The sequence below is a fragment of the Candidatus Pelagibacter sp. genome, from assembly GCF_052046145.1.
Classification (GTDB): domain Bacteria; phylum Pseudomonadota; class Alphaproteobacteria; order Pelagibacterales; family Pelagibacteraceae; genus Pelagibacter.
Genome location: NZ_JBNGZR010000001.1, coordinates 1 through 57,671, shown reverse-complemented (window position 1 = coordinate 57,671; position 57,671 = coordinate 1). Strand labels below are relative to the sequence as shown.

Genomic DNA, 57,671 nt, shown 5'->3' with positions numbered 1-57,671 from the left:
ATGGGTACGCAGAAACATTAAAAATTGATAAATTTGATCTTACGATTGATTGGGGATTCTTATACTTTTTAACACGTCCTTTGTTTACTGCTTTAGAATATTTCTTTAAAATATTTGGTAATTATGGATTAGCAATTATTGCTGTTACCGTTTGTATTCGTGTAGCATTTTTTCCACTTGCTAATTTTTCATTCAGAAGCATGGCTAAAATGAAAGCTCTTCAGCCTGAGATGGTAAGACTTAAGGAAATACACAAAGATGACAAGATGAAATTGCAACAAGCCATGATGGCTCTTTACAAGAAGGAAAAAGTAAATCCCATGTCTGGATGTTTGCCAATTCTAATTCAAATACCTGTATTTTTTGCTTTGTATAAAGTTTTATTTGTAACGATTGAAATGCGTCATATGCCTTTTTATGGTTGGATCCAAGATTTAAGTGCTAAGGATCCTACTTCTATATTTAATTTATTTGGATTGTTTCCTTATGACGTACCTTCTTTTCTTGTAATTGGAGCATGGCCAGTTGCAATGGGAGTATCAATGTGGGTGCAACAAAAATTAAATCCCGCTCCAACAGATCCAATGCAGGCAAAAATATTTATGTTCTTCCCTTTGTTTTTAACAGTAATTCTTGCACCCTTCCCAAGCGGACTAGTAATTTATTGGACAGTTAATAACATTTTAACAATGGCTCAGCAGGTTGTAATAATGAAACGTACAACGATTAAAACTGCAACCTAGTAATTAAAAATAATAAATGGACCTTGAAAAGATACTACCTAAAAATGGGCCGCCATTAAATGAAGTAACTAAATACATTGAAAAATACAAAAATGATTTGATAGTAATTAAATATGGTGGAAACGTTTTAATTGATAGAAACGTATTTAATAACTTTATAACTGATCTTAGTGTTTTAAATAAATTGGGTCTTGCAACTGTTGTTATTCATGGTGGCGGACCTAGAATTAAAAGAGAGCTAGAAAAATCAAATATTGAATCAAAATTTATAAGAGGACTAAGAGTAACTGACAAAAATATAATTGATATTGTTGAATCTGTTTTGATTGATTTTAATAATGACATTGTTAATTCTTTAAAAGACAAAAGCACAGAGGCAATCTCTATTCACACAAAAAATAATAATATTATAAAAACTATACCAGAAGCAAAAGAGCTAGGATTTGTAGGAATACCGAATGAGATTAATAATGAACAAATATTAAATATAATTAATCAAAATAAAATTCCTATAATTTCTCCATTAGGATTAGGTAAAGAAAACCAAACATATAATATTAATGGAGATACAGCTGCGATGGCTATAGCAAAATCTTTAAAATCTAGAAGACTATTGTTAATGACGAATGTTGATGGTGTTTTAGATAAAAATAAGAAATTAATAGAGGAAATTTCTTCATCTGAGGTTCTTGAAATGATTAAAGACGAAACTATTACAGAAGGTATGATACCTAAAATAAACGCATGCTTAGACGCCGTAAATAATGGTGTGACAGCAGTTGGTATAATTAATGGCACAAAGCCACATTCGTGTTTGTGGGAAATATTCTCTGACAAGGGCTCTGGGACCCTAATAAGACAATGAAAGAATTAAAGAATATCAAAAACATATTATTTGATTGTGATGGGGTACTCTATAGTGATCTTGAAGGAGTATTTGGTCAGGTAAGTAAAAAAATGACTCAATATATTTCGAATAAATTAAATGTAGATTTAAAAGAGGCAAAAGAATTACAAACAAATTATTTTCATAAATATAACACTAGTCTTAATGGTTTAATGATACATCACGATATACCTCCAAGAGAATTTTTAGACTATGTGCATGATATTAATTTAGATTTTTTAGAAAAAGATACTGCTTTAAGGAATGAGCTTGAAAATATTAATCTAAACAAATTTGTCTTTACAAATGGCAGTAAAGAACATGTTAAAAATATTACTACTCACTTAGGAATTGATGATCAATTTGACGGTGTATTCGATATTGTTGATGCTGAGTACAGTCCAAAACCTGAGGCAAAAGCATTCGATCTGATGGTCAAAAAATTTCAAATTGATCCAACTGAGACACTTTATATTGAAGATATCGCAAAAAACTTATCTATTGGAAAAGAAAGAGGAGCAAAAACAGTTTGGTTAATCAATGATGAATACTGGGGGAAAAAAGAGTCTGATGAAGAGTATATTGATTACAAAATTGAAAATCTTTCTTTATTTTTAAAAGAAATAAGGTTATTAAAAAACTCATAAAATTATGAGTATTGAGAAAATTATAAATGAAGCTTGGGAAAATAAAGACCAAGTAAGTCAAAATTCAGATAAACCTTTAAAGGATGCTGTTAATCAAATTATTGATGATTTAGACAGTGGAAAAGCAAGAGTAGCTGAAAAGATCAATGGTGAATGGGTTACACATCAACATCTAAAAAAAGCTATCATGTTAAGCTTTAGAATGTACCCAATGGAAAATTTAAATGGTCCATACAGTAGCTGGTATGACAAAGCTCATTTACTTAAAGGAAAAACAGCTGGATGGACAAAAGAAGATCATGAAAAAGCTGGTTTTAGAATGGTGCCTAATTCACCTGTAAGAAAAGGATCATTTGTAGGAAAAAATGCGGTTTTAATGCCATGTTATGTAAATATTGGTGCTTATATTGATGAAGGAACAATGATGGATACATTTAGTCGTGCAGGAAGTTGTTGTCAGATTGGAAAAAATTGTCATATCTCAGCTGGTACTGGAGTTGGAGGAGTATTAGAACCTGCTCAAGCATTACCTACAATTATTGAAGACAATGTTTTCTTAGGAGCAATGTCAGAAGTAGTAGAAGGTGTAATAGTTGGAGAAGGCTCTGTCCTGAGTATGGGAATGTATATTGGACAATCAACAAAAATTGTTAATAGAAAAACTGGTGAAATAACTTATGGAAAAATCCCACCCTATTCAGTGGTAGTTCCAGGATCCTTGCCGGATAAAAACAATCCACAAGCGCCATCTTTGTATTGTGCGGTAATAATTAAACAAGTTGATGAAAAAACAAGATCAAAAACATCAGTTAACGATCTTTTAAGAGATTAAACATGCCAACAATAAATGAATTACAATTAGCTAAAGAGCTAATTAAGTTTCCATCTGTTACAAGAACTGATGCTGGTGTAATTAAATTTTTAGAAAAAAAATTAAAAAAACTTGGCTTTAAAACTAAAATACTCGAGTTCAAAGATAAAAATAGTTATCCTGTAAAAAATCTTTATGCAAGACTTGGTACCACAAGTCCAAATTTTTGTTATGCAGGCCATTTAGATGTAGTACCACCTGGTAATTTAAATGATTGGACTGTTAATCCCTTTAAACCTGCAGTTAAGAAAGGATACTTAATTGGCAGAGGTGCAAATGACATGAAAAGTTCAATAGCTGCATTTGTTACTGCGGTAAGTAACTTTTCTGAGGTAAACAAAAAATTTGGTGGCTCCATCAGTCTTCTAATTACTGGAGACGAAGAAGGAATTGCAATTAATGGGACGAAAAAAGTTGTTGAGTATTTGAGGAAAAGAAAAGAAAAAATAGATTTTTGCTTAGTTGGAGAACCCACTAATCCAAATAAATTAGGAGAAATGATTAAAATCGGTCGTAGGGGTAGTATGAATGGAAAATTGTCTATCATTGGTATTCAAGGTCATGTAGCTTACCCTAACAGAGCAAACAATCCATCTACATCTTTAGTCCAAATACTAAAAGAGTTGAAAGAAATTAAATTTGATAAAGGAACAAAAGATTTTCAACCTACAAATTTAGAAATAACAAAAATTAATATTGATAATTCAGCTGATAATGTAATTCCAGGATTAGCTAGTGCATCCTTCAATATTAGATTTAATAACAAACACACATCTTACAAATTAAAAAACAAAATTAATAAAATAATAAAACAAATTTGTAATAAAAATAAATCAAAATATAAAATTGAATATACTGTTTCTGGTGAGGCCTTTTTAACTAAGCCTAACAAAACCACATTTATGATACAAAATATAATTAAGAAAATTACTAAAATTAAACCACAACTATCTACAACTGGTGGTACATCAGATGCAAGATTTATAAGAAAAATAGCTCCATGTTTAGAATTTGGATTAGTGGGAAAAACTATGCATAAGGTAGGCGAATGTGTGTCCTTGTCTGATTTAAAAAGATTAACTTTAATTTATACTAAAATCTTAGATAACTACTTTAAGTGAAAACTGGTTTAATTACATCAGATACATCTCAAAATCATAATACAGGTCCTGGGCATCCAGAACAAATAGCAAGGGTATCAGTAATAGTAGAAAATTTTAAAAAACTTAATAATAAAAATCTTATATGGAAGAAACCATCTAAAGTTTCAGATGATATTCTATTAACCACACATGAAAGTAATTATTTAAATTTAGTAAAAAGTTCTTTTCCAAAAAAAGGATTTTCTTCACTTGATGGTGACACAATCATTTCACCTGGAAGCAAAGATGCAACTTTCGATGCAGTTGGATCAATAATTACTGCAATTGATGGAGTAGAAAAAAAAGAATTTAGAAATGCATTTTGTGGTGTTCGACCTCCTGGACATCATAGCTCACAAAATAAGGCTGCTGGTTTTTGCATTTTAAATTCAGTAAGTATTGGTGCAAATTATTTGTTAAAAAAATATAAATATAAGAAAGTTGCAATAATAGATTTTGATGTACATCATGGAAATGGAACACAGGATATTTTTTATGAAAATGAAAATGTTCTTTTTATATCAACACACCAATATCCTTACTACCCAGGAACTGGTTCAGAACAAGAAAGAGGTAAATTTAACAATATCTTTAATATACCTTTGCCAGCTGGCATAAGTTCAGAAGAATATTTAAACGTATTTGACCGTGTGGTGAAAAAATTAGAAGAGTTTAAACCAGAATTTATATTAATTAGCGCTGGTTTTGATGCCCATGAGGATGACCCTCTTGCTCAATTTAATTTAAAAACAGATGATTATTTCACTATTACCAAAAGAATATTAGAGGCTTCTAAAAAATTTTGTAACGGAAAAGTTGTTTCAATTTTAGAGGGCGGTTATGACCTAAATGCACTTCGAGACAGCACTAAAAGACATGTTGATGCTCTTTTAGAATTTAATTGATAATTCTTAAGAAAACTCTAAATAAAAAATTTCATGAAGCTATATAAAATAAAAAAATCTGGCATTGATAATAAAGGAAGAGGACTTTATGCAACTCGTGACATTAAAGAGGGAACCAAAATAATTGATTATGTCGGAAAACTTATAACAAAAAAACAAACACAAGATTCTGATAAATACGATAATAATAAACCAATATATTTATTCACAATAAATAAAAGATACGATCTAGATGGAGATTTTCCATGGAATACCGCAGGTTTAATTAATCATTCTTGTGATAATAATTGTGATTATGATGGAAAGGGATTGAAAATTTGGGTCAAAGCAATCAAAGATATTAAAAAAGGTGAGGAGTTTACCTGTGATTATGGATTTGGTTATGATGAAAATTACAAACAATTTCCTTGTAAATGTAAATCAAAAAACTGTTGTGGGTATATTGTAAGAGCTGAGTCTAGATGGCGAATAAATAAAAAGTTTGCTATGAGCAATAAAAATAAATTAATAAAGAACTCTAAATAAAAATAAACCACTTGGTGGTGCTGGAGGAGCACACAGTGTTCTTTTTTTTGACTTAAATCTCTTTTCAAAAGTTTTCAAATCCCATTTAGTTTCTCCCAAGTATTTTAAACAACCAACCATAGATCTAACCTGGTGTTGTAAAAATGATTGAGAACTAAATTGAAATTCAATTTTATTTTTTGATGATTTAATTTTGATCGATTTAATAGTTTTAATTGGACTTTTAGCGTGACAGCTTGAAGATCTAAAAGTTGAATAATCATTAGTTCCTAATAACTTTTTTGCACCCTTTTTCATTAATTCTAAATTTAAAGGCCTACGAACATGCCATGCTCTATTTTTTTCAATTATTGGTTGGCTTATTTGATTAAAAATAAAGTATTTATAAATTCTTTGTTTTGCTGAAAATCTAGCGTGAAATTTATTATTTCTTTTTTTTATATTTTTAATTGCAATGTCTTTTAAATTTAAAAAATGATTAATGGATTTTAAAAATTTAATTTTATCAGTTATTTTATTTTTGCAATCAAAATGCGCAGATTGCTCAAATGCATGAACCCCTGCATCAGTTCTTCCTTGACCATGTAAAATAATTTTTTCTTTTAATAATTTAGATAATTTTTCTTGAATTAATCCTTGAATTGTTGGGCCTTTTTTTTGGACTTGCCATCCTCTAAAATTTGTCCCTACATACTCAATAAGTATTTGGTATCTATTCATTATAAAAATGAACCCTTTTTAATTTGTGTTCCTAAAACAAATTCTCCAATACTTTGAGGCTTTTTTCCTTGTCTTTGTATTTCTTTAATTTTTATTGATTTTTTATCTCCACATGAAATTTCTAAATGGTCAGATAAAACCTCGCCTGGTTTTCCTTGTGCTTGTCCAATTTCTGCTTTTAATATTTTATATCTTTCACCGTTAAACATGAAATAAGCACCTGGAACCGGATAAAGTCCATTTATTTTACCTACTATATTTTTAGCATCCTCTTTCCAATTAATCTGCCCCTCTAATTTTTGAATTTTTGATGCGTATGTCGCTGATGAGTGATCTTGTTCTATAAAGTTTGCTTTATCGTCATATATATCATCTATATTATCTAAAATTTTCTCCGCAGCCAAACTTGATAGCTTTTCACTAATATCTTCAGTATTAAAATTATTTTCTATATTAATTTTATAAATGTTACATACCGGTCCTGTATCTAATTCTTCTCTTATTTTCATAATACTAATCCCTGTCTCTTTATCTAAATTCATAATAGATCTTTGAATAGGAGCAGCACCTCTCCATTTTGGAAGAATAGATGCGTGTATATTGATAAATCCCTTTTTAGTTAAATTTAAATATGACTTTGGTATAATTTGACCATAAGCAACAACTACTGCCAAATCTGCCTCTAAAGATTTAAAATATTCTAATTCATCTAAATTTTCTTTTAATGAGTTTGGAGTTCTAAATTCTATATTTAAAGTCTCTGAAATTAATTGAATTGGTGACTTGTTAATTTTTTGACCTCTTTTAGATTTTTGAGGTGGTTGAGTATAAACACAAGAAACAGGATATCCATTTTGATAAAGTGATTTTAAAATTGGAACAGCAAACATGGGAGTACCCATAAAAACTATTTTCTTTGGCATGTTTAAAGAATTGCTGGCGTAGATTTTTTCTTAGATAATTTTTTAATTATCATTGTTTTTTTTAATTTTGAAAGATAATCAATAAATAGTATTCCCTCTAAATGGTCCATTTCATGCTGAATACATGTTGCAAGAAGACCATCTGCTTTTAGCAATTTCTTTTCCCCGTCATAATCAAGATATTCTACTTCACACTTACTAGGTCTATCAATTTCTGCAAACTGATTTGGCACGGAAAGACAGCCTTCTTCATAAGTTGCTTTTTCAGGATCTTTATTTTTAATAACTGGATTAACGAAATATCTTGGCTCTTTTTTATTTTCATCCTTACTAATATCCATTACAATAATTCTCTTTGGTACGCCAACTTGTATCGCCGCGAGACCAATTCCATTTGCGTCGTACATTGTCTCAAGCATATCATCCATTAATTTTTGCTCTTCTTTACCGATAACATTGACTGGTTTAGAAATTTGTCTAAGTAATTTATTAGGTTCTGTTATTATAGTCCTGATAGCCATATCTTGATTTTATTATAATTTTTATACTTTTAAAGGAAGAACTTTTAGTAATAATTTATTTCTAATTAAATCAACATTTAATTGATTTAAAGTGTTGATAATAAAATAAACTGTATCTTCATCAATATTTTCAATTTTGTCAGGTCCAATTACCTCGATTATTCTCAACAATGCAGCACCCATTTCATTATTATCTATCATTGTTTGAATATCGGCAGGCATTTCTGATTGCTTCACCTCATATAGACTGTCATATTTTTTTGAAATTTTAATTCCATCAGATTTAAGCGCTTCTAGAAAAATTATATCTTTTTTTGATAAAAAATATTTTTTATCTTTTTTAATTTTTTTTAAATATTTATCTAAATCTTCTTCAATTTTAGATTTTGCATAGTCTCCATTGAAATAATTTATAAGTTTTGATTGATGTAAAATTTTACTATTATATTTAATCTTTTTATCTGCTGTCTCTTTCTCGTTTAAATTACTATTATAAAATGTAGTAAAATTTGATGGGACATCCTCAACATTAATTTCACCTAAGAATTTTTTTAATTCTAAATCAAAGGCATCACTTATATCATCAGATATAAATAGATCCTTTAAAATCTTTATAAATTCTAATTTGATTTTTGGTTCCTCTGTTAAAAGAGTTCTTTGATATAAAAGAGCACGTGCCTCAATTGAAGATAGAGATTTATATGCCTCTTTTGCATTTAGCAATTGATTAATATTAAATTGAAATTTTTTATAAAATTCAAATAACTCCTCCTCAGAATAATTTTTATCATTAACAGCTTTTTCTATTGTAGAAATTTTTTCCACATCAGTAATTTCTATATCTTGAATTTTAAAAAGTAAATTAGCGGCTGAAAGATATTTCCAAATTATTTTGGGTGTATCTTTACTTGGTTCATAAGAAAACTCAGGGTTAGTTCTATGAGCTAAATGAAAATCTAAAATTGAATTTATTGATATTTCCTTATCTGCCTCATCTAGATATCCAAATAAATAATTTATTTTGTTTTCGTAATAACTATCTTCGAAACCTAACTCTTTTTTTAAATCTAAGATTAGTTGAGCCTCTTCATTTTTTCCGTAATTGATTAAACAATATAAATTAAATTTTGATAGATATTCATCTTGAATGGGTTCAGAATTTTTAGAAAAAATCTCACATGATTTTTTTATGTTTGATTCTGATAAATAAGTATCTACCAAATATCTTGCTAAATTTGGATGTAAATTTATTATTTGATTTTTAATTAAATATTCTTCTATTAATTCTAAATTAGCATCCTTTATTAACCAATCGGATTTAAAGCTCATAAATTCTTGCTCAGTAATATTTTGGGTTGGAGAATAAGCATTGGTTAATAAAGATATGTGCATTATGTCAGATGCATCTTCTGAAAGATTAAATTTATTAATATTCTTAAATAAATTTTTTAATTTGGTTCCATCCGAATTTGACCACATATCCATACTCAGACCGTATTCACTTGGATCGTATAACCCAACAATTTTAATTTCTTTTGAGGAAAATTCTTTATCAAGTTTAATTGTATCCGTTTGTTTATTTGTTTGTAGTTCATAAACACTATTCTGAGCAGTGTTTACAGTGTTTTCACTTGAAATATTTGTTTCTGAAATAATTTGATTATCCTTTTTTTCTATATTCCAAATATCAATTGGTTTCTCTTCTGCAAACAAAGGTGTCAAAAAAATAAGACAAACCAATTTAATTAAAAGAATTTTCTTATTTAACAATTTTAAAATTTTCATTTGGAATAATTTTTTCAATTTCTTTTTTAGGTGCAGGAAAATCAATTGTACTTAGAAAAAAAATAATACCTAAAATAACCCCTAATCCGATTATAGATTTAATCACAAGTCCTATGATACTTGCTTTGCCTGAACTTGTGTTTTTAGTGAATTGCATATACTTTTAGATAATTTCAAATTAAGACATATTTATGTTTTTTCAATAAAGAAACTTATGAAATCAAAAGAAAATCTTGTTTTTTTGGGGATGATGGGTTCTGGTAAGAGCTCTATTGGATCTTTAGTAGCTAAGAAATTAAAATTAGATTTTGTAGATATCGATAAAGAAATTGAAAAAAATTTAAACATTACAATAAAAAAAATCTTTGAAGTTAAGGGTGAGAATTATTTTAGAAAAATTGAGGAACAAACAACTTTAAAGAAACTTAAATTAAACTCTACTGTGATTTCACTTGGTGGGGGGGCTTTTACAAATAACAATATTAGGAAAGAAATTTTAAAAAATCATTTATCTTTTTGGCTAAATTGGAATGATAAAACATTGTTAAATAGAATTAAAAACAGTAAAAAAAGACCATTAGCGATTAATGCAACCGATACTGAGTTAATTGATTTAATTAAGAAACGATCTAACATTTATTCTAAAGCTTTATATGAGATAAAGTGTGATAATCTTACTAAAAGTGAAATAGTAAATAAAATAGTAAAAATTTATGAAACAAACTAGATTAAATATAGTAACTAAAACACAAAAATATCCAATAATTATTGGATCAAATTTAACCTCAAGCATATCAAAAATTTTTAAATCAAATTCACTTGATTTTAATAAATGTTTGATTGTTGTTGATAAAAATGTTCCAAAAAAATTTATCTCAAATATCAAAAGGTCTTTTAAAAATAAAAGTATTTTTGTGTTATTTTTTAATGCTAGTGAAAAAAATAAAAATATTAATAGCGTTAATAAAATCCTGGAAGTTTTATTAAATAAAAACTTTTCAAGAAATGATGTTTTAATTTCTTTAGGAGGAGGAATTACAGGCGATGTAAGTGGTTTTGCAGCTAGTCTTTTCAAAAGAGGCCTTAAGTTTGCAAATATTCCAACAACTCTTTTAGCTCAAGTTGATTCATCAATTGGAGGAAAAACTGGAGTTAATTCTAAATATGGTAAAAATTTAATAGGAAGCTTTTATCAACCATCACTGGTACTCTCAGATATTCAATTTCTTAAATCTTTATCAAAAAGAGAAATAATTTGTGGATATGGAGAAATATTGAAGCATTCATTAATTGATAATAAAAAATTTTTTAGTTTCTTAAATAAAAATCTTAAAAAGATTTTAAGTCTTTCTTCTCCTTTTATTGAAAAAGCAATTTATGAAAGTTGTAAAGTTAAAAAAAAAATAGTTGAAAAAGACGAAAAAGAAATAACGTTAAGAAAAATATTAAATTTTGGCCATACATTTGCCCATGCTTATGAGGCAGGCTTAGGGTACAGCCATAAACTAAATCATGGTGAAGCCGTGATACTTGGAATGAAAACGGCACTGATTTTTAGTTTTAAGGAAAACATGCTTAGTAAAAGTGAATATAATTTAATTATAAATCATATTGATAATTCTGGTCTACCTTCTTCTGTAAAAAAATATTTTTCTATAAGAGATTTAAATAAGATTTTATCTTTTATGATCAAAGATAAAAAAAATAATTTTGACAAAATTAACTTAATCTTGTTAAAAAAAATTGGTAAGCCAATTTTTAATAAACAATACTCCAAAAAAAAGTTAAAATTATTTCTGAAAAAATTTTTAACTAATTAAAATTTGGATTGAATGAATAAATTCTTTTAATTCTAGATCTAAAATCTTGTAAATTTTTTTATTACTTTCAATTTTATTCATTTTTTTTAGTTCTTGAGAAACAATAATTAATTTTAAATGATATTTTCCCTCTTGATTTCCTTTATGATTTTTATGAAGAAAAGATTTATCTTCAATATTTATACTTTCAATTTTTATTTGATTTAATAATTTATTTTTTACAATTGTAATTAACTCATTTATATCCATATATGTTATTATATATCATGAAAAATATTTGTGACTGGAATAATTGTAATGAAATAGGTGAATATAAGGCACCAGTTGAAAAAGATAATAGCAGAAAATTTAGAATGCTTTGCCTTGAGCATGTAAAAGAATTTAATAAAAATTGGAACTATTTTTCAGGAATGAATGATGACCAAGTAATGGATTTTTTAAAATCCGACATGACTTGGCACAAACCCACGCAAAGCTTTAGCTCTTCAGATAATTTTTTTAAGGTGTTATGGAATACAACTTTGAGAGATGAGTTAGATAAAGAAAAAATAAATGGAGATTATAATCATATGCGTCAATTTAAATTCGATCATAAAGATATAAAAGCTTTTGGAATACTGGGGGTTTCTGTGGGTTTAAAGTGGAAGAAAATACAAGATAAATTCAAATTACTTGTGAAAAAATTTCACCCTGATATGAATTCTGGAAATAAAAAATACGAAGAAAAACTTAAACTTATAACATTGGCTTACACTCAATTAAAAAACACCTATAGAGAAAAAATTGACACCAAATCTTAACACAGAACCAGATATTAAAGTTTCATTAAAACAGACTTTTGGAATTGATTCAGAAATGGAAGTAGATGCATTTTCAAAAAAGAATGAATATGTTCCTGAAATTGATAAAAACTACAAGTTCGATAGAGATACTACTTTAGCCATTATTTCAGGATTTGCTTATAATAAAAGAGTTTTAGTTCAAGGATATCATGGCACTGGTAAATCAACTCATATTGAGCAAATTGCTGCAAGATTAAATTGGCCCTGCATCCGTGTAAATTTAGATAGTCATGTAAGTAGAATTGATTTGATTGGAAAAGATGCAATTGTTCTTAAAGATGGTAAACAAGTAACTCAATTTAACGAAGGAATTTTACCATGGTCTATACAAAATCCGGTTGCACTTGTTTTTGATGAATATGATGCTGGTAGACCTGATGTAATGTTTGTGATTCAAAGAGTTTTGGAAGCTGAGGGAAATTTTACATTACTAGATAAAAACAAAGTAATTAAACAAAATAAATTTTTTAGATTATTTGCTACTTCAAATACTGTTGGACTTGGTGATACGACAGGTCTTTATCATGGTACGCAGCAAATTAACCAAGGTCAGATGGATAGATGGAATATTGTTACAACTTTAAACTATCTTAGCCTAGATAAAGAAATGGACATTGTTTTGTCAAAAAATAAAAACTTAAATAACGCAAAGGGAAAAGAAAAGGTTGCTAACATGATAAAAGTAGCATCTTTAACGCGCAAAGGATTTATTGCAGGAGATATTTCAACAGTGATGAGCCCAAGAACGGTTTTACATTGGGCAGAAAATGCAGAGATATTTAAAGACACTGGTTACGCTTTTAGAGTAACTTTTCTTAATAAATGTGATGATATTGAAAAGAATACTATCGCAGAATATTATCAAAGATGTTTTGGTGAAGAGTTGCCTGAATCTTTGATTAATATTCAAATCTAATGAGCTCTAAAGAAAATAATTTAAAAGAAAAATTCAAAATTGCTTTAACTTCAACAGCAAAAGCAATTGCTGATGATTTTGATTTAAAAAAAACAAATTCTGAAGAAAAAAAAATAAAAGAATTTAATTTTCTAGAGATTGACAATTTAACTAGTCCAGCTGATTTTATTAGATTACGTGCAGAAACAGACTCCTCTGCTTTGAAAAAAAAATTTTGTAATGAAATAATTTACAAAAAAAACCTTCCCTCAAATACATCTTCTAGATCTCTTTATAATATCGCTGAAAAAATACGTTATGAGGCATTAGGAGGAAAAATGCTGAAAGGAATTGAAAAAAATTATCAAGAAAATTATCATCAAATAATAAATCGTAAAAGAAAAGATCAACTAAAAACTAAAGAGGATGTATCTGTTTCAGAGGCATTCGAGCTATATATGCTTAAGAATTTTCATAAAATTAAGCTAAACCCTCTAACGACAAAAATGCTTAATTTTTGGGAAAAAGACTTTGAAAACGCCATAGAAAAACATAAAGAGTTTTTACTTAAAAATCTTGAAGATCAAAATATTTATAGTTCAAAATTTACAGAAATATTAGAAGAAATGGATATTTTTCAAAGTGAAGATGAGGACGAAAGAAAAGAAGAAAATCAAGATAAAGGACAAGATAATCCATCAAATGAAGACGAAAACAACGACAAAGAAGATAATAAAGATGAAAAAGATGAAAACGTATCGGAGGCTTCACTAGATGCTGATTATAGTATTGATGAATTTAACTTTGATGAACAACTGTCAGACACGGAGTCGGATGAACAAAGCTCAGAGCAAATAGCCCAAAAAAAAATAGATAATATCAATTTAGATTATAAAATATTTACTAATCAATTTGATGAAGTTGTAAAAGCTGAAAATCTAGAAAATGCAGATGAAGCCATAAAACTAAGAAAAAATTTAGATCAACAATTAATTGGATTTCAAGATATCATAACGAAACTTGCAAATAAACTTCAAAGACAACTACTTGCAAAACAAAATAGGGCATGGGAGTTTGATTTAGAGGAAGGGCTATTAGACAGTTCAAAACTTCCAAGAATTATTATGGATCCATATAATTCTTTATCATTTAAAAAAGAAAAAGATTTAGATTTTAAAGATACAGTAGTAACTCTACTCATAGATAATTCTGGATCTATGAGAGGAAGACCAATCACTATAGCAGCTATTTGTGCAGATATCTTATCTAGAACACTAGAAAGGTGCTCTGTTAAAGTCGAAATTTTAGGTTTCACGACTAAAAATTGGAAGGGTGGACAGAGTAGAGAATTATGGACAAAAAATTCCAAACCTAAAACACCAGGAAGATTGAACGACCTAAGACATATAATTTACAAAGGAGCAGACACGCATTGGAGACAGGCGAAAAATAATTTAGGACTAATGCTAAAAGAGGGGTTGCTCAAAGAGAACATTGACGGAGAAGCTATATCTTGGGCCTATAATAGAATTAAAAAGAGAAAAGAAGAAAGAAAAATATTAATGGTTATTTCTGATGGAGCCCCTGTAGATGATTCAACTCTTTCTGTAAATTCAGGTGACTTTTTGGAAAAACATTTAAAAAAAATTGTTAAGTTTATTGAAAATAAATCAGATATTGAAGTTTTGGCCATAGGAATTGGTCATGATGTTTCAAGATATTATAATAAAGCTATCAAAATTACTGACGTAAACGAATTAGGAGATGTTATGATTTCTCAATTAAGCTCATTATTTGAAACAAAGATCAAATACCACTAAATATTAAATAATTCCTTATTCTTCCATCTAATAACAACCTCAGCACCATTACGTGTTTTTGAATTTCTACAATTAACTAATGCAAAATTTTTTTCTAATAAGGTTTTACCAATAAACAAGCCTAGACCTAAGCCCTCTTTAGATTTGTCTTTAGAATAATTTGATTTTAAATAGGGCTCACCAATTTTTGAGATTATATCTCTAGGATAACCATCACCATCATCTTCAACTGTTATTTCAGTTATCTCACTATCACTTTTCAAATTAATAAAAATTGTATTTTTGGCAAATTTATTCGCGTTTCCAATAAAATTTCTTAATCCATAAACTAATTCTATAGATTTGGTTATCTTTTTTGGGTTTGAATCCTGGTCAAAATTGAGGACAAATTCCTTTTTACTTATTTCCTTAAATGAAGAAATAATTTCATGCAAGTAATCTCTAATAGTAATATCTTTATCAATAAATTCATCCTCTTCAACAGGATTTAATGTTAATCGCTTTAAAATTTCATTACATCGCTCGACTTGGCTATTCAATAACTCTATATCTTTTTCTAAATCTTTTTGCCCCTTAAATTGTTTCATTAAATCATGTGCAATTATTGTTATCGTGGAAAGTGGCGTACCTAAAGAATGTGCCGCTGCAGCAGCTTGACCACCTAAAGATAATAGTTCATGTTCTTTAGCCATTACCTCTTCCATTTTTCCTAATGCCTCTTTTCTTAATCTAGATTGTGTGCCAAATGTCATTGCAAAATAATTTAAAAATACCAAGGCAACGATTAAGGATGTTGGTATAGAATAGTAAAAATAATGATTGTTATGAAAATCACTGTTTAAATTAATTGGCAAATCTTCATAATTAAATGTTAGAAAAATAATTATAATTATTGTTAGAGTTACTAATAATGTATTAGTTCTTAAGCTCAAATTTGATGAAGAAAAAACACTTGGTATTAATATAAAAATTATAAATGGATTGGTTATTCCTCCTGATAAATAAAGAAGGACACCTAATTGTAAAATATCTATGAGTAGGAAGATAAAAGCAGACCTATCTGATAATTGTGTTTTTTTATAAATAAAAATTAAATATAAATTACTTAATATTCCAAAAAATATAATTAAATTTGAGGTAATAAAATCAAAACTAGAATTTAGAAATAAATATACAAAATTTACTGCAATTAATTGTCCAATAATTCCGATCCATCTAAGAGTTATATAAGTTGATTTCTTAAAAGAATGATATTTTGAAGTTTCAAAGAACTTCATTTTTAAATATCAAGATTTCTAACATTTATAGCATTAGACACTATAAAATCTTTTCTTAATGCCACATCATTACCCATTAAAGTATGAATTAAAATTTGATCTTTTTTCGAATCTTTTGAGTATTGTACTTGAAGTAAATTTCTTGTTTCTGGATCCAATGTAGTACTCCATAATTCTTCTGGATTCATTTCTCCAAGACCTTTGAATCTTTGGATATTCATTTTTGATTTTTCCTCATCAATTATTTTTGAATAATCTTTAGATCCTTTTTTAATTTTTTTTAACTCCTTATTATTATTTATTATATAATTTTCTAACTCATTCTCATCTTTAATATAAATACCTTTAGAACCTTTGTTAATTTTAAATAAAGGAGGTTGGGCTAAATAAACATGTCCATTTTCAATTAATTTATTAAATGGTTTATTATTAAAAAAAGTTAAAAGAAGAGCTCTTATATGAGAACCATCTACATCAGCATCCGTCATAATAATAATTTTTCCATATCTTAAATCTTTTAAATCAATCTCTTGTGCTTTTGGGTCCAAACCTAGAGCATTAATCAAAGTAACAATTTCATTTGAAGAAATCATTTTGGATAAAGCCTTTGTTCTCTGATCAGAACCATTACCATTACCGTTACCATTTTTTTTCTTGTTAAAATCTTCTACATAAGTGTTAAGTATTTTACCTCTAAGCGGTAAAACTGCTTGATTTGCTCTATTTCTTCCTTGTTTGGCAGATCCACCTGCTGAATCTCCCTCTACAATAAACAATTCAGTTCCATCTTGTTTGCCAATTTGACAATCAGCTAATTTTCCAGGAAGACCACTTAATTCAAGGGCTCCTTTTCTTCTTACATTTTCTCTTGCTTTTCTAGCAACATCTCTAGCCATTGCAGCTTGAATAACTTTAGCTAAAATAATTTTTGCAACAGAGGGATTTTGATCAAACCAAATAGATAATTTTTCATTTACTAATGTCTCTACAATCATTCTTACTTCTGATGAAACTAGCTTATCTTTTGTTTGAGATGAAAATTTTGGATCAGGAATTTTAGTTGAAAGCACACAAGTTAGACCTTCCTTTATATCATCGCCTGAAATTGCCAATTTATTTTTCTTAAGTAAATTGTTTTCATTAGCATATTTGTTAATTACTCTTGTTAATGCACTTCTAAATCCCAGCAAGTGGGTTCCACCATCTTTTTGATAAATATTGTTTGTGTATGGAAATATATCTTCTGAATATCCTGCGTTCCATTTTAAAGAACACTCTAATTCTATATTATTTTTTTTTCCTTCGATATAAATTGGTTTTCTAAATAAATCATTTCCATTTTTATTTTGTAACTTTTCTCTTTTTTCATCTAAAAAATCTACAAATTCTAGAACACCACCATCAAATTTAAACTCAAAGGTTTTCTCTTTCTTTTGACTTGCATCAGTAAATATTATTTTAATTCCTTTATTTAAGAATGCTAATTCTCGCATTCTTTTGATAAGAATATTTGCACTAAATTTCGTCGAAGAAAAAATTTCTTTAGAAGGTAAAAAAGTTATTTGAGTTCCAGCATTTTTTGCTTTTCCTACCACCTTTAAAGGAGCTTTGGCTTTACCATTTTGAAATTCTATATAGTGTTTTTTTCCATCTCTAAATATCTCTAACTGTAATTTTTCTGAAAGCGCATTTACAACTGAAACACCAACACCATGAAGTCCACCAGAAACTTTATATGAGTCATGATCAAACTTGCCGCCAGCATGAAGTTGGGTCATAATTACCTCTGCTGCTGATTTTTTTTCACCCTTATGAATATCAACAGGAATACCTCTTCCATCGTCATTTACTGTAATTGTTCCATCAGCGTTGATTTTTACGTTAATGTTTTTGCAATATCCTGCTAATGCCTCATCAATAGAGTTGTCAACAACTTCATAGACCATATGGTGCAAACCAGTTCCATCATCTGTGTCACCTATGTACATACCCGGTCTTTTTCTGACTGCCTCAAGACCTTTCAGTACTTTTATTGAATCTGCTTGATAACTATTTTTATTCATAAAAAAGGAAAGTTAATTTATACCATTTTTTTACTAAAGAACCTATTTAAAAAAAGGCTTATTTTTTAGCAAATGAAAATTTAATCGTTTTATGATTTGGAAAACAGTCAAAATCTAAATTTTTTATTGGAAAATTATATCTAAATTTAGATTTAAATTTATTATTAATTTTATTTACCAATGTAAGTTCTACAACATCAAAAAAGTCATCTTTCACATCTATTGGTTTATAATTATTTACATGAATATGTACAATATCAAATTTTGTTTGAAGTTTTTTTACTGAATTTTCAAATTTCTTTTTATTTTTTTTAATCCAGTGAAACTCTATTACTATTGTATTTAATTTTTTACTATTTTTTAATATATCATTAATAATTAGGTATTCTCCACCTTCAATATCAATTTTAAGTAAATTATTTTTATTGTTTATTTCTGAAAATATTTTTTCCATATTAATATCAAGCTTGTTTCTTATTTTATTTACAACTTTTTTTTTATGAAAAAAAACATTTTCTTTATTCAAAAAATTTATAAATTTGATGTAATTTTTAATACTAAATATTAAGGGCTGTAGTGAGGACCTCAAAGTTATAAATCTTCTTAAATATTTTAAAATAATTCTGATAAATAAAAAATGATTAACTGTGTAATCAAATAAATAAACTTTATTTAACTTTTTATTTTTTTCTAAATCAATTTCAAATGATATATCATCTCCGACACCCAAAGTTATACAATTATTTATGTTTTTAATTGCATCTTCACAGACAAGATATCCTCCATCAAATTTTCTGCCATACCTCTTTAATTTATTAACTTTATAAGGTTTTAAAAAATTATATTTTGAATTTAAAATCATTATTTATATTACCGTTTATAATATATTAGTTGGTAAATGGAAAAAAAAATTGGTGTAATAATTGGTGCGAGAGGAATTGGGGATCTTATATACCACCTACCTTTATTAAGATCACTTCATAAAAGTTATAAAAATAAATTAATAATTTTTTCAAACATTGTAAATAAATCCCCCGATGTATTTAAAGATGAATTTTTTTTCAAGAAGATAATAAATTTTGATAACTATAGATATGGTCCTCTTAAGACTATTCTAAATAGTATTAAATTTAAAAAATTATTAAATAGATACTGTTTTGATAGAATAATATTGACTTCTAATGCAAGAAGATTGATCCTTCCTGTAATTTTAAGTAATGCAAAAGAAAAAGTTATTTTTGGAAACGGTAAGTTTATATTCAATAAGGACAGATCATTAGAAAAATATACTATTTCGGAAAGATTGTTAAAGTATACTAATCAACTAAATCTACCAAAAAAAGTAAACAATTTTTTTTTAAACTCAAAAAAAAATAATTCAAAAAAAAAAAATAAAATATTTATCAGCGTTGACTCTTTTCATGATCAAAATAATTGGCCAATTGAAAATTATATTGAAATAATAAAAAAACTAAAAAAAAAAAATATTATATATGTAAACTTTTCACCTAAAAAAAAATATTTTTTGAGTTATTTTTCAAAAAATAAAATAGATTCTAAAAATATTATTTTTACTTATGACAAAAAAATTTCAAAAATTATTGAAATAATTAAGGATTGCAAAGTTATTATTGGAAATGAGTCGGGCCCAGTATGTCTTGGCTCATCATTAAAAAAAAATGTACATGCTATTTATATGCCTATTCACACAAAACCTGAAAGTAAAATAATTTATAAAAAAAATAAATATTATAATACTTCAAAACTTAAAGACTCTGAGATTATAAAAAAAATTATAAAATCAATTTAATTTTTTGGCGGAGAGAGCGGGATTCGAACCCGCGAAAGGATTACTCCTTTACACGCTTTCCAAGCGTGCTGATTAAACCGCTCTCACATCTCTCCTTTTTGTGTTATATTTGTCAAATATATTATTAATAAATTTAAAGTATCTCATGAAAATTTACGATTGTTTTTTGTTCAACGATGAAAATCATATTTTAGAGATTAGGCTTAATGAATTAAATAAATTTGTTGATTATTTTGTAATTATTGAATTTGGACAAACACATCAAGGTAGTAAAAAAGGGCAACTAATTGATCAGAAAATCTTAAAAAAATTTGAGAAAAAAATTAGATATTTTTATTTTGAAAGTTTTGAAGAAAATTTAGGCGTTTGGGAGCGAGATAGTCATCAGCGTAATCAGATAAGCAAAGGTATTGAAGATGCATCGCAAAATGATGTAATTATTATCTCTGATATAGATGAAATTCCATCCTTAAATTTAGTTAATTTTTCAAAAATAAATGATTTTGTTTATGCTTTCTCCCAATTGCACTCAATGTATAAATTAAATTTATATAGAGAGAATAGGTGGTGGATTGGATCTAAATTATGCTTAAGAAAAAATTTAATATCACCACAATGGTTAAGGATATTAAAAGTAAATAAAAAATATAATATTTTTAGAATAGATAAACTTTTTTCAAAAACCTATTATAGAAAATTTAAAGTTATTCAAAATGGTGGGTGGCACCTAGCTTGGTTAAAAAATGCAGATCAAATAATTAAAAAAATAAATTCATATACACACACAGAATTTAATATAGAAAAATATAATCAAAAAAATTATATACAACAATGTATTGACAAAAAAACAGTATTTTTTGATGAAAGTGAAAAACTATATTTTAAAAAAGAAAATCTAATTTTACCAAATTATGTAAATAAAAATTTGGATAGATATGCTGAGTGGATATTATCTGAATAGGCAAATTTAAAGAAATTTAAAGTATTATTAATATAATCTACTGTACTTATTTTATTTTAAATATCACTTTCTTGCTGTAAATCTTAGAACTTATTTATTAAAAATTTAATTTAAATGTCTAAAAAACCAAAAAATATAGTTATTACAGGGGCCTTAGGGTATATAGGTTCAGAATTATGCAAACTTTATTCTGGCTTTAGTTGGAAGTATGAAGTGATTGCTATTGATAATAGATTTATTTCTGAAAGGGTAAATGAATTAAAGAGAAGAAAAATTAAATTTATTCAAGCAGATATTCTTGACTTAAAAAAAATAAAACCAATTATTAAAAAAGCAGAATGTATACATCATTTAGCAGGAATTACAGATGTAGCATATGTTAAAAAAGATTCTAATAAGGAGAGAGATGCGTTAACCGAAAAAGTAGCTATTCAAGGAACCTCAAATATTTTGGCATCAATGAATAATCAGGCCACTATAGTTTTTCCATCTACTCATGTAGTTTTTGAAGGATTAAAAAAACAAAAAAAAAATATAAATGAAAAAGAAAAAACAAGCACTTTTTTAAGCTATTCCTCAAGTAAAGTTAAAAATGAAAATCAAATTATAAAATCTGGAAAAAAATACGCAATTTTTAGATTGGGTTCAGTATATGGATTTTCTACTGACACAATGAGAATAAATATAATGCCAAATTTATTCTCAAAAATAGCATCCCAAAATGGAGAAATAAAACTTTTTGGAGGAGGGAAGCAATTAAAAAGTTTGGTTCCACTCATAGATGTCGCAAGATGTTTTAAATTTGTTGAAGAGAGTAATAATTTTAAAAATGGAATTTATAATCTAACGAAAGAAAACACAACTGTTAAAGAAGTTGCAAAAATATGTAAAAAAATAAATCCAAAATTAAAATTAATTGAAACAAATGACGAAATTCCAAACAAAGGATATACACTTTCAAATAAGAAAATTCTTAATACAGGTTTTAAATTTCTTTATGATCTAGAAACATGTATTAAAGAAATGATTGAAAAATGGTCTTTTGAAAAATTCGATAAAAATTTAGAGTACACCTTTTCTGGTGTTAGAGAATTCATAGATGAAAGAGGTAAAATTAGTAATTACGATTTACCCGAGCCCATAAACATGGTTGGTTATATCGAGTCAAAAAAAGGTACAATGAGAGCTAATCACTTTCATCCTGTTCAAGAACAAAAATGTTTAGTAATTAGAGGTCAATTTATAAGTATCTATAAAGACCTATTAGATGACAATTCAAAAAAAATAACCCATATAGTTAATGAAGGAGAAATGATTGTCACACAACCTAATGTAGCTCATACTATGGTATTCACAAAAGATACTATATTTTTAAATTTAGTTAGAGGAGAGAGGGAACATGAAAATTATGGTATTACACATACTATTCCCTACAAATTTGTAAATGATAATGAAAAGGAACTTCTTCAGTCAATTTATAAATTAAATTGTAGATGTTGTGGGTCTTTGAAATTAAAAAGAGTATTATCATTAGGATATCAACCGTTGGCAAATAATCTTTTAAATAATATTAATGAAAAATATGAAGAATACCCTTTGGAATTAAATGTTTGTGAAGATTGTTTTAATTGTCAATTATCTGTGGCAATTGATAGTCATAAAATGTTTGATAATTACTTGTATACCTCTTCTACATCTTCAACTTTTAGAAATCATTTTGCATCAGCTGCAAAAAAATATATAAAAAAATTTAATTTAGAAAAAAATTCATATATTATAGATGTAGGTAGCAATGACGGTGTAGGTTTAAAGCCTTTTTTAGATTTAGGATTTAAAAATATTCAAGGAATAGAGCCTGCCAAAAATTTAGCTGATATAGCTAATAAAAATGGAATAAATACATTTCATGGATATTTAAACGACAAAGCTCTTAACCCAGTCAAAAATGGAGCTGATCTTTTGTTGGCTTCAAACGTATTTGCACATGCTGATGATTTAAAGCTCATGGCAGAGTCTATGAAAGGATTACTGAAACCAGATGGCATTATAGTAATTGAAGTTCAATATTTACTTAAAACAATAAATGATTTAACTTTTGATAATATTTACCATGAACATACAAATTATTGGTCTTTAACTTCTTTAAATACTTTTTTCAATAAATTAGAATTAACAATATTTGATGTTGAGGAAATAAATACTCATGGGGGATCCATAAGAGTTTACGTATCTCAAGAAAAAAATATTAAAATTGAAAGCTCCGTGTTTAAAATGCTTAAAAAAGAGGAAAAGTTTGGATTAAAAAAAATCTCAACATATTTAGAATTTGGAAAAAAAGTTGAAAAACTGAGAAATAAAGTTTTAGAAAATATTACTAATTTGAAAAAAAAATATACTACTTTAATAGGCTATGGAGCACCAGCAAAAGCAACAACGGCATTGAATTATTTTAATATCAAAAAAGAATTAAAATTTATTATTGAAGATAACCAATTAAAACATGGTAAATTTATTCCAGGAGTAAAAATACCAGTTGTTTCAAAAAAAAAAATTAAATCAAATAAAAATCCAATTGTTGTCTTAGCTTGGAATTTTTTTAATGAGATAAAAAAAAATAATATAAAACTTTCAAATAAATTTATAAATATAAAATCTTTAGAAAAATAAGTTATTTCTCTTTGCTAATTTTTAAAACACCAATAAAAGCCTCTTGGGGTATCTCTACTCTTCCAAATTGCTTTGATCGAGCTTTACCCTTCTTTTGTTTCTCTAAAAGCTTTCTTTTTCTATCTGTAGCACCACCACCATGTATTTTAGTTAAAACATCTTTTTTAAAACCTTTAATTGTTTCTCTTGCAATAATTTTACCTCCTATTGCAGCTTGAACTGGTATCATAAAGTTATGTCGAGGTATTAAATCTTTTAATTTTTCACAAACCTCTCTGCCAGTTTTTTGTGCAAAATCTTTATGTATCATCATTGCTAAAGCATCAACTGGTTCTCCATTGACAAGAATACCAAGTTTAACCAAATCACCTTCTCTGTGTTCAATGATTTCATAATCAAAACTAGCATAGCCACTAGTCATAGATTTTAGTCTATCATTGAAATCAAAAACAACTTCATTCAATGGTAACTCATAATTTACTACAGCTCTATTTCCTGAGTAACTTAAATTTGTTTGTATACCTCTTTTATCCTGACACATTTTAATAATTGAACCTAAATATTGATCAGGTGTAATTACTGTTGCTTTAATCCATGGCTCCTCAATATATTTTATTAGAGTTGGATCTGGTAAACTTGATGGATTTTGTAAATCAATTATTTTTCCACTATTGAGATGGACCTTATAAACAACTCCAGGTGTCGTTGTTAGTAAATTAACATCAAATTCTCTTTCTAATCTCTCAGTTACAATTTCTAAATGAAGTAATCCTAAAAATCCACATCTAAAACCCAATCCTAAAGCAGAGGATGATTCTGGTTCAAATGAAAAACTCGCATCATTTAATTGTAATTTGGCTAAACCATCTTTAAGCTTTTGAAACTCAGAACTGTCTACTGGAAAAAGCCCACAAAACACTACCGGTTTACTTGGTTTAAATCCAGGCAAAGCTTCTTTTAAGGGTTTTGAAGCGTCACAAATCGTATCTCCAACTTTTGTTTCTGATAAAACTTTAATTCCAGTTGTAATAAATCCAATTTCACCTGTTGTTAATTCATTAATGTCTACAGGTTTAGGTGTAAAAACCCCAACTTTTTCAACAATATATTCTTGATTAGTAGACATCATTTTTATTTTCATATGTTTTGAAAGTTTACCGTCTATCACTCTCACTAAAATCACTACACCCAGATAAGTGTCATACCAGCTATCAACTAATAAACATTTTAGGGCTGCTGAACTTTCTCCTTTAGGAGCTGGCAATGTTGTAATTATTTGTTCTAAAATATTATCTATTCCTTCTCCAGTTTTACCTGAACATGGAATTGCATTTTCAGTATCAATTCCTATCACATCCTCAATTTGTTTTTTTGTTCTATCTAAATCAGATGCAGGTAAATCAACTTTGTTTAAAACAAGTACTATATCATGATTAGTATCTAAAGCTTGATAAACATTGGCTAAAGTTTGAGCTTCTACCCCTTGTGTACTATCTACGATCAAAATTGAACCTTCACATGCATATAAAGATCTACTTACTTCATAACTAAAATCTACATGGCCTGGTGTATCAATAATATTTAAAATATAATTTTTTCCATTTTTAGCTTTATAATTTAATTTTACAGTTTGAGCTTTGATTGTGATTCCTCTTTCACGTTCAATATCCATAGAATCTAAAACTTGAGCTTTCATCTCTCTTTCAGTTAATCCACCACAACTATGAATAATTCTATCGGCAATAGTTGATTTTCCATGATCAATATGCGCAATAATTGCAAAATTTCTTATATTATCAATTGTGCTCATTATTTTTTTAGGAACGGATTTTAGCACCAGTTTTATTTTCGACTGTTTCTATTATCAAATTATTAATTTTTTCTAAATCATTATCCGTTAAAGTTTTTTCCAATGATTGAATTGTTACACTGATAGCAATTGATTTTTGATTTTCAGGAATATTATCTCCTTCGTATACGTCGAAAACTTTAACATTTGAAATTAAATTTTTATCAATATTTGATATTACACCTACTAAATCTTGCACACTTATTTTTTTATTAACGATAAATGCAAAATCTCTTTCAGATTTTTGAAAGTCAGATACTGAATATTTTGGTTTTTGATCTTTTAAAGGTTTTTTAGGTAATTTTAAATTATCTAAAAATATTTCAAATCCTACTAAAGACTCTGATTTTATATCTAGCATTTTGATAATGTTTGGATGAATTTCACCAAAATAAGCAGCCACCTTATCTTTTCCCTTATTTAAAAATATTCTGCCTGATTTTCCTGGATGATAATAATTGGGGCTTTCGTCATCAATATAAAATTTTTCTGAATCATAACCAGCCTCTACTAAAGTTTGCACAACATCTCTTTTAATATCAAAAACATCTATATTTCTTTCTTTTTCAATCCATGAAAGTCTAGATTTTTTTCCGGCTGACAAGCCGCAAACAACTGTGTTCTGGTCTCCAGGTTGTGGACCATAAAATATTGGCCCTATTTCAAATATTGATAAATCTTTAATTCCTCTATCTAAGTTTTTGCTAATGTACATCACTAAATTTGAAAAAATAGAATTTCTTAATACTCCCAATTCAGAGCTAATTGGATTTACAATTTTTATTTCTTTATTGGCTTCTTTAAAGTGATCGTTATATTTTGAATCTGTAAAAGACCATGTAATAGCCTCCAAATACCCTTTAGATGCTACTGCTCTTTGAAGAAAATGAAATAACTTTTGAGTAGGATTTAAAGTATTTTTTGATCTTTCTTTAATGGGATTTTCTATTTTTATTTTTTCATAACCACTAATTCTTACAAGTTCCTCAACTATATCAATTTCTTGAACAATATCTGGTCTCCAAGATGGAACTGATAATTTAAAGAATTTTTTTTCTTTTTTTAATTTAAAACCAAGTTTTCCTAAAATGGTTATCATTTCTTTGGTTGAAATTTTAAAACCAGTAATTTTTTCAAATGTTTTTGGTTCAAATTTTATTACTTTGTTTTTAAAAGATTCAATTTTTTGAATATCTATTTTGCTAATTTCACCACCACAAATTTCCTTAATTAAAAAAGCTGCTTTATTTAATCCATCTTCAATAGATAACTGGTCAATACCTCTTTCAAATCTAAATTTAGCATCAGTATCAATATTCAATTTTTTGGCAGTTTTTCTGATTGATCTTGGATCAAAATAAGCCGACTCTAATAAAACATTTTTTGTATCTAACTCTGTACCGGATCTTGTGCCTCCAATAATTCCTCCTAGACCTAAGACACCTTTGTTATCGCTTATTACACACATTCCATCATCTAGTATATAATTTTTATTATCTAGAGCAGTAAGTTCTTCTCCTGATTTTGAATTTCTAACGATTATTCCCTTATCAATTTTGTCAGCATCGTATGCGTGCAAAGGACGATTAATATCAATCATGACATAATTAGTTATATCTACAATTGCAGATATTGGTTTTTGGCCTATGGAGATTAATTTATCCTTCAACCATTGAGGACTTTCTGTATTTTTGACGTTAGTTATTAAGCAGCTACCAAAAGATAAACAGCCTTGATTTTTTTCTTTTGTTATTTTTACTTTTAAGGTCTGTTTTTTATTAGATTTAATTTTTTTATCTTTTTCTGGTTTTAAGTTTCCAAAACCTGCTGCTGATAAATCTCTTGCTATCCCCCGAACACCAAGACAATCTGATCTATTTGGTGTAATTGATAAATCGATAAGATTAGAACTTGTTTTAGAAAAATAACTTTTTCCAATATTTTTTGAATATTTGGATAAAGACAGCTCAATAATCCCATCACTTTCATCTGATAAATTCAATTCAGATTCAGAACATAACATTCCATATGATGTAACATCTCTTATTTTAGCAACAACAAGTTTAGTTTTGTTTTTTGGAATTATAGCGCCTGGTGGGGCATATACAGTAAGAAGGCCCTCTCTTGCATTTGCAGCTCCACAAACAACTTTTTTGATCTCTTTATTACCAATATCAACATCACAAACTTTAAGTCTGTCTGCGTTAGGATGTTTTTCTGTTTTTATAATTTTTGCTACCTTAAATAAGTCTAATCCCTTTGATAAATTTTCTATACTCTCAACCTCAAGGCCTATGTCTGTTAGTTTCTCAAGAAGTTTATCTTCTTTAGCACTTACTTTTAAATGATCTTTTAACCAATCATATGTAATCTTCATCTGCTTAAACCTCTGTAATTTGAAGGAACATCAAGTGGATCAAAACCAAAATGATTTAGCCACCTGTAATCACAATCAAAAAACGCTCTTAAATCATTAATGCCATATTTAAGCATTGCTAATCGGTCTATACCTATTCCAAAGGCATATCCTTGATATTTTGAAGGATCTACTTTTACATTTCTTAAGACATTAGGATGCACCATACCGCAACCTAAAATTTCAAGCCACTTATCTCCTTCTCCAATAATTATTTTTCCATCTTTTATTTCATAACCAATGTCTACTTCAGCAGATGGTTCTGTGAATGGAAAATGACTAGGTCTAAATCTCATTTTAATTTTTTCTACTTCAAAAAATTCTTTAATAAAATAATTCAAGCATCCTTTCAAATGCCCCATATTAATATTTGTATCGATATGCAAACCTTCTACTTGATGAAACATTGGTGCGTGTGTTTGATCACTATCAGATCTATAAGTTCTCCCAGGTGCAATGATCTTGAATGGAGGTTTGTCTTTTAGCATAGTTCTGATTTGAACTGGTGAAGTATGAGTTCGTAACAAAACCTCTTTGTTTTCATCTAAGTAAAATGTATCATGCATATCTCTCGCTGGATGATTGTCTGGTGTGTTTAGAGCAGTAAAGTTGTTGTATTCATTTTCAACATCAGGGCCTTCCTCAACGCTAAATCCTATTTCAGAGAAAATAGATGAAATTTCATCAATAGTTTGTGATACTGGATGAACTTTTCCTCTAATGAATGGTCTTTCAGGTAAAGTTATATCAACTTTTTCCTTTTCTAATTTTTCATTTATTTTTTTTCCTTCTATATCGTTTATTTTAGAAGTTATTAAATTCTGAAGTTCGTCTTTTACTTGATTTAAATCTGATGCAAATTTTTTTCTATCGGTCTCTGGTATTGATCCTATTGTTTTAAATTTTGATGAAATTAAACCATTTTTACCAAAGAGCTCAGTTTTGATTTCATTTATTTGATCAATGCTTAAATCATTATCAAGCTTTGATATAAACTGATCTCTAATATTTTTTATCTCTGACATATTAGTAGATTATTTCCTTAAGAAATAAAAACAATAGCGAAGATTAATTTAAAGCTGATTGAGCTTTTTGTACAATTGTTTTAAATGCCTCTGGGCTATCGTAAGCAATTTCAGCAAGAATTTTTCTATCTATTGCAATACCACATTTATTTAATCCATTGATAAATTTCGAGTAAGTTAAGCCCTCGGCTCTAACTCCAGCATTGATTCTCTGTATCCACAATGATTTAAAATCTCTTTTTTTATTTCTTCTATCTCTGTAAGCGTATTGCATGGATTTTTCCATAGCTTGCTTAGCAACTCTAATAGTATTTTTTCTTCTGCCCCATTGACCTTTTACAGCTTTTAAAACTTTTTTATGTTTAGCTTTGCTAGTTACACCTCTTTTAACTCTTGCCATTATTAACCTCTTAAACTGTAAGGCATGTATGACTTAACAATTTTTCCATCTTGTTTAGATAATGTTGTAGTGCCTCTTAGTTTTCTTATTTGTGAATTCGTTCTTTTAATCATGCCATGTCTTTTACCTGACTGAGCAGAAATAACTTTGCCCTTAGCGGATATTTTAAATCTTTTTTTTGCTGAGCTTTTTGTTTTTAGTTTTGGCATAATTCTGCGGACTTATACAAAGAAAGATATAATTTTACAACCTCTATTAAGGCTTATAAAGGCTGAATTACCATGATCATTTGCTTTCCATCAAACTTGGGATGCAATTCTACCTTGCCGATATCCTTCATATCTTCTTTAATTTTGCCCATTAGTTCATTTCCTAGATGGGAATGCTGAAGTTCTCTACCTTTAAATCTTATAGTGAATTTGACCTTATCTCCTTTAGCTATAAATTTTTTAGCATTTTTGACTTTAAACTCATAATCATGAGTTTCTGTAACAGGTCTCATTTTAATTTCTTTTAAAGAAACAATTTTTTGTTTTTTCTTTGCAAGATTTGCTTTTTTTTGAGCATCATACTTATATTTACCCATATCCATTATTTTACATACAGGTGGATTTGCATTAGCCGCTATTTCAATTAAATCTAAACCTTGATTTTTTGCCATGGAAATAGCTTCATTAGTATTCATTACTCCAAGATTTTCTCCATCACTCGCTATAACCTGAACATCTGGAGAAGAAATTCTATTATTAGATCTTGGACCTCTGTCCTTAGTTCTTCTTTGAAAATAATTTTGTTTAAAGTCTGCCACTTAGTTTGATGATGCTTTATTTAAAGCAGAGAATGTTTTTAAGAATTGATCTATACCCATATTTTCTTGTTTATTAGTGTCTAATCTTCTAATCGTTACTGAATTGGAGTCAACTTCTTTTTTACCACAAATTAATAAAAGTGGTATTTTTGCTAAAGAATGATCTCTAATTTTATAATTTAAATTATGATTTTTTAAATCTACTGCAGAACTTATACCTGAATTTTTTATTTTATTTGATACCTCGACCGCATAGTCATTAAATTCTTCTGAAATAGGTATTACCATAGTCTGCAATGGAGATATCCAAAATGGAAACTTGCCTGCATAGTTTTCAATTAAAATTCCAATAAATCTCTCTAGAGAACCAAATAATGCTCTGTGTAACATAACAGGAACCTTTTTAGTTCCATCTTTGTCAACGTAAGAAGCATCTAATCTTCCAGGTAAATTTAAATCTACCTGTAAAGTTCCACATTGCCAATCTCTGCCAATAGCATCTCGTAAAACAAATTCAATTTTAGGTCCATAAAATGCACCCTCACCTTTATTAATAGTATATTCTAATTTAGAAGCTTTGACAGCTTCAAGTAAAGAGGCTTCTGCTTTATCCCATACTGCATCATCACCAACTCTTACTTCTGGTCTATCTGCATATTTTAGAATCACATTTTCAAAACCAAGGTCCTTATAAATATCTAGTATTAGATTTGTAACAATTAAACATTCGCTAGTAATTTGATCTTCAGTGCAAAAAATATGAGCATCATCTTGGGTAAAGGCTCTTACTCTTAATAACCCATGTAGAGCGCCTGATGGCTCATAACGATGAACTTTTCCAAATTCAGCGAAACGTAAAGGAAGATCTCTATAACTTTTTAGGCCTTGATTAAATACCTGGATATGACCAGGACAATTCATCGGTTTAATTGCAAAAACTTTCTCATCTGGTGTTTCAGAAGTATACATGTTTTCTCCATATTTTTCCCAATGCCCAGATTTTTCCCATAGTTGTCTATCTAGTACCTCTGGAGTATTGACCTCTTTATAACCAGCTGCATCTTGTCTGCTTCTCATGTAGTTAATGAGCTTTTGAAATAAACCCCATCCTCTTTCATGCCAAAATACTGAGCCAGGGCTTTCTTCTCTAAAATGAAATAAATCCATCTCTCTACCTAATTTTCTATGATCTCTTTTTTCCGCTTCTTCTATTCTTTTCAAATATTCATCTAGATCTTTTTGAGTTGCCCAACTCGTACCATATATTCGTTGCAACATTTCATTTTTAGAGTCTCCTCTCCAATATGCTCCTGATACTTTTGTAAGTTTAAAATATTTCCCTATTTTGCCTGTGGATGATAAATGTGGTCCTCTACATAAATCATGCCATTCGCCGTGAAAATAAATTGATACATCTTCATTTTCAGGTATCGCTTCAATTAACTCGGCTTTATAAATTTCTCCTTTTTTTTTAAAATGGCTAATTGCTTTGTTTCTATCCCAAACTTCTCTTTTTGTTGTTTCGTTCCTATCAACAATCTCTTTCATTTTATTTTCAATTTTAAAAAGATCATCCTCTGTAAATGGTTCTTTTCTAGCAAAGTCATAATAAAATCCATTTTCAATCACGGGTCCAATTGTAACTTGTGTTCCAGGAAATAATTCTTGAACAGCCATAGCTAAAATATGGGCTGTGTCATGCCTTATAGTTTCCAAGCCCTCAGGATTTTTTGAGGTAAAAATTTTTACAGAACAATCATTTTCAATTAGAAAATCAAGATCTTTAAGTTCACCATCAACACTTATGACCATGGCTTGTTTAGCTAACGATTTGCTAATTTTTTCAGCTACTTCTAGTCCAGTAACTTTATTAGGAAAATCAATATTGTTTCCGTCGGGTAATGTTATTATAGGCATTTAATTTAATAATCTCTTATACTCTGAATAAGTAGAAAAGCACATTTTTTCAACATTAAATTTTTGAACTATGTTTTTTCTTCCCTCATTACCAATTGATTTTAATAGAGTTTCATCCATGTTAAGAGTTCTTAATATTTTATTACTTAATGATTTAGCATTTCCTGCTTCATATAAAAAACCAGTTTTTTCATCAATTATTGTTTCATTAGAACCTCCAATGTTGCTTGCTATAATTGGTTTTTCCATCGATTGTGCTTCAACAGCAACTCTACCAAAAGCCTCTGGTTCGGTTGAGGCTGAAACAATAATATCAGAAACTTTATAAGCTAATGCCATATCCTTACAATGATCTATGAATCTTATTTGTTTAGACAATCTGTATTGCTCGGAAAGTCTTATTAATTTTTTCTTATATAAATCTCTACCTTGATCACTGCCTAGAATAACAGCATAAAAAGCCTCATAACCGAGTTCTATATTCACTAAATTAATAGCCTCTATAAAAACTTCCTGTCCTTTCCAGGAAGTTAATCTACCAGGTAAAAGTATAATTTTTTTATCTTTTTCAATGTCCCATTTTTTTAATAATTTTTTTTCATCAATTTCAATTTTAGTTGTTGGGTCAAAATAGTCGACGTTTATCCCTCTAAAAATAACCATTAATTTTTTTTTATCATTTAAATATTTTGAATAATTTTTTTTAATATGAGAAAAAATAAAATTAGATCCTGCAATTATTAGATCTGCTCTAGTCATTACTGAATTATAACTTTTTTTTATATTACTCTTAAAATTGTATGTTCCATGAAATGTAGTTACAAATTTTCGTCCTGTGATTTTTGTTGCTAACAAACATGACCAAGCAGGCGCTCTACTTCTCGCGTGAACAAGAGAAATATTATAAACTAAAATTATTCCTATTAAGATAAAAGCATTAATTAAAATTAGTAGAGGATTTTTGCTTTGCACTGGAAGTCTAAATATTTTAACTTTTTTTCTATCTACAAATTTAAGTAATTCACCACCGCTTGTTACAATAAATGATTTACAATTATTTTCTGGTAAATAATGTGCAATATCGTAACAACCTGTTTCAGCTCCTCCATAACCTAATTTTGGAATTACTTGTAAAACTTTTAAATCAGATGACATTTGATATGATTATATATTAATAGACAAAACTTATAAATGATTATGGCAAATTTCAGATTTCACCAAATATCAAATACAAAGAAAATTAGATATATTTCAAAAATTTTTAAAAATAGTTCTTTTATAGTTTTTTTGCATGGCTTTATGTCAGATCTTGAAGGAAAAAAACCAAATGCTTTTTTGAAATTTGCTAAAAAAAATAAAGTAAGTTTTTTAGCACTGGAATACTCTGGTCATGGTAAATCTTCTGGAAAATTTGTAAATGGGAATATTTCAAAATGGAGTAAAGAGACGTCAATTTTAATTAGAAAATACGTTAAAAAAAAAGAATTTGTCCTAATTGGTTCAAGTATGGGCGCATGGATTTCTCTCAATCAATTCAAAATTTTCAAAAAACAGATTAAAGGATTTTTAGGAATAGGGGCTGCTCCTGAATTTTTAGAAAATTTAATGTGGAAAAAATTTACTAAAAAAATGAAAGAGGAAACAATAAGTAAGGGTATTTATCAATTAAAACATGGTAATTATAAATATCCAATTACTCTACAATTAATAAAAGATGGAAGAAAAAATAAAGTCTTAAATAAAAAAATTAATTCAAATATTAAAGTAACAATGGTTCATGGTGAAAAAGATGAGGCAGTTCCTGTCTCATATTCAAGAAAAGTTTTAAGATTATTTCCAAAAGCTAAGAAAAAATTAAATATTGTAAAAAAAGGTGATCACAGTTTATCAAATAAAAAATGGTTAAATATAATTTTAAAAGAACTTAAATTATTAATTTAGCTAACTTTTTTTATATCTTTTTTTAAAGTAATTGGATTTTTTAATTTATCCAACATTTCTTTAGGACACACCTGAACAAAATTATTTACTTCATCATCAAAGTTTTCAATTATTTTTTTCGATAATTGAGACTCAGTTTCTTTGAAGTGCTCACTGACTAAATTTTTTAAATATTCTTTCCAATAATCTGTCTCTACATTTTGCCAAACTACTGATTCTGGATTTACTTTCTTTTCAAATTGTTGAGATTTATCATATATAAAGGCCATTCCACCTGTCATACCAGCTGCAAAATTATCACCAACATCTCCTAAAATTACTACAGTTCCACCAGTCATATATTCACATCCATTAGAATCGCATCCTTCAATTACTGTAACTGCACCGGAATTTCTAACTGCAAATCTTTCACCAGCTTGGCCAGCAGCAAAAAGTTTTCCTGTAGTAGCTCCGTAAAGAACAGTATTTCCTAAAATTGTATTCTCATTTGAAACTAAATTGCTCTCTTCAGGTAATTTTATTGAAATAGTAGCTCCTGACAAACCTTTACCAACATAATCATTTGCATCTCCCTTTAATACAAGTTTTAAACCTTTAGAAGAAAATGCACCAAATGATTGACCTGCTGATCCTTTAAAATTTAAAACTAAAAAGTTTTCATCAAGTTTCTCATAACCATATTTTTTATACAAATGATGAGAAATTCTAGTGCCTACTGCCCTATGAGTATTTTTTATTTGATATTCTTTCTCAATTTTTTCAGAATTATCTAAAGCTTGTTCAATTTCTGACCAAATTTGTTGGTCAAGAGTATCTGGTACACTATTTATTTCTTGATCTTCACAATACCTTGGATTGTTTCCAGTATCAGCTTGAACAAATAAAGGATTTAAATCTAAATCGTCTAAATTTGGAGAACCTTTACTAACCTGTTTTAACAAGTCTGTCCTACCAATCACTTCATTTAATGATTTAAAACCTAAATTTGCTAATATTTCTCTTACTTCAGTGGCTATAAATGTAAACAAATTAACTACTTTTTCTGGAGTCCCAGTAAATTTTTCTCTGAGCTTTTCATCTTGAGTGCAAACTCCTACAGGACATGTATTTGAATGACACTGCCTCACCATTATACAACCCATTGCAACTAACGCTGTAGTAGCAACACCATATTCTTCAGCACCCATCATTGCAGCTATCACCACATCTCTTCCTGTTTTAATTCCACCATCTGTTCTTAATGTAACTTTATGTCTAAGATTATTTAAAGTTAATACTTGGTTTGCTTCCGTCAAACCCATTTCCCATGGTATTCCAACATACTTAACACTAGTCTGTGGTGTTGCTCCTGTTCCACCATTATGTCCAGAAATTAATATTATATCTGCTTTTGCTTTAGCTACACCAGCTGCAATTGTTCCTACTCCAGAGGAAGCAACAAGCTTAACTCCAATTCTTGCTTTAGGATTTATCTGTTTTAAATCATAAATTAGTTGTGCAAGATCTTCGATTGAATAAATATCATGATGTGGTGGTGGTGATATTAAAGTAACTCCAGGAGTTGAATGTCTAAGTTTAGCAATCTCATCTGTAACTTTAAATCCTGGTAGCTGACCTCCCTCACCAGGTTTAGCACCTTGTGCAATTTTAATTTCTATCTCATTACAATTATTAAGATAATTAACTGTAACTCCGAATCTTGCAGAAGCTATTTGTTTAACTCTTGAGTTTGCGCTGTCACCATTATCTAAAACTTTAAATCTACTTGCATCTTCACCGCCCTCTCCACTACATGAAGCACCTTTAATCCTATTCATACCAGTTGCCAAAGTTTCATGCGCCTCTTTTGATAAAGCTCCATGAGACATGCTCCCACTTCCAAATCTTTTTAAAATATTTTCTATTGGCTCAACCTCAGAAATATCTATTGGCCCACTTAATTTTTTTTCTCTGAAATCGATTAAGTCTCTAAGATTAATAGGTGGTAAGCTGTATATTCCATCAGCATATCTTTTATAGGCATCATAAGAATTAGATCCTACTGCACTTTGAAGTAAATGAATTAATTTTCCTTGATATTGATGAGTTTCACCATTTTTACGATATCTATATATACCGCCTATCGGCAATATGGTTTCAGAACTTTCAAATGCCTCTTTATGTATTTCTCTAATTTTTTTCTCTATACCCGTAAGTCCAATACCTGAAATTTTAGAGACAACTCCTGGAAAATAATCTGCAACAATTGTTCTGCTTAAACCTACGGTTTCAAAGTTACATCCACCTCTATAAGAACTTAGAACTGAAATACCCATCTTAGACATGATCTTTAATAAACCTGCGTTTACTGATTTTATGTATCTCTCTACACATTCATCAAAGCTAAATTGACCAAATAATTTCTTTTCATGACGCTGAAATAAACTATCAAATGCTAAGTATGGATTTACAGTAGTTGCTCCAACTCCTATTAAGGTTGCAAAAGAGTGTGTATCTAAAGCCTCTCCAGATTGAACATTTATTGATACATATCCTCTTAGTTTTTTTTCAATAAGGAATGAATTAATTGATCCAACTGCTAAAAGCATTGGTATTGGAAGTTTTAAGCTAGAAAGCTCTTTGTCACTTAAAATCAATTGAGTAACTCCCTGTCTTACTGCAATTTCAGCTTCTTTTTGAATTTTTTTAATTGAATCAAATAAGGTTTCTTCCTCAGAAAAAGTACAATCAATTATAGATGAATTGTTACCAAAAAAATTTATAAATTTTTCAAACTGAGAATTTGATAATATTGGACTATTTAAAACATAAATATTTTGCTTTGTTAAATTATCAAAATTTAAAATATTTCCAAGATTTCCAAATCTTGTTTTCAAACTCATAACCTTGTTTTCTCTTAAAGAGTCTATTGGTGGGTTTGTGACTTGACTAAAATTTTGTCTAAAAAAATGGTACAACGGTCTATACCTATCTGACAAAACAGCCAATGGGGTATCGTCCCCCATAGATCCAGTTGCTTCTTTAGCATCTTCTGCCATTGGATGCAGTATGAGCTCAAGATCTTCTAGACTTATTCCAAAAGTATATTGCCTTCTTCTTAAATCATCTCCCGAAAAAGAATTTTTTTCATCTGAAATAGTTAACTTGTCATCTAGGTCGATAATTTGTGAATTAAAGTGTTTATATTCTTTAGCTAAATAATCTTTTATTTGCTTGTTTGTAAATACTTTACCTTTTTCTATTCTAACTCCAATTATTTCCCCAGGACCCAATCTTCCCTTTGACAAAATTCTTTTTTCATTTAATTCAATCATTCCTGTTTCAGAACCTGCAAATAATAATTTGTCTTTTGTAATTGCGTATCTTAAGGGTCTTAATCCATTTCTATCATTTGCAGCTATAACCCACTCATTATCAGTTCCAGCAATAGCAGCTGGTCCATCCCATGGCTCCATTGTACTGTTCAAAAAATTAAATAATTGTTGGTGATCTTTTGGTAGAGTTTTATTTTTTTTAGACCATGCGTCTGGAACTAACATAAGCTTCGCCAAAGGCGCAGGCTGTCCAGATATATTTAATAATTCAAAAACATTGTCTAATGCAGCAGAGTCTGATGCCCCCTGTTGTATAACAGGTTTTAAGTTCTCAACATCATCAAAAAGGGGACTGTTCATCTCTTGTTCATGAACTTTCATCCAATTTTTATTTCCTCTATAAGTATTAATTTCTCCATTATGCGCTATAGCTCTAAATGGTTGAGCTAAATTCCAGCTAGGCGCTGTATTTGTTGAAAATCTTTGATGAAAAATAGCAAACCTTGAAACAAATCTCTCATCTTTTAAATCAAGGTAGAAATCTGAGATAGCTTCAGCTAAAAACATCCCCTTGTAAATGATAGATTTAGAACTCAATGAACAAATATAAAAATTGTTTAAAGATTTTTTAAAAGCCTCATTTTCTATCTTTCTTCTAGTTTCATAAATTTTTCTTTCTAAATCTTTATTTGTTAATTCTGGATTATAAGGTTTAAACAATACTTGGATAATTTCGGGCATTGTTTGGAATGCCTTTTCTCCTAAAACTTTTGGATTAACTGGAACTTGTCTCCAACCGTATATACTAAAATCATTTTTTGTTAATTCACTTTCTACAATAGTTTTGCAACTTTCTTGCGCTGCGTAATCATTCCGAGGCAGAAATATCATGCCCACACATATTTCAGAATTGTCATGTGTGTGTCCTGTCACTTCTATCTTTTCAATGAAGAAATCTTTTGGTATTTCAACATGAATTCCAGCTCCGTCACCAGTTTTCCCATCGGCATCTACGGCGCCTCTATGCCAAACTGCTTTTAACGCTTCAATACCATACTCTACAACTTTACGAGATTTTTTACCTTCAGTTGATGCAATTATACCAACACCACAAGCATCATGCTCCATGTCTTCTGAATAAACATTATTTTCTTTTAAAAGGTGAAGGTTCTTTTTATAATTTTTCATTAAGCCACTATTTTTTCCACTTTAGATTTACTTTCTAGATAAGTTTTAATTGAAGCTGCTGCATCTCTTCCATCTTTTATCGCCCAGACAACTAATGAAGCTCCTCTAACTATATCACCAGCAGCAAACACCCCTTTTATATTTGTTTCCATAGTATCAAAATCTGTTTTAATAGTTCCCCACTTTGTTACTTGTAATTCACTACTATCAAATAAATTCGGTAAATCCTCAGGATCAAAACCTAGTGCTTTGATAACCATATCTGCTTTTGTTTCGTAACTTGAGCCTTCTTGTACTTGTGGCTTTCTTCTTCCTGTCTCATCTGGATCACCTAGTTTAATTTGATCTACAATTATTTTTTCTACTTTATTTGTACCTTTAAATTCTTTAGGACTTGATAACCAAACAAATTCAACACCTTCTTCTTCTGCATTTGCAACTTCTCTTGCAGATCCTGGCATATTTTCTTTATCTCTTCTATACAAACATTTAACAGATTTTGCCTTCTGTCTTATAGAAGTTCTCACACAATCCATTGCTGTGTCACCTCCACCGATTACAACAACATCTTTACCTTCTGCATTTAAAATTCCTTTATCAAACAACTCAACATCATCTCCTAGACCTTTTTTATTAGATGCTGTTAAAAAATCCATTGCAGGAAAAATATTATCAAGATCATTTCCAGGTAAGTTTACTTCTCTTGCTTTATAAACTCCTGTAGCAATTAAAATTGCATCATGTTTTTTTCTCAATTGGTCTAAGCTTGCATCCTTACCAACTTCAAAATTTTGAACAAATTCAATTCCTCCATCCTTTAAGAGTTTTGTTCTTCGCTCTACAACTTCTTTTTCTAATTTAAAATTTGGAATTCCATAAATTAATAATCCTCCTGCTCTATCATATCTATCGTAGACAGTTATTTTATACCCATTTTTTCTTAATTGTTCTGCAGCAGCTAAACCAGCAGGACCTGCTCCTATAATTCCTACACTTTGATTTTTTTCATTCGTTACCTTAATTGGTTTTACCCAGCCCTGAGCCCAAGCATTATCTGTAATATATTTTTCAACGGATCCAATAGTTACTGTTCCATGACCAGACTGTTCAATTACACAATTTCCCTCGCATAATCTATCTTGGGGGCAAATTCGGCCACACACTTCAGGCATATTGTTTGTGCTTTGGGATAATTCATACGCCTCTTTTAATCTTCCCTCAGCTGTGAGTTTAAGCCAATCTGGAATGTTGTTACTTAAAGGACAATGAACTTGGCAAAAAGGTACTCCACATTGCGAACACCTACTCGACTGTTCTTTAGCTTTTTCATTGATATACTCGTCATAGATTTCCTTAAAATCTTCCTTTCTCGTATCAACTTCTCTTTTAGGTGGAGTTTGTTGACCTATTTTAACAAATTTGAGCATTTTATCTGGCATAATATTATTTAAGTTCCGGCAAAATATACCCTGATTTACGTATATAAAGTATAAAATAGGTCATATATATTGACCTTAATTTTTAAATTATTACCACTAATACACAAGTTTTTAATTATTGCATAGCTATTATGCTTAAATCGAATTGTTTTAAATAAATACTTTATAAGTTACGTAGAAATAATGTTTCAAAATATTATAGAAGTTATAATTCTCTCTGCAATTCAAGGAATATCTGAATTTCTTCCTATCAGTTCATCTGCTCATTTAATTTTGGTTTCTACTTTATATGAATTTAAATCTAGTTCTTTGCTTATTGATATCAGCCTCCATCTAGGTTCTCTAATAGCAATAATTTATTTTTTTAGGGATGAACTATTTGATACTAGAAAAAATAAAAGACTTTTAAGTTTAATTATACTTGGATCTATTCCGTTAATAATTGTTGGATACATACTTTATAGTACAAATTTAATTTATCAGTTTAGAAACATAGAAATTATAGCATGGACTACTTTTATATTCGCAATAATTTTATACATCTCAGACAAAAATCGATTTGATAAAAAAATTTCTTCAAATTTAAATTTTCAGTCAATAATATTTATAGGTATTTTCCAAATTTTCTCTCTTGTACCTGGAGTGAGTAGGGCAGGAATTACTATAACAGCTGCGAGAATTTTAAAATTTAATAGAGTAGACTCAAGTAAGATATCTTTTTTACTTTCAATCCCAGCATTGGTTGGAGCAAGTATCCTAAGCTTAAAAGATGTTTTGGAACAATCAATACAATTTAATTACTTAGTTGTTATCGCAATTATATCTTCATTTATTTTTTCTTTTTTAACAGTAAAATTCTTTTTAATTTATATAAATAAATTTTCAATGAATGCGTTTGTAATTTATAGAATAATAATTGCTTTGATTTTATTTGGTTTAATTTATTAAATATACTTCTTTTTAATCAAAGGAAGTAATTGAGACAAGAGGACTCCACATAGAATAAAAAAGCATCCAAGTAAATTATTGACATCTAGAATTTGATTTAAAATAAACCAAGCAGCTATAGTCGCAAATACACCCTCAAGAGAAAAAATTATAGCAGCAGGTGCTGGAGTAATATTACGCTGGGCATAAATTTGTAATACAAATGCAAATCCACCAGATAATATACCTGCATATAAAATTGAATAAATTTCCATTAAAATATTACCGAAAATAAACTCTTCATAAATAATTCCAATTATAAATGAAAAAATAGCTACAATTAAAGTCTGCGCAGCTCCCAATGTAAGTGGAAGGTTGTATTTAGTTATAATGATCCCAGTAAAAATTATATGAGTGCTCCAAAATAAAGCTCCGAGAACAACTAAAGTATCTCCTAATCTAACTGTTGCATCATGAAAATTTGTTAATAAATATCCTCCAATTAAACATAGAACTACAGAAGGCCATACACTCCAATGCATTGATTTTTTACCAAACATAAAAATGATAATCGGTACCATTGGCACATAAAAAATTGTAAAAAAAGCAGCATTGGCAACATCTGTATAAAGCAAAGCAACTTGTTGTAGTGCTGAGCCTAAGAATAAAGAAATTCCAATTAATAATGCATATATTATGAAAGTTTTTTTATCTAATTTAAATTCTGATTTAAAATTTTTTAATTCAAATAAAATCATAAGTGGAATAATGGCTAGAAAACCAATAAAAAACCTCACTGCATTAAATGTAAAAGGGCCAATATTATCCATGCCTGTATCTTGGGCAATAAAAGTTGTGCCCCAAATAAAAGTGCACAATAAGGCACTTAATAATGATATGGATTTACTCATTTTTAATTAGACAGCTAGTTTATAGGCAAAATTCTTGCCTAAGTTTTCTTTTAGATCATTATTAAACCTTGCTGCTTCTGCACCATCAATAATTCTGTGATCATAAGATAAAGAAATTGGCAGCATAGTCCTAGTTTGAAACTTTCCATTCATAAAAATTTGTTTTTTTTCTGATCTTCCTACTCCTAATATAGCAACTTCAGGATAATTAATTATAGGAGTAAAAAATGAACCTCCTATACCACCTAAACTCGTAATCGTCATCGAGCCACCAAACAATTCTTTTTTATCAATTTTTAAATTTCTACAAAGTTCACTTACCTCTTTTAATTCTTTACTTATCAAAGAAATTTTTTTATTGTTTGCATTTCTGATTTTTGGAACCATTAATCCATTTGGCGTGTCAACTGCTATCCCAATATGGTAATATTTTTTTAAAGTCATTTTTCCAGTCTCAATTTCATCGATAGAAGAATTAAAACTAGGAAATTTCTTAAGAGATGCAACTAAAGCTTTTATTATAAATGCTAGAGGTGTAATTTTAATTTTTTCTCCAGTATACATATCTGTTAATGAACTTCTAAAAATTTCCATCTCCGTTATGTCGGCTTCATCGTGATTTGTAACATGAGGAATTGTTGTCCATGAATTTGTAAGATATTTTGAAGATAATTTTTTTACTCTTGGTACGTCTTTAATTTCTATTTCTCCAAAATCAGAATGTTCAAATTCATTTTTAATTTTATCTGGTTTACTATCTTTTACTACAACGTTGTTTTTTGAATTAGATGAAACAAATTTTTTAATATCATCTTCAACAACTCTGCCATCTTTCTGACTTCCTGCTACTTGATTAATATCTACACCAAGTTCTCTAGCAAATTTCCTAGCTTTTGGACTTGCAGACAAAATGTCTGAAATATTATTTTTAGAAAATGTTTTTTCTTGAATTTCAGTTTTTATTACATCAATATTTTTTGACTCTTTTTCAATTTCTGGTTTCTCTTTAATCTCTTCCTTTTTAACTTCTGAAACACTTTCTATAGTTAAAATTAAGTCGCCCTCAGAAACTTTATCTCCTACTTTTATTTTTAATTTTTTAATTTTACCTTCTAAATTTGATGGTATTTCTACGCTAGATTTATCACTTTCTATTGTTATTAGGGCATCATTTTTTTTAATTGATTGACCTTCGGTAACTAATACCTCAATAACCTCAACATCTTTAAAATCTCCAATATTAGGTACTTTAATCTCAGTTACTGACATTATAATTTTGTTGGCATTGGTTTATTAGTATCAATATTATACTTCTTCATTGCATCTTTTGCATGTTTGGAAGTAATAAGCTGTTCTTTTGCTAATATACTTAAACCATAAGCAACCAAATGTTCTTTATCTACCTCAAAAAATTTTCTTAAATTTTTTCTTGTATCACTTCTTCCAAAACCATCTGCTCCTAATGAATAAAAGCTTTTATTAGTATAAGGTCTGATTTGATCTGAATTCATTCTCATATAATCAGATGCAGCCATAATTGGGCCCTCTGTTTGGCCCAAGCATTGCTCAACATAAGATTTTTTAGGTTCTTTATCAGGGTTTAAAAGATTATATCTTTCTACCTCCATTCCATCTTTTCTTAATTCATTAAAACTTGTTACACTCCATATCTCACTGTCAATTTTATAATCATTTTGTAAAATCTCTGCAGCAGACATCATTTCTCTTAAGATTGTTCCTGATCCTAAAAGTTGGATTTTAGTTTTTTTGTATTTGTTAAATTCTTTTAATTTATACATGCCCTTTAAAATGCCTTCCTCACAATTTTTATCTTTTGGCATTTGTGGGTGTGAGTAATTTTCATTCATTGTTGTAATATAATAAAAAACATTCTCATTTTTCTCATGCATTCTTCTTAGACCTTCTCGAAAAATTACCGCTAATTCATAATGAAATGTAGGATCATAAGTTACACAATTTGGAATAGTTGATGCAATTAAATGACTATGGCCATCCTGGTGTTGTAAGCCTTCTCCAGCTAATGTTGTTCTTCCAGCTGTTGCACCTACCAAAAATCCTCTAGCCTGACTATCCCCAGCTGCCCAAGCTAGATCTCCTATTCTTTGGAAACCAAACATTGAATAAAAAATATAAATTGGAATCATTTCGATATCATGATTAGTATATGCAGTGGCAGCAGCAATCCATGAAGACATAGCACCTGCTTCATTGATACCTTCCTCTAAAACTTGACCACTTTTGTCTTCTCTATAAGAACTTAATTGAGCTGCATCCTCAGGTTCATATTTTTGTCCTTCATGAGCATAAATTCCTATTTTTTGAAAAAATCCTTCCATACCAAACGTTCTTGCTTCGTCAGGAATAATAGGAACTAGTCTAGGAGATATGTTTTTATCCCTTAATAAATTTGTTAACATTCTTACTAAGGCCATAGTAGTAGACATTTCTTTTTCACCAGTTGATACTTTCATGAAATCGAAAATATCTTTTGAGGGTGCTTTGATTGGTTTAGCAAAAGTCGAACGTTCTGGTAAATATCCACCTAATTTAATTCTTCTGTCTTTTATGTATTTTATTTCTGGAGATTTTTCGTCAGGCCTAAAGTATTCAATATTTCTCACTTGTTCATCTGTTAAGGGAACATCAAATCGATCTCTATAATACATCAAGTCATCAACATCTAATTTTTTCGTTTGATGAGTAGTATTTACACTTTCTCCTGATTTTCCCATTCCATAACCTTTAATAGTTTTTGCAATTATCACTGTTGGGCTTCCTTGATGTTTAGTCGCTTTATCATATGCAGCAAAAACTTTGTGAGGATCGTGACCTCCTCTATTAAGTCTCCAAATATCTGTATCTGACATGCTTGAAACTAATTCTAATGCTTCAGGAGATTTCCCAAAAAACTTTTCTCTTACATAAGCACCGTCTCTTGCTTTCATTGCTTGGTACTCACCATCTACTGTCTCGTTCATAATTTTTATTAAGTGACCAGTTTTATCATTAGCAAGCAACGAATCCCAATATGACCCCCAAATAACTTTAATTACATTCCAGCCAGATCCTCTGAAACTTCCCTCAAGCTCTTGAATAATTTTTCCATTACCTCTAACTGGACCATCTAATCTTTGAAGATTACAATTTATTACAAATATTAAATTATCTAAATTTTCTCTAGCAGCTAATCCAATAGCTCCCATTGACTCAGGCTCGTCCATCTCCCCATCACCTAAAAAGGCCCATACTTTTCTTCCTTCATCTTTAATCAAACCTCTATTGATTAAATATTTCATGTATCTAGCTTGATATATAGCAAGCATAGGACCTAACCCCATGGATACAGTGGGGAACTGCCAAAAATTTGGCATTAGCCATGGATGTGGATATGACGATAGACCCCCAGGTTTTACCTCCTGTCTGAAACTATCTAATTGTTTTTCATTCAATCTACCTTCTAAGAAAGCTCTTGCATACATTCCTGGAGCACTATGTCCTTGAAAATAAATTAAATCTCCACCAAATTTGTTATTTTTTGCTCTCCAAAAATGATTCATCCCAACATCATATAATGTTGCGGCAGATGCAAATGTACCAATGTGTCCACCAAGCTCAGGATATTTTTTATTTGCTCGAACTACCATTGCTGCTGCATTCCATCTAATCAACGACCTAATTCTTCTTTCAATATTTTGATCGCCACCAGACTTTACTTCAGCCTCAGGAGGTATTGTGTTAATGTATGGTGTATTTTGAGTATAAGGAATATTTGCTCCTTCACGATAAGCTTTATTAATTAGTTCTTTAATTAAAAAATGAGCTCTTTGATTTCCATCTTTCGAAATAACTGCAGATAAAGATTCCAGCCAATCTTGAGTTTCAAGTGGATCAATATCAGCCCCTTTAACTACTTGAATTGTAGATTGTTTTTTTTCAATTATAGGTTCAGATATAATTTTTTTTTCCTCTTTTTTTTCAGCTATTGCTTCTTCAGCTTGTTTAATTATATTTTCTGTATCCTTTGGAAGAGTGCTTTCTGATGATATTTTTGATAATGGTGCAAGATTAAGCAACAAATCTCCCTTAGAAACTTTATCACCAACTTTAACTGCTAAACTATCTACTTTTCCAGCAATTGTAGAAGGAATTTCAACACTTGATTTATCACTTTCAATTGTGACTATTGGATCATTTTGTTTAATCTGATCACCAGGTTTTACAAGTATCTCTATAACCTCAACATTTTCAAAGTCACCAATGTCAGGAACAAGTAATTTTTCGCTCATTTTTAAATGTTTTATATACCCAAAAAAACATTATTGGATTTTATTTTATCACATAAATAAGGTTTTTTTTGTTAATCTTATATTTTTATTATACAAAAAATAAAAAAATAAATGAAATTTAGGCTTTTTAGCTCCTCTCAATACACATGGCTATCCCCATACCACCACCTATACAGAGTGCCGCACAACCTTTTTTTTTATCTTGCTTTATCATTTCATAAATAAGTGTAACCAAAATTCTTGTACCAGAAGCTCCAATCGGATGACCTAAGGCAATTGCTCCTCCATTGACATTCACTTTTTTTTCAGGAATTTTTAATTCTTTAATTACTGCAATACTTTGTGCTGCAAATGCTTCATTAATTTCAAATAAGTCAACTTCATCAATTTTCCAGTTTGCTTTTGATAAAGCCTCTTGAATTGAAGGTATTGGTCCAAGTCCCATTAACGAAGGTTCAACACCACAAGTAGCCCAAGATACAATTTTAACTAATGGCTCTAAGGATTTTTTTTCTGCTTGTTTTCTTGACATCAAAACTAAGGCTGCTGCACCATCATTTATACCTGAGGAATTTCCAGGTGTTACAGTCCCATTTTCTTTGAATACTGTTTTTAATTTTTTTAAATCTTCAATATTTAAATTGTTTCTAGGATGTTCATCTTTTTCAAAAATAAATTTTTTTTCACCATCTTTAATTTGTAATTTTATCAACTCGTCTTTAAATTTATTTTCAATATAAGCTTTTTCTGTTTTTTTCTGAGAATTCAAAGAAAAATTATCCTGTTCATCTCTTGAAATTTTATATTTCTCTGCAACGTTCTCAGCTGTAAAACCCATATGATAATCATTAAAGTAGTCTAATAGACCATCTTTTATCATTGTATCTACCAAATTCTTTTCAGAAAATTTTTTATCTTCTCTATAATAAATTGCATGAGTTGCTCTAGACATATTTTCTTGACCACCTGCAACAACTATTTGATTTTCTCCTAAACTGATTGATTGATACCCAGAAACAACAGATCTTAATCCAGATCCACAAACCTGATTGACAATATGAGCGGGTTTTGAAACTGGTAATCCAGCTCCAATCAAGGCTTGTCTAGCAGGATTTTGACCAAGTCCAGAAGTTAAAACATGCCCCATTATTACTTCATCAATCTCCTCAACGTCTAATTTTGATTTATAAATTACCTCTTTAATTACTATTGATCCTAATTTTGATGCACTAAGATTTTTTAATGAACCTTTATATCTTCCTATTGGAGTTCTTAGCGCAGACGTAATAACAACATCATTAGATTTTTTGCTCATAAAGTAATTAACTTAATATTTTATAAGTTAAATTACATCAAAAACTTTGATATATGGAATATATTATTTTAATGGACCGCTGGCCAAATTGGATAAGGCACTCGGCTACGAACCGAGAGATTCCAGATTCGAGTTCTGGGCGGTCCACCAACAAGGAAATGGAAATGTTTAATTGGCTTTTAAAAGCATCTTTACAAAAATCAGTAATTTATTTTTTTATAATTATTTTTATTATTTTATTAATTTTAACTTTTGTATTATAAAAAATTATGAGTAAAGAATTTGAGCAAATAAGTATTAAACCTGGATATATGAAACACAATGGGGGTGTTTTGTTTAGAACTATTTCAGAGACTGAATACGAATTTAAATCTATAATTAATGAGAACCATTTAAATGCTGCAGGAATAACTCACGGAGGCTATTTATCTGCATTAATAGATGCAGGAGCGGGGACAGCTGCACATAGAGCTGCAGGAAATGCTCCATGTGTAACTATCTCTTTAGATATAAAATTTATAGGCGCTTCAAAAGTTGGAGATGAAATTATTGGACATACAAAAATTTTAAAAAAAACTAATACTCTTGTCTTTTTATTTTGCGAGCTAAAGTGTAATGATAAAATAATTACTTCTGCATCTGGAGTATGGAAAATTATTAAAATAAAGCCTTCTAATTTAGGACCTGGAGGGTAAGCAATCTATTTTTTTAGTTGTAAAAAAAGCACTGGAGATATCAAAAATAATCCTAAAATAGAACTCTCAATTCCTGGAGCAATAAAAAATAAAGAATTTACACCCAAATACCAACGTTGATAAATTGGAACATTTTTTAAAAAATAACCAGAAAAACTTATTCCAATTAATCCTATTCCTATCATTGCCGAGATTAAAGTTTGAAAAAAAATGTACATATCAAAACCTTGAGCTACCAATAATAAAGATGGTGAATAAACAAAAACAAATGGAACTAACGCTTTAGCAATTCCTAATCTAAAAGCAGTATTTCCTGTTTTAAAAGGGTTAGAACCTGCTATTCCTGCAGCAGCATAAGCAGCGAGCGCTACTGGGGGAGTTATGTCTGCTAAAACACCATAATAAAAAACAAAGAAATGGGAAACAATCGGTTCAATATTTAGTTGTGTTAATGCTGGCGCGGCGACTGCTACTAAAATTATATAAGTTGCAGTTGTTGGAACACCAGTACCCATAAAAATACAAGAAAATGCAATTAATAATAATGAAAAAAAAAGTGTCAAATCCTCAATCGTAAATAAATCAAAGGGAATAAAATTAAGAAAAAAACTTCCTATGTCTCCTGCTGTTTGAATTACAACAAATCCTAATCTGAATCCAACACCAGTTAATGTTACAACACCAACAATAATTCCAATTGCTGCAGCCGCAGCTCCAACAGCTAAAGTATTTCTTGCTCCTTGAGATAAACACTTGATAAGATCTTTAATAGTAAGCCTATTTGTTTTTTTTATAAAACCAATTAAGACGCATGCTATAATTGAAATTACTGCAGCATAGTCAGGTGTTCGACCAATTAAAATTAAATAAACCAAAAGTATTAATGGTGCTAAGGACAACCAGTTATCTTTAACTACTGAGAAAAATTTTGGCACTTCCTCATTTGTTAACCCTCTAAGACCTAATTTTTTAGCTTCCAGGTGGACCATTATAAATATCCCAAAATAATGAAGTAGAGCAGGGATAAGAGCCGCTGCTAAAATATCTCTTAGTGGAACTTCTAAATATTCTACCATTATAAATGCTGCGGCTCCTAGTATTGGAGGTGTAATTTGACCACCTGTAGAAGCTGTAGCTTCTACAGCTCCAGAAAAATGTGGTGGATAGCCGACTTTTTTCATTGCTGGAATAGTTAAAGACCCGGTGGTAACAGTGTTCGCAATAGAGGATCCAGAAATAGTTCCTAAAAAAGCCGATGAAAAAATTGCAACTTTTGCAGGCCCTCCAGAGTATTTTCCAGCTATAACCATTGCTAAATCAATAAAAAGCTGACCCAATCCTATTTTTGTTGCAAGCACACCGAACAATATAAATAAAAAAACATATTGAGCCATAACCCCAACAGCAATTCCATATATTCCTTGATTAGTTATATAAATATGATTTACAAAACCAATCCAGCTAGTGCCCCCATGTTTTAAAGCACCTGGAAAATATGGTCCAAAAATAGCAAAGAAAATAAAAAGAACACAAATAAAAGGTAGGGTAAAACCAATTGATCTTCTTGCCGCCTCTAGTGTTAATACAATCAAAAAAGATCCCATTATAATCTCTATATTTTCTGGGTTACCAACTCTTGATGCTAAAACTTCTGGAGGCAGCAAAGGTAAATAAAGAGCTGAAACAACAACTAAAATTGATAGGATTATATCAATATAAGATACTTTAAAACTTTTTTTATTATCATCAATTTTTTTCCAACTATAAAAAATAAAAACTAAACCTACTACAAATGATATATGTATTCCTCTGTGTAAAATTTCTCTAATTGTTCCAAAGCCAGAAGCATAAAAATGATATATAGACATTAATGCTAAAACTGAAAAAGCAAAAGATTTTAAAAAAAATTTAAGTTCTCTCTCATTAGTTTTAACTTCATATTTTTTTTGTAAATCAGAGATTTTTTTTTGTGATATATCAAATTTAGACATAAAAAATGCCCTAGATCAAAAAAGATCTAGGGCAGTATATTTTGATTTATTATTTTAAAAGCCCTGCTTCTTTATAAAACTTTTCTGCACCAGGATGTAATGGTACACCCACTCCTGACAGCGCTGTATCAGGTGTAATTGTTTTTCCTTTTGCATGACCTACATCCATTAGCTTTCTAGACTCCTTATTCCACAAAGCTTTTGTTATTTTATATATTAAGTCTGTATCTTCTTTTGCTGATGTAAACCATTGAGCACCAACAGCTACAGTATTAACTGAATCAACACCTTCGTAAGTTCCTGATGGTATTGGACTTTCAGAAAAGAAACCATATTTAGAAGTTAAAGCTTTTGCTCCAGAGCCATCGATAGGTACTAATTTAATATCAACCGCAGATGCAAGCTCAACTATTGCACCAGTTGGATAACCAGCTACAACAAAAATAGCATCAACTTTACCATTTCTTAAAGCGTCAGTTGCAGCTTTTCCTTTTAAAGCTTCTGCTTTAACATCATTAGTACTTAATCCATTTGACTCTAGAATTAATTTAGCATCAACATATGTTCCAGAACCTGGCTCATCTAAAGATACCCTTTTTCCTTTTAGATCTTTTACTGAATTAATATTACTTTTTTTTAAAGCTACTAAATGGATATGTTCCTGAAATAAAGCCGCAATGGTTCTTAAATCTTTTGCAGGTTCCTTACCTTCCATTGTTCCTGTTCCAGTGTAAGCCCAATAAGCAACATCTGATTGTGCAAACCCAGAATTTCTTAAACCTGATATAATAGCGTTTACATTATCAACTGAACCTCTAGAAGAAACAGCAGATGCAATTAAACCATCAACACCACAACTTCCTCCTTTTCCACATTCCCTTGATCCAGGAGGTTTTGAAATTGCATTAGCTATCATTCCACCTACAGGATAATAAGTATAAGCAGTTCCTCCGGTCCCTATGGTAAAAAAAGTTAATTCATTTGAAATAGCTTTTCCAATAAATGAACTTGTAATAACTAATAAAACCGCAAGAGATTTTAATAAATTTTTTATCATTTTGTCCTTTCAAATAGTTAGATTAAACTTTAATTAAATATTAATCTTATGATAATCTCCCCTAAATTTAAAAGAAAATGAGAACTTTTTACCCTCCGATTCGGTCATGTTTTAGTCTATTTTTGTTCTTTAGCAGTAACAATATCTGGTAGGTAAAAAAAAAGAAGCACAAAAGATAGAAATGACTAAAAATAAAATTACAGCTGTTCTAGGTCCCACCAATACAGGCAAAACCCATCTTGCTATAGAAACCATGCTTTCTTTTGAGACTGGAATGATCGGATTTCCACTTAGATTATTAGCAAGAGAAGTATATGACAAAGTAATCAAAAAAATAAGTTTAGATAAAGTTGCATTAATTACTGGCGAGGAAAAAATCATTCCATCTAATGCTAAATTTTTTTTATGCACAGTTGAGTCTATGCCAATTGATAAACATCTAGAGTTTGTTGGTGTGGATGAAATTCAAATGTGTGCTGATCATGAAAGAGGTCATATTTTTACCGATAGACTTTTAAATATGAGAGGAGAAAAACTTACAATGCTGATGGGTTCAAGTACCATTAAAAATATTATTTCAAAATTAAACGGAGATATTGAATTTATAAATAGAGAAAGATTATCTAAACTTACTTACACTGGTCATAAAAAAATATCGAGAATTGAAAGAAAAACAGCAATAATTGCATTTTCAGCAGAGGAGGTTTATGCCATTGCTGAGTTAATAAGAAGACAAAAGGGTGGTGCCGCTATTGTAATGGGATCACTAAGTCCAAAAACAAGAAATGCTCAAGTTGAATTATATCAATCTGGGGATGTAGATTTTTTAGTTGCAACAGATGCAATTGGAATGGGAATAAATATGGATTTAGATTTTGTTTATTTTTCAAATATTAAGAAATTTGATGGAAAAAAATTAAGAAGGTTAAATTTGTCTGAAATAGGTCAAATAGCAGGTAGAGCTGGCAGGTACCTTAACGACGGTAGTTTTGGTATTACTGGTGATTGCAAAGAAATAACACCAGAAGAAATAGAGTTATTAGAAAATCATAAATTTGAAGAAATTAGAACTTTGTTTTGGAGAAATTCAAATCTTAATTTCAATAATTCAAATAGTTTAATTAAAAGTTTAGAAGAGAAACCTCAGGTGGAATGGCTAAGAAAAATTCACGAATGTGAGGATGAAAAAGCGCTAAAATATTTTTTAAAAGATCAAAAAATTTTGAATAAAGAATTTGACAAGAAAACTTTAATGCTTTTATGGGAATGTTGCCAAATACCTGATTTTGTTAAAAAAACTTATGGAAATCATTATGAGGTTATTGGAAATGTATTTAAATTTTTAATTAGCAAAAAAGGACTAATTTCTGAAGATTATATGAGGTTACAGCTAATGAAACTTGATAAATTTGATGGAAATGTAGATTCTTTATCAAATAGAATTGCAAATGTCAGAACTTGGTCATATGTTTCAAATAAAAATAATTGGGTAGAAAATCAAAGTTATTGGATAGAAAAAACTAAATATTTAGAAGACAAACTTTCAGACAGATTGCATGAAGAGCTTACTAAAACTTTTATCGACAAAAGAGCAAGTGTACTCGCTAGAGGTTTGAAACAAGATATGGAATTTAAAACTGAAATTTTTCAAAACAATGACGTTAAAATTGACGATCAATTTATTGGAAAAATTAAAGGACTAAAATTAGAACTAGATCTTAAAAAAGGTGCTTTGGAAACAGATATTAAATCCTTAAAAAAAGCTGCCAGACAAACTATTGGTCCAGAATTAGAAAAACGTGTTCAATCAATAATTGATACAGGATTAATAAATTTGAATGAAGATTTTAAAATTTACTGGAATGATTTTCCAATTGCAAAATTAACAACAGGTAGTGACTATTTAAATCCTAATTTTGATTTAATCGTTGATGATATTATTGAACAAAACACTAAACAAAAATTAAACGATTACATTAACAAATGGATACATGCAAAAATAAATAACGTTCTTAAAAGTTTAATTGATTTAAAATATATAAAAGAAAATAATTCATCAATTAAAGCATTGGCATATCAGCTCTATGAAAATAATGGTGTGTTAAAACGAGACCAAGTTTCTGAATACCTAAAAAACCTAGAACAAAATGAAAGAAAAATTCTTAGAGACTTAGGAGTGAAGTTTGGAAGATATCATGTTTTCCTTTATCAGTTAATTAAGCCAGAAGCAGTATCTTTGCGAACATTGTTATGGAAAAATTTTTATCAAAAATATCATAAATTAAAACCTCCAACCTTCGGTTTGAATTTTTTAGAAGATAAAGAAATAAAAAATAAAGATTTTATGCTTTTGTGTGGATTTGAAAGATTTGATAATTTTTTTGTAAGAATTGATATTTTGGAAAGATTATTTGTATTAATAATAAATTCTAGTTCAAAAGAAAATTCTGAAATAAAATTAGTTCCAGAAATGTTAAATCTTTTAGGATGCAGTAAAGATAACTTTAAAAAATTACTTCAAAAAATGAATTATAAAATATTTGAAAAAGAAAATGAAATATTTTTTAAATACAGTCCTACAAAGAAATTTAAAAAAATTGCTAGAAAGAAGATCTCAAATGAAAATCCATTTAAGATATTAAAGAATTTAAATTTAAATTAAAATGTTTTTTAAAAAAGATGAAATAAAAAATAATAATTTTCTTACAAAAGTATCTGCTTTGTTAATTCATGCTGCTAAAATAGATGAGAATTATACTGATAAAGAGGAAGAAATTATTAAAAAAACGCTTAAAGAGCTTGGTGTAGAAGATAAGAATATTTCTAAAACAATTGAAGATGCAAAAATAATTGAAGAAAACTCAAATCAAATTTTAGATTTTACTAGAGAAGTAAAAAATTTACCTGCACAAGACAAAATTAAAATCGTAGAGGCTTTATGGTCTATCATTTACTCAAACAATGATGCTGATATTTACGAAACTAATTTAATGAGACGACTTGCGGGATTACTTTATATTGACAATAAAACAATGGGCGATATTAAAGAAAAAATTAAACAAAATTTAAAATGACATATATCGTTAACGACAATTGTATTAAGTGCAAACTAACCGACTGTGTTGATGTCTGCCCAGTTGATTGCTTTTACGAAGGTAAAAATATGCTTGTAATTAAACCCGATGAGTGTATAGATTGTGGCGTTTGCGAGCCAGAATGTCCTGTCGATGCCATAAAAGCAGACACCGAACCTGGAAGTGAAAAATGGTTAGAGATCAATAAAAAATATTCTGAAATCTGGCCAAACATAAGTGAAAAAAAAGATCCACCGACGGATCACGAGAAATTTAAAAATGAGCAAAATAAGTACGAAAAATATTTTAAAGAAAATCTTTAAAGGCAAAACAGACAAAAAAGTGAAAAAAAAAGTTTCTAAAAAGAAGGTTGTAAAAACTAAAAAAGCTAAAAAAGCTAAAAAAGCTAAAAAAATAATATCAAAAAAAGCTAAAAAAATTGCTAAAAAAGTTTTACCTAAATCAAAGAAAATAAAAAAAACTGTTAAAGTTGCAGAAACAACAGCTGAAACAAAAGTAGATAATTTAAGAATTTCAAAAACTAATGAAGTTAAACCTGAAATAAAAAAAGTTAAAAAACAAGAAACCGAAAAAAGAGAATACAAAATTAAAGATCACGTTGTTTATCCAAAACATGGTGTAGGCCAGATTACTGAGTTCAAAAAAATTAATATTGGTGGAATTGATGTTGAAACATATGTTATTAAATTTGAAAAAGATAAAGCTAATGGAATGGTCCCTGTAAACAAACAGTCTCACTTGAGGCCTTTAGCAACTATCAATCAGGTTAACAAATGTATTTCAATATTAAAAAGTAAACCAAAAATTAAAAGATCAATGTGGAGCAGAAGAGCACAGGAATATGAAGCAAAAATATCCTCTGGAAAAATATATGAATTAGCTGAGGTTGTCAGAGATTTAAACAAGGGTGATGATCTTATGGTTGACCAGTCTTATAGTGAAAGACAATTATTTGAAAAAGCTTATGAAAGAATTCTATCTGAATTTCAGATTGTTTTAAATGTATCATTAGAAGATACTCAAAAAAAATTGGATAAAGCACTAAAAAGAAATTTAGGTGGGCAGCCTCAACCAGTAGCAACTGCAAAAGCTCCAGCTAATGAACTACCTGTAGACGAACCAATCTCTGATAACGACGAACCTATTGACGAGTAAAAAAAAACGCCTCTCACACAAACTGTAATGAGAAGCGTTTTTTGTAAAGAATACTAAGTTACTATTTTCTTCTTCTTTTTTTTGCTTTTTTCTTAGCTTTTTTCTTAGCTTTTTTCTTAGTTTTCTTTGCCGCTTTTTTTCTTTTCTTAGGCATCTTTAGCTCCCTTTTTTAGTTAAACGAATCATATTGATTCGTTGTTACCATATTTTTATTTTTTTCTATAAGTTATGTCAATTCTTTAATTAGAAGTTAAATTTTATAAAAATTATTTTTAACTTTTTATTTTTATAAAACTTTTTTTTATTAATTTAGTTAATGTTTATGCGGTTAATAAACAATTTTAATTAAATATTTTAATAAAGATTTTCTAACTGATTTTTATATTTTTCTGAAACTTTTTTTCTTTTCACTTTCATTGTTGGTGTCATTAAACCATTTTCAATAGAAAAATTTTCATCTATTAATTGAATTTTTTTTATCTTTTCTAATAAAGTTAATTTTGTATTTATTTTTTCAATTACTTTATTTATTTTTTCTTTTTCGTTTAAAAAATCTTTATTCGGCACAATTAAAGCTACTAAATAATTTTTTTTATCACCATAAACCATACATTGATCTATCTCTGGTTGATTCGTAATCATATTTTCAATTTTAGCAGGTGAAATGTTATCTCCACCAGCACTTACTATGATATCTTTTTTTCTATCAGTAATTTTTAAATAACCATCATTTGGATCTATCTCTCCAATATCACCTGTATGTAACCATCCATTTATAATTACTTTTTCAGTTTCCTCTTTTTTGTTCCAATATCCTAGCATTACATTTTCGCCTTTAACTAAAATTTCTCCATCTTCAGCAATTTTAACTTCGTTTCCTTTAAATGGAGGTCCTACAGTTTCCACTTTAATTTTATGTATTGGATTGCAACTTACTACTGGTGATGTTTCTGTTAAACCGTAACCCTGAAGAGTAGGCAGCCCCACAGAATTCAAAAATTCACCTATTTCTTTATCTAGAGCCCCACCACCTGAAACGAAAGCTCTCAAATTTCCACCGAACTGTTTTTTTATTTTTTTTCTTACTAATTTATCAACTATAAAATTGAGTAATTTTTCAGAAAATGTCATTTGTTGATTTAATAGTTTTTTTCTTCCCAAACGAAGAGTTGCTTCAATTAATTTTGCTTTAAAGCCTGTTTGTTTTTTTAAATTCATGTTTATTTTGTTGTAGAGGTTTTGGTAGAATCTAGGAACTGCTGTCATAAGTGTGGGTTTTGCCTCAGATATATTTTCTAAAAGTTTTTCTATTTTCTCTGCATAGAATACTTTTGCTCCTACTGCTATCTGTACAAATTGAACACAATGCTCATAAGAGTGTGAAAGAGGAAGCCAAGTTAAAAATACCGGTCTTGTGCTAAATAATGGTTTAATAATTTCACATGCTCCTACGAGATTATTTAAAATTCCACCATGACTTAAAATTACTCCTTTAGGATTACCTCCTGTCCCTGAAGTATAAATAATGCATGCAGGAGAATTTCTTTTTAATTTATTATTTTCAATTTTATCTTCTGCTAATAAATTATTATTTAGAATTGAATTAAAATCTAAATATTTTTCTTTGTTAGTTATATTTAAACTATTTGTTACCTCGGCTTTTTCATCCAAAGTAATGACTTTTTTTATAAAATCTTTTTCATTAATTGAATTATTTAATTTTTTTAACATTTCATTATTTGAAACAACAACTAAGCTGGGCTCACAGTCTTCTATCAAGTACTTATAATCATCTTCTGTATAAGTTGTGTATGCTGGAACTGTAATTCCACCAGCTACCATAATAGCTAAATCAGAAACAAGCCACTCTGGTCTATTCTCCGAAACTAAAAGACATCTATCTCCTTCTTTTATATTTTCTTTTATAACTTTTGATAATTTTAAAACATTTTTTTCAGTTTGTTCCCATGTGTATGTTTTTTTATTACTTGGATTTAGCCATTCTAAAAAAATATCTTTTTTATTTTGTTTATTTGCTTGATTAACAAATAATTCGATCAAATTATTTAAATTCATAGTTACTTGGTGGGCGAAGAGA

At 28.9% G+C, this 57,671-nt stretch carries 48 protein-coding genes and 2 tRNA genes (1 of these 50 running past the window's edge); 23 read left to right on the top strand and 27 right to left on the bottom strand.

Features of this window, described 5'->3' with window-relative positions:
• The 7 genes in view from yidC to ACTT88_RS00220 are tightly spaced (at most 33 nt apart) and all read left to right on the top strand, a layout consistent with a single transcriptional unit that may run on beyond the window.
• Positions 1 to 743 carry the 3' portion of a membrane protein insertase YidC gene (gene yidC / locus ACTT88_RS00250; RefSeq protein ID WP_440907394.1) on the top strand. The gene continues 937 nt to the left of window position 1, outside the view, so 743 of the gene's 1,680 nt are visible here — the last part of the coding sequence; the start codon falls outside the window, past its left edge; the stop codon is at positions 741 to 743.
• A 16-nt stretch (positions 744 to 759) separates the two neighbouring features.
• Positions 760 to 1,608: an acetylglutamate kinase gene (gene argB / locus ACTT88_RS00245; RefSeq protein ID WP_440907393.1), complete on the top strand. Its 849-nt coding sequence runs from the start codon at positions 760 to 762 to the stop codon at positions 1,606 to 1,608.
• Positions 1,605 to 2,276 carry a pyrimidine 5'-nucleotidase gene (locus ACTT88_RS00240; RefSeq protein WP_440643058.1) on the top strand — a complete coding sequence of 224 codons (672 nt, stop codon included), beginning with the start codon at positions 1,605 to 1,607 and terminating at the stop codon, positions 2,274 to 2,276. The genes argB and ACTT88_RS00240 overlap by 4 nt, the downstream gene beginning before the upstream one ends.
• A 4-nt stretch (positions 2,277 to 2,280) precedes the next feature.
• The gene (gene dapD / locus ACTT88_RS00235) at positions 2,281 to 3,108 is read left to right on the top strand and encodes a 2,3,4,5-tetrahydropyridine-2,6-dicarboxylate N-succinyltransferase (protein WP_440907392.1); all 828 of its coding nucleotides are present in this window, start codon (positions 2,281 to 2,283) and stop codon (positions 3,106 to 3,108) included.
• A gap of 2 nt (positions 3,109 to 3,110) precedes the next feature.
• Positions 3,111 to 4,268 carry a succinyl-diaminopimelate desuccinylase gene (dapE, locus tag ACTT88_RS00230; RefSeq protein ID WP_440907391.1) on the top strand — a complete coding sequence of 386 codons (1,158 nt, stop codon included), beginning with the start codon at positions 3,111 to 3,113 and terminating at the stop codon, positions 4,266 to 4,268.
• Positions 4,265 to 5,194 (top strand): histone deacetylase family protein, encoded by a 930-nt coding sequence (locus ACTT88_RS00225; RefSeq protein WP_440907390.1) that lies wholly within the window; start codon positions 4,265 to 4,267, stop codon positions 5,192 to 5,194. Before dapE ends, ACTT88_RS00225 begins: the two co-directional genes overlap by 4 nt.
• A 33-nt stretch (positions 5,195 to 5,227) precedes the next feature.
• Positions 5,228 to 5,719, top strand: a complete 492-nt coding sequence (locus ACTT88_RS00220; protein ID WP_440907389.1) for an SET domain-containing protein — start codon at positions 5,228 to 5,230, stop codon at positions 5,717 to 5,719.
• Here ACTT88_RS00220 and truA read toward each other — a convergent pair.
• From truA to ACTT88_RS00195, 5 genes are read right to left on the bottom strand one after another with little or no spacing between them, the layout of a single operon-like run.
• Positions 5,699 to 6,439 (bottom strand): tRNA pseudouridine(38-40) synthase TruA, encoded by a 741-nt coding sequence (gene truA, locus ACTT88_RS00215; RefSeq protein WP_440907388.1) that lies wholly within the window; start codon positions 6,437 to 6,439, stop codon positions 5,699 to 5,701. The two genes, ACTT88_RS00220 and truA, sit on opposite strands and share 21 nt — an antisense overlap.
• A complete protein-coding gene (gene fmt / locus ACTT88_RS00210) occupies positions 6,439 to 7,362 on the bottom strand; it encodes a methionyl-tRNA formyltransferase (protein WP_440907387.1) in 924 nt (307 codons plus the stop codon). Before fmt ends, truA begins: the two co-directional genes overlap by 1 nt.
• A gap of 2 nt (positions 7,363 to 7,364) precedes the next feature.
• Positions 7,365 to 7,883, bottom strand: a complete 519-nt coding sequence (def, locus tag ACTT88_RS00205; RefSeq protein ID WP_440907386.1) for a peptide deformylase — start codon at positions 7,881 to 7,883, stop codon at positions 7,365 to 7,367.
• Positions 7,884 to 7,904: 21 nt separating this feature from the next.
• The gene (locus ACTT88_RS00200; protein ID WP_440907385.1) at positions 7,905 to 9,668 is read right to left on the bottom strand and encodes a hypothetical protein; all 1,764 of its coding nucleotides are present in this window, start codon (positions 9,666 to 9,668) and stop codon (positions 7,905 to 7,907) included.
• Positions 9,643 to 9,825 carry a hypothetical protein gene (locus tag ACTT88_RS00195; RefSeq protein ID WP_440907384.1) on the bottom strand — a complete coding sequence of 61 codons (183 nt, stop codon included), beginning with the start codon at positions 9,823 to 9,825 and terminating at the stop codon, positions 9,643 to 9,645. Before ACTT88_RS00195 ends, ACTT88_RS00200 begins: the two co-directional genes overlap by 26 nt.
• Before the next feature lie 57 nt (positions 9,826 to 9,882).
• Between ACTT88_RS00195 and ACTT88_RS00190 the strand changes: the two genes are divergently transcribed.
• Positions 9,883 to 10,395 (top strand): shikimate kinase, encoded by a 513-nt coding sequence (locus tag ACTT88_RS00190; RefSeq protein WP_440907383.1) that lies wholly within the window; start codon positions 9,883 to 9,885, stop codon positions 10,393 to 10,395.
• Positions 10,382 to 11,488, top strand: a complete 1,107-nt coding sequence (gene aroB / locus ACTT88_RS00185) for a 3-dehydroquinate synthase (RefSeq protein ID WP_440907382.1) — start codon at positions 10,382 to 10,384, stop codon at positions 11,486 to 11,488. The genes ACTT88_RS00190 and aroB overlap by 14 nt, the downstream gene beginning before the upstream one ends.
• On the opposite strand, the gene ACTT88_RS00180 is transcribed toward aroB, so the two are convergent.
• Positions 11,477 to 11,737, bottom strand: a complete 261-nt coding sequence (locus tag ACTT88_RS00180; protein WP_440907381.1) for a BolA family protein — start codon at positions 11,735 to 11,737, stop codon at positions 11,477 to 11,479. The genes aroB and ACTT88_RS00180 overlap by 12 nt on opposite strands.
• 17 nt (positions 11,738 to 11,754) lie before the next feature.
• Between ACTT88_RS00180 and ACTT88_RS00175 the strand changes: the two genes are divergently transcribed.
• The 3 genes from ACTT88_RS00175 to ACTT88_RS00165 are packed head-to-tail and all read left to right on the top strand — an operon-like array spanning position 11,755 to position 15,045.
• A complete protein-coding gene (locus ACTT88_RS00175; RefSeq protein WP_440907380.1) occupies positions 11,755 to 12,288 on the top strand; it encodes a J domain-containing protein in 534 nt (177 codons plus the stop codon).
• Entirely contained in the window at positions 12,272 to 13,246 is a 975-nt protein-coding gene (gene cobS, locus ACTT88_RS00170; RefSeq protein ID WP_440907379.1) for a cobaltochelatase subunit CobS, read from the top strand. Before ACTT88_RS00175 ends, cobS begins: the two co-directional genes overlap by 17 nt.
• Positions 13,246 to 15,045, top strand: a complete 1,800-nt coding sequence (locus tag ACTT88_RS00165; RefSeq protein WP_440907378.1) for a cobaltochelatase CobT-related protein — start codon at positions 13,246 to 13,248, stop codon at positions 15,043 to 15,045. The genes cobS and ACTT88_RS00165 overlap by 1 nt, the downstream gene beginning before the upstream one ends.
• On the opposite strand, the gene ACTT88_RS00160 is transcribed toward ACTT88_RS00165, so the two are convergent.
• The 3 genes from ACTT88_RS00160 to ACTT88_RS00150 are packed head-to-tail and all read right to left on the bottom strand — an operon-like array spanning position 15,042 to position 19,247.
• Complete coding sequence (locus ACTT88_RS00160) at positions 15,042 to 16,322, bottom strand: ActS/PrrB/RegB family redox-sensitive histidine kinase (protein WP_440907377.1); 1,281 nt, start codon at positions 16,320 to 16,322, stop codon at positions 15,042 to 15,044. The genes ACTT88_RS00165 and ACTT88_RS00160 overlap by 4 nt on opposite strands.
• 2 nt (positions 16,323 to 16,324) lie before the next feature.
• The gene (locus tag ACTT88_RS00155; RefSeq protein ID WP_440907376.1) at positions 16,325 to 18,385 is read right to left on the bottom strand and encodes a DNA gyrase subunit B; all 2,061 of its coding nucleotides are present in this window, start codon (positions 18,383 to 18,385) and stop codon (positions 16,325 to 16,327) included.
• A gap of 58 nt (positions 18,386 to 18,443) precedes the next feature.
• Positions 18,444 to 19,247 carry an FkbM family methyltransferase gene (locus tag ACTT88_RS00150; protein ID WP_440907375.1) on the bottom strand — a complete coding sequence of 268 codons (804 nt, stop codon included), beginning with the start codon at positions 19,245 to 19,247 and terminating at the stop codon, positions 18,444 to 18,446.
• 36 nt (positions 19,248 to 19,283) lie between these two features.
• Between ACTT88_RS00150 and ACTT88_RS00145 the strand changes: the two genes are divergently transcribed.
• Positions 19,284 to 20,195, top strand: a complete 912-nt coding sequence (locus ACTT88_RS00145; protein WP_440907374.1) for a glycosyltransferase family 9 protein — start codon at positions 19,284 to 19,286, stop codon at positions 20,193 to 20,195.
• Between the two features lie 5 nt (positions 20,196 to 20,200).
• Here the strand turns inward: ACTT88_RS00145 and ACTT88_RS00140 are convergent.
• Positions 20,201 to 20,290 (bottom strand) — tRNA-Ser (locus ACTT88_RS00140).
• 50 nt (positions 20,291 to 20,340) lie between these two features.
• Between ACTT88_RS00140 and ACTT88_RS00135 the strand changes: the two genes are divergently transcribed.
• Positions 20,341 to 21,156 (top strand): hypothetical protein, encoded by an 816-nt coding sequence (locus ACTT88_RS00135; RefSeq protein WP_440907373.1) that lies wholly within the window; start codon positions 20,341 to 20,343, stop codon positions 21,154 to 21,156.
• A gap of 114 nt (positions 21,157 to 21,270) precedes the next feature.
• A complete protein-coding gene (locus tag ACTT88_RS00130) occupies positions 21,271 to 23,823 on the top strand; it encodes an NAD-dependent epimerase/dehydratase family protein (protein ID WP_440907372.1) in 2,553 nt (850 codons plus the stop codon).
• Between the two features lies 1 nt (position 23,824).
• Here the strand turns inward: ACTT88_RS00130 and lepA are convergent, their stop codons facing one another.
• From lepA to ACTT88_RS00090, 8 genes are read right to left on the bottom strand one after another with little or no spacing between them, the layout of a single operon-like run.
• Entirely contained in the window at positions 23,825 to 25,633 is a 1,809-nt protein-coding gene (gene lepA, locus ACTT88_RS00125) for a translation elongation factor 4 (protein ID WP_440907371.1), read from the bottom strand.
• A gap of 7 nt (positions 25,634 to 25,640) precedes the next feature.
• Positions 25,641 to 28,049: a phenylalanine--tRNA ligase subunit beta gene (gene pheT / locus ACTT88_RS00120; protein WP_440907370.1), complete on the bottom strand. Its 2,409-nt coding sequence runs from the start codon at positions 28,047 to 28,049 to the stop codon at positions 25,641 to 25,643.
• Complete coding sequence (gene pheS, locus ACTT88_RS00115; RefSeq protein ID WP_440907369.1) at positions 28,046 to 29,113, bottom strand: phenylalanine--tRNA ligase subunit alpha; 1,068 nt, start codon at positions 29,111 to 29,113, stop codon at positions 28,046 to 28,048. Before pheS ends, pheT begins: the two co-directional genes overlap by 4 nt.
• A 43-nt stretch (positions 29,114 to 29,156) precedes the next feature.
• Positions 29,157 to 29,513 (bottom strand): 50S ribosomal protein L20, encoded by a 357-nt coding sequence (gene rplT, locus ACTT88_RS00110; protein WP_023854435.1) that lies wholly within the window; start codon positions 29,511 to 29,513, stop codon positions 29,157 to 29,159.
• A gap of 2 nt (positions 29,514 to 29,515) precedes the next feature.
• Positions 29,516 to 29,722 carry a 50S ribosomal protein L35 gene (rpmI, locus tag ACTT88_RS00105; protein ID WP_440907368.1) on the bottom strand — a complete coding sequence of 69 codons (207 nt, stop codon included), beginning with the start codon at positions 29,720 to 29,722 and terminating at the stop codon, positions 29,516 to 29,518.
• A gap of 53 nt (positions 29,723 to 29,775) precedes the next feature.
• The gene (gene infC, locus ACTT88_RS00100; RefSeq protein ID WP_440907367.1) at positions 29,776 to 30,321 is read right to left on the bottom strand and encodes a translation initiation factor IF-3; all 546 of its coding nucleotides are present in this window, start codon (positions 30,319 to 30,321) and stop codon (positions 29,776 to 29,778) included.
• Positions 30,322 to 32,238, bottom strand: coding sequence for a threonine--tRNA ligase (gene thrS / locus ACTT88_RS00095; RefSeq protein WP_440907366.1), 1,917 nt, complete (start codon positions 32,236 to 32,238; stop codon positions 30,322 to 30,324).
• Positions 32,239 to 33,393, bottom strand: a complete 1,155-nt coding sequence (locus tag ACTT88_RS00090; RefSeq protein WP_440907365.1) for a glycosyltransferase family 4 protein — start codon at positions 33,391 to 33,393, stop codon at positions 32,239 to 32,241.
• A 42-nt stretch (positions 33,394 to 33,435) separates the two neighbouring features.
• Between ACTT88_RS00090 and ACTT88_RS00085 the strand changes: the two genes are divergently transcribed.
• Entirely contained in the window at positions 33,436 to 34,179 is a 744-nt protein-coding gene (locus ACTT88_RS00085; RefSeq protein WP_440907364.1) for an alpha/beta hydrolase, read from the top strand.
• Here the strand turns inward: ACTT88_RS00085 and gltB are convergent.
• Positions 34,176 to 38,681 (bottom strand): glutamate synthase large subunit, encoded by a 4,506-nt coding sequence (gltB, locus tag ACTT88_RS00080; RefSeq protein ID WP_440907363.1) that lies wholly within the window; start codon positions 38,679 to 38,681, stop codon positions 34,176 to 34,178. The two genes, ACTT88_RS00085 and gltB, sit on opposite strands and share 4 nt — an antisense overlap.
• Entirely contained in the window at positions 38,681 to 40,120 is a 1,440-nt protein-coding gene (locus tag ACTT88_RS00075) for an NAD(P)-dependent oxidoreductase (protein WP_440907362.1), read from the bottom strand. The genes gltB and ACTT88_RS00075 overlap by 1 nt, the downstream gene beginning before the upstream one ends.
• Positions 40,121 to 40,303: 183 nt before the next feature.
• Here ACTT88_RS00075 and ACTT88_RS00070 point away from each other — a divergent pair, with 183 nt between their 5' ends.
• Positions 40,304 to 41,068: an undecaprenyl-diphosphate phosphatase gene (locus ACTT88_RS00070; RefSeq protein ID WP_440907361.1), complete on the top strand. Its 765-nt coding sequence runs from the start codon at positions 40,304 to 40,306 to the stop codon at positions 41,066 to 41,068.
• On the opposite strand, the gene ACTT88_RS00065 is transcribed toward ACTT88_RS00070, so the two are convergent.
• The 4 genes from ACTT88_RS00065 to ACTT88_RS00050 all read right to left on the bottom strand — a co-directional run bounded on the left by ACTT88_RS00065 (position 41,065) and on the right by ACTT88_RS00050 (position 47,580).
• Positions 41,065 to 41,958, bottom strand: coding sequence for a DMT family transporter (locus ACTT88_RS00065; protein WP_440907360.1), 894 nt, complete (start codon positions 41,956 to 41,958; stop codon positions 41,065 to 41,067). The genes ACTT88_RS00070 and ACTT88_RS00065 overlap by 4 nt on opposite strands.
• A gap of 6 nt (positions 41,959 to 41,964) precedes the next feature.
• Positions 41,965 to 43,227 carry a 2-oxo acid dehydrogenase subunit E2 gene (locus tag ACTT88_RS00060; protein ID WP_440907359.1) on the bottom strand — a complete coding sequence of 421 codons (1,263 nt, stop codon included), beginning with the start codon at positions 43,225 to 43,227 and terminating at the stop codon, positions 41,965 to 41,967.
• Positions 43,227 to 46,265: a pyruvate dehydrogenase (acetyl-transferring), homodimeric type gene (aceE, locus tag ACTT88_RS00055; RefSeq protein ID WP_440907358.1), complete on the bottom strand. Its 3,039-nt coding sequence runs from the start codon at positions 46,263 to 46,265 to the stop codon at positions 43,227 to 43,229. Before aceE ends, ACTT88_RS00060 begins: the two co-directional genes overlap by 1 nt.
• Before the next feature lie 127 nt (positions 46,266 to 46,392).
• Positions 46,393 to 47,580: an acetyl-CoA C-acetyltransferase gene (locus ACTT88_RS00050; RefSeq protein ID WP_440907357.1), complete on the bottom strand. Its 1,188-nt coding sequence runs from the start codon at positions 47,578 to 47,580 to the stop codon at positions 46,393 to 46,395.
• 73 nt (positions 47,581 to 47,653) lie between these two features.
• Here ACTT88_RS00050 and ACTT88_RS00045 point away from each other — a divergent pair.
• Together ACTT88_RS00045 and ACTT88_RS00040 are read left to right on the top strand one after the other, a co-directional pair.
• Positions 47,654 to 47,730: transfer RNA gene (locus ACTT88_RS00045), tRNA-Arg, on the top strand.
• A 119-nt stretch (positions 47,731 to 47,849) separates the two neighbouring features.
• Entirely contained in the window at positions 47,850 to 48,275 is a 426-nt protein-coding gene (locus tag ACTT88_RS00040) for a PaaI family thioesterase (protein ID WP_440907356.1), read from the top strand.
• A 5-nt stretch (positions 48,276 to 48,280) separates the two neighbouring features.
• Here the strand turns inward: ACTT88_RS00040 and ACTT88_RS00035 are convergent, their stop codons facing one another.
• Both ACTT88_RS00035 and ACTT88_RS00030 read right to left on the bottom strand, forming a co-directional pair.
• On the bottom strand, positions 48,281 to 50,266 hold the full coding sequence (locus ACTT88_RS00035) for a TRAP transporter permease (RefSeq protein ID WP_440907355.1): 1,986 nt from the start codon (positions 50,264 to 50,266) through the stop codon (positions 48,281 to 48,283).
• 49 nt (positions 50,267 to 50,315) lie between these two features.
• Positions 50,316 to 51,323 carry a TAXI family TRAP transporter solute-binding subunit gene (locus ACTT88_RS00030; protein WP_440907354.1) on the bottom strand — a complete coding sequence of 336 codons (1,008 nt, stop codon included), beginning with the start codon at positions 51,321 to 51,323 and terminating at the stop codon, positions 50,316 to 50,318.
• A 181-nt stretch (positions 51,324 to 51,504) separates the two neighbouring features.
• On the opposite strand from ACTT88_RS00030, the gene ACTT88_RS00025 reads away from it, so the two are divergent.
• From ACTT88_RS00025 to ACTT88_RS00010, 4 genes are read left to right on the top strand one after another with little or no spacing between them, the layout of a single operon-like run.
• Positions 51,505 to 53,985, top strand: coding sequence for a helicase-related protein (locus ACTT88_RS00025; protein WP_440907353.1), 2,481 nt, complete (start codon positions 51,505 to 51,507; stop codon positions 53,983 to 53,985).
• A 1-nt stretch (position 53,986) separates the two neighbouring features.
• On the top strand, positions 53,987 to 54,397 hold the full coding sequence (locus ACTT88_RS00020) for a TerB family tellurite resistance protein (RefSeq protein WP_440907352.1): 411 nt from the start codon (positions 53,987 to 53,989) through the stop codon (positions 54,395 to 54,397).
• A complete protein-coding gene (gene fdxA / locus ACTT88_RS00015; protein WP_440907351.1) occupies positions 54,394 to 54,720 on the top strand; it encodes a ferredoxin FdxA in 327 nt (108 codons plus the stop codon). Before ACTT88_RS00020 ends, fdxA begins: the two co-directional genes overlap by 4 nt.
• Complete coding sequence (locus tag ACTT88_RS00010) at positions 54,677 to 55,573, top strand: CarD family transcriptional regulator (protein ID WP_440907350.1); 897 nt, start codon at positions 54,677 to 54,679, stop codon at positions 55,571 to 55,573. Before fdxA ends, ACTT88_RS00010 begins: the two co-directional genes overlap by 44 nt.
• Positions 55,574 to 55,927: 354 nt before the next feature.
• Here ACTT88_RS00010 and ACTT88_RS00005 read toward each other — a convergent pair whose 3' ends face one another.
• The gene (locus ACTT88_RS00005; RefSeq protein WP_440908612.1) at positions 55,928 to 57,649 is read right to left on the bottom strand and encodes an AMP-dependent synthetase/ligase; all 1,722 of its coding nucleotides are present in this window, start codon (positions 57,647 to 57,649) and stop codon (positions 55,928 to 55,930) included.
• Positions 57,650 to 57,671: the final 22 nt, after the last annotated feature.

What these genes read in the sequence shown, in the direction of transcription:
- ACTT88_RS00190 (WP_440907383.1), top strand. Translation starts at nt 9,883, where the DNA reads ATGAAATCAAAAGAAAATCTTGTTTTTTTGGGGATGATGGGTTCTGGT.
- fmt (WP_440907387.1), bottom strand. Translation starts at nt 7,362, where the DNA reads ATGCCAAAGAAAATAGTTTTTATGGGTACTCCCATGTTTGCTGTTCCA.
- ACTT88_RS00010 (WP_440907350.1), top strand. Translation starts at nt 54,677, where the DNA reads ATGAGCAAAATAAGTACGAAAAATATTTTAAAGAAAATCTTTAAAGGC.
- pheT (WP_440907370.1), bottom strand. Translation starts at nt 28,049, where the DNA reads ATGAAGATTACATATGATTGGTTAAAAGATCATTTAAAAGTAAGTGCT.
- thrS (WP_440907366.1), bottom strand. Translation starts at nt 32,238, where the DNA reads ATGCCTATAATAACATTACCCGACGGAAACAATATTGATTTTCCTAAT.
- rplT (WP_023854435.1), bottom strand. Translation starts at nt 29,513, where the DNA reads ATGGCAAGAGTTAAAAGAGGTGTAACTAGCAAAGCTAAACATAAAAAA.
- aceE (WP_440907358.1), bottom strand. Translation starts at nt 46,265, where the DNA reads ATGAGCGAAAAATTACTTGTTCCTGACATTGGTGACTTTGAAAATGTT.
- aroB (WP_440907382.1), top strand. Translation starts at nt 10,382, where the DNA reads ATGAAACAAACTAGATTAAATATAGTAACTAAAACACAAAAATATCCA.
- pheS (WP_440907369.1), bottom strand. Translation starts at nt 29,113, where the DNA reads ATGTCAGAGATAAAAAATATTAGAGATCAGTTTATATCAAAGCTTGAT.
- ACTT88_RS00025 (WP_440907353.1), top strand. Translation starts at nt 51,505, where the DNA reads ATGACTAAAAATAAAATTACAGCTGTTCTAGGTCCCACCAATACAGGC.
- dapD (WP_440907392.1), top strand. Translation starts at nt 2,281, where the DNA reads ATGAGTATTGAGAAAATTATAAATGAAGCTTGGGAAAATAAAGACCAA.
- ACTT88_RS00165 (WP_440907378.1), top strand. Translation starts at nt 13,246, where the DNA reads ATGAGCTCTAAAGAAAATAATTTAAAAGAAAAATTCAAAATTGCTTTA.
- gltB (WP_440907363.1), bottom strand. Translation starts at nt 38,681, where the DNA reads ATGAAAAATTATAAAAAGAACCTTCACCTTTTAAAAGAAAATAATGTT.
- ACTT88_RS00145 (WP_440907374.1), top strand. Translation starts at nt 19,284, where the DNA reads ATGGAAAAAAAAATTGGTGTAATAATTGGTGCGAGAGGAATTGGGGAT.
- ACTT88_RS00090 (WP_440907365.1), bottom strand. Translation starts at nt 33,393, where the DNA reads ATGTCATCTGATTTAAAAGTTTTACAAGTAATTCCAAAATTAGGTTAT.
- lepA (WP_440907371.1), bottom strand. Translation starts at nt 25,633, where the DNA reads ATGAGCACAATTGATAATATAAGAAATTTTGCAATTATTGCGCATATT.
- ACTT88_RS00065 (WP_440907360.1), bottom strand. Translation starts at nt 41,958, where the DNA reads ATGAGTAAATCCATATCATTATTAAGTGCCTTATTGTGCACTTTTATT.
- ACTT88_RS00175 (WP_440907380.1), top strand. Translation starts at nt 11,755, where the DNA reads ATGAAAAATATTTGTGACTGGAATAATTGTAATGAAATAGGTGAATAT.
- ACTT88_RS00070 (WP_440907361.1), top strand. Translation starts at nt 40,304, where the DNA reads ATGTTTCAAAATATTATAGAAGTTATAATTCTCTCTGCAATTCAAGGA.
- argB (WP_440907393.1), top strand. Translation starts at nt 760, where the DNA reads ATGGACCTTGAAAAGATACTACCTAAAAATGGGCCGCCATTAAATGAA.
- ACTT88_RS00150 (WP_440907375.1), bottom strand. Translation starts at nt 19,247, where the DNA reads ATGATTTTAAATTCAAAATATAATTTTTTAAAACCTTATAAAGTTAAT.
- ACTT88_RS00005 (WP_440908612.1), bottom strand. Translation starts at nt 57,649, where the DNA reads ATGAATTTAAATAATTTGATCGAATTATTTGTTAATCAAGCAAATAAA.
- def (WP_440907386.1), bottom strand. Translation starts at nt 7,883, where the DNA reads ATGGCTATCAGGACTATAATAACAGAACCTAATAAATTACTTAGACAA.
- ACTT88_RS00035 (WP_440907355.1), bottom strand. Translation starts at nt 50,266, where the DNA reads ATGTCTAAATTTGATATATCACAAAAAAAAATCTCTGATTTACAAAAA.
- fdxA (WP_440907351.1), top strand. Translation starts at nt 54,394, where the DNA reads ATGACATATATCGTTAACGACAATTGTATTAAGTGCAAACTAACCGAC.
- ACTT88_RS00050 (WP_440907357.1), bottom strand. Translation starts at nt 47,580, where the DNA reads ATGAGCAAAAAATCTAATGATGTTGTTATTACGTCTGCGCTAAGAACT.
- ACTT88_RS00130 (WP_440907372.1), top strand. Translation starts at nt 21,271, where the DNA reads ATGTCTAAAAAACCAAAAAATATAGTTATTACAGGGGCCTTAGGGTAT.
- rpmI (WP_440907368.1), bottom strand. Translation starts at nt 29,722, where the DNA reads ATGCCAAAACTAAAAACAAAAAGCTCAGCAAAAAAAAGATTTAAAATA.
- ACTT88_RS00075 (WP_440907362.1), bottom strand. Translation starts at nt 40,120, where the DNA reads ATGCCAGATAAAATGCTCAAATTTGTTAAAATAGGTCAACAAACTCCA.
- ACTT88_RS00135 (WP_440907373.1), top strand. Translation starts at nt 20,341, where the DNA reads ATGAAAATTTACGATTGTTTTTTGTTCAACGATGAAAATCATATTTTA.
- truA (WP_440907388.1), bottom strand. Translation starts at nt 6,439, where the DNA reads ATGAATAGATACCAAATACTTATTGAGTATGTAGGGACAAATTTTAGA.
- ACTT88_RS00040 (WP_440907356.1), top strand. Translation starts at nt 47,850, where the DNA reads ATGAGTAAAGAATTTGAGCAAATAAGTATTAAACCTGGATATATGAAA.
- ACTT88_RS00220 (WP_440907389.1), top strand. Translation starts at nt 5,228, where the DNA reads ATGAAGCTATATAAAATAAAAAAATCTGGCATTGATAATAAAGGAAGA.
- ACTT88_RS00030 (WP_440907354.1), bottom strand. Translation starts at nt 51,323, where the DNA reads ATGATAAAAAATTTATTAAAATCTCTTGCGGTTTTATTAGTTATTACA.
- ACTT88_RS00160 (WP_440907377.1), bottom strand. Translation starts at nt 16,322, where the DNA reads ATGAAGTTCTTTGAAACTTCAAAATATCATTCTTTTAAGAAATCAACT.
- ACTT88_RS00180 (WP_440907381.1), bottom strand. Translation starts at nt 11,737, where the DNA reads ATGGATATAAATGAGTTAATTACAATTGTAAAAAATAAATTATTAAAT.
- ACTT88_RS00200 (WP_440907385.1), bottom strand. Translation starts at nt 9,668, where the DNA reads ATGAAAATTTTAAAATTGTTAAATAAGAAAATTCTTTTAATTAAATTG.
- ACTT88_RS00020 (WP_440907352.1), top strand. Translation starts at nt 53,987, where the DNA reads ATGTTTTTTAAAAAAGATGAAATAAAAAATAATAATTTTCTTACAAAA.
- ACTT88_RS00085 (WP_440907364.1), top strand. Translation starts at nt 33,436, where the DNA reads ATGGCAAATTTCAGATTTCACCAAATATCAAATACAAAGAAAATTAGA.
- ACTT88_RS00155 (WP_440907376.1), bottom strand. Translation starts at nt 18,385, where the DNA reads ATGAATAAAAATAGTTATCAAGCAGATTCAATAAAAGTACTGAAAGGT.
- ACTT88_RS00240 (WP_440643058.1), top strand. Translation starts at nt 1,605, where the DNA reads ATGAAAGAATTAAAGAATATCAAAAACATATTATTTGATTGTGATGGG.
- ACTT88_RS00060 (WP_440907359.1), bottom strand. Translation starts at nt 43,227, where the DNA reads ATGTCAGTAACTGAGATTAAAGTACCTAATATTGGAGATTTTAAAGAT.
- ACTT88_RS00195 (WP_440907384.1), bottom strand. Translation starts at nt 9,825, where the DNA reads ATGCAATTCACTAAAAACACAAGTTCAGGCAAAGCAAGTATCATAGGA.
- dapE (WP_440907391.1), top strand. Translation starts at nt 3,111, where the DNA reads ATGCCAACAATAAATGAATTACAATTAGCTAAAGAGCTAATTAAGTTT.